This is a genomic window from Pandoraea eparura (assembly GCF_902459725.1).
Classification (GTDB): domain Bacteria; phylum Pseudomonadota; class Gammaproteobacteria; order Burkholderiales; family Burkholderiaceae; genus Pandoraea; species Pandoraea eparura.
This window is the reverse complement of sequence record NZ_CABPSH010000001.1, coordinates 1-57,531: the sequence shown is the minus strand read 5'-3', so window position 1 is coordinate 57,531 and position 57,531 is coordinate 1. Positions and strand designations below refer to the sequence as shown.

At 64.6% G+C, this 57,531-nt stretch carries 51 protein-coding genes and 1 tRNA gene (1 of these 52 only partly in view); 33 read left to right on the top strand and 19 right to left on the bottom strand.

Annotated elements, in window-relative coordinates; all coding sequences use genetic code 11:
- The 6 genes from PEP31012_RS00265 to PEP31012_RS00240 all read left to right on the top strand — a co-directional run.
- On the top strand, positions 1-1,078 hold the 3' portion of the coding sequence (locus PEP31012_RS00265; RefSeq protein WP_150587375.1) for an ABC transporter substrate-binding protein. 197 nt of this gene lie to the left of the window's left edge; only the last 1,078 of its 1,275 coding nucleotides appear in the window; its start codon lies beyond the left edge, outside the window; it ends in the stop codon at positions 1,076-1,078.
- Positions 1,079-1,116: 38 nt separating this feature from the next.
- Positions 1,117-2,064, top strand: a complete 948-nt coding sequence (locus tag PEP31012_RS00260) for a carbohydrate ABC transporter permease (RefSeq protein ID WP_217427095.1) — start codon at positions 1,117-1,119, stop codon at positions 2,062-2,064.
- Positions 2,061-2,900 carry a carbohydrate ABC transporter permease gene (locus PEP31012_RS00255; protein WP_150587374.1) on the top strand — a complete coding sequence of 280 codons (840 nt, stop codon included), beginning with the start codon at positions 2,061-2,063 and terminating at the stop codon, positions 2,898-2,900. The genes PEP31012_RS00260 and PEP31012_RS00255 overlap by 4 nt, the downstream gene beginning before the upstream one ends.
- A 2-nt stretch (positions 2,901-2,902) precedes the next feature.
- Positions 2,903-3,862: an aldose 1-epimerase gene (locus tag PEP31012_RS00250; RefSeq protein WP_150587373.1), complete on the top strand. Its 960-nt coding sequence runs from the start codon at positions 2,903-2,905 to the stop codon at positions 3,860-3,862.
- Positions 3,863-3,900: 38 nt separating this feature from the next.
- Positions 3,901-4,680 (top strand): SDR family NAD(P)-dependent oxidoreductase, encoded by a 780-nt coding sequence (locus PEP31012_RS00245; protein ID WP_150587372.1) that lies wholly within the window; start codon positions 3,901-3,903, stop codon positions 4,678-4,680.
- A 338-nt stretch (positions 4,681-5,018) separates the two neighbouring features.
- Positions 5,019-6,092 carry a porin gene (locus PEP31012_RS00240; RefSeq protein ID WP_150587371.1) on the top strand — a complete coding sequence of 358 codons (1,074 nt, stop codon included), beginning with the start codon at positions 5,019-5,021 and terminating at the stop codon, positions 6,090-6,092.
- Positions 6,093-6,826: 734 nt separating this feature from the next.
- Here the strand turns inward: PEP31012_RS00240 and PEP31012_RS00230 are convergent.
- The 4 genes from PEP31012_RS00230 to PEP31012_RS00215 all read right to left on the bottom strand — a co-directional run bounded on the left by PEP31012_RS00230 (position 6,827) and on the right by PEP31012_RS00215 (position 11,438).
- Positions 6,827-7,636, bottom strand: coding sequence for a sterol desaturase family protein (locus tag PEP31012_RS00230; RefSeq protein WP_150587369.1), 810 nt, complete (start codon positions 7,634-7,636; stop codon positions 6,827-6,829).
- 264 nt (positions 7,637-7,900) lie between these two features.
- Positions 7,901-9,283: an MFS transporter gene (locus tag PEP31012_RS00225; protein WP_150587368.1), complete on the bottom strand. Its 1,383-nt coding sequence runs from the start codon at positions 9,281-9,283 to the stop codon at positions 7,901-7,903.
- 131 nt (positions 9,284-9,414) lie between these two features.
- Positions 9,415-10,680: an iron-containing alcohol dehydrogenase gene (locus PEP31012_RS00220; RefSeq protein WP_150587367.1), complete on the bottom strand. Its 1,266-nt coding sequence runs from the start codon at positions 10,678-10,680 to the stop codon at positions 9,415-9,417.
- Positions 10,677-11,438, bottom strand: a complete 762-nt coding sequence (locus tag PEP31012_RS00215) for an alpha/beta fold hydrolase (RefSeq protein WP_150587366.1) — start codon at positions 11,436-11,438, stop codon at positions 10,677-10,679. Before PEP31012_RS00215 ends, PEP31012_RS00220 begins: the two co-directional genes overlap by 4 nt.
- Before the next feature lie 216 nt (positions 11,439-11,654).
- Between PEP31012_RS00215 and PEP31012_RS00210 the strand changes: the two genes are divergently transcribed.
- Positions 11,655-12,377 carry a GntR family transcriptional regulator gene (locus PEP31012_RS00210; RefSeq protein WP_425494901.1) on the top strand — a complete coding sequence of 241 codons (723 nt, stop codon included), beginning with the start codon at positions 11,655-11,657 and terminating at the stop codon, positions 12,375-12,377.
- A gap of 59 nt (positions 12,378-12,436) precedes the next feature.
- Here the strand turns inward: PEP31012_RS00210 and catC are convergent, their stop codons facing one another.
- From catC to PEP31012_RS00190, 4 genes are all read right to left on the bottom strand, one after another.
- Positions 12,437-12,712, bottom strand: coding sequence for a muconolactone Delta-isomerase (gene catC / locus PEP31012_RS00205; RefSeq protein WP_150587364.1), 276 nt, complete (start codon positions 12,710-12,712; stop codon positions 12,437-12,439).
- 115 nt (positions 12,713-12,827) lie between these two features.
- Positions 12,828-13,664 (bottom strand): 3-oxoadipate enol-lactonase, encoded by an 837-nt coding sequence (pcaD, locus tag PEP31012_RS00200; protein ID WP_150587363.1) that lies wholly within the window; start codon positions 13,662-13,664, stop codon positions 12,828-12,830.
- A 161-nt stretch (positions 13,665-13,825) separates the two neighbouring features.
- On the bottom strand, positions 13,826-14,971 hold the full coding sequence (locus PEP31012_RS00195) for a muconate/chloromuconate family cycloisomerase (RefSeq protein ID WP_150587362.1): 1,146 nt from the start codon (positions 14,969-14,971) through the stop codon (positions 13,826-13,828).
- Between the two features lie 105 nt (positions 14,972-15,076).
- Positions 15,077-16,003 carry a LysR family transcriptional regulator gene (locus PEP31012_RS00190; protein WP_150588006.1) on the bottom strand — a complete coding sequence of 309 codons (927 nt, stop codon included), beginning with the start codon at positions 16,001-16,003 and terminating at the stop codon, positions 15,077-15,079.
- A 182-nt stretch (positions 16,004-16,185) separates the two neighbouring features.
- On the opposite strand from PEP31012_RS00190, the gene catA reads away from it, so the two are divergent.
- From catA to PEP31012_RS00160, 6 genes are all read left to right on the top strand, one after another.
- The gene (gene catA / locus PEP31012_RS00185) at positions 16,186-17,121 is read left to right on the top strand and encodes a catechol 1,2-dioxygenase (RefSeq protein WP_150587361.1); all 936 of its coding nucleotides are present in this window, start codon (positions 16,186-16,188) and stop codon (positions 17,119-17,121) included.
- 107 nt (positions 17,122-17,228) lie between these two features.
- A complete protein-coding gene (locus PEP31012_RS00180; RefSeq protein WP_150587360.1) occupies positions 17,229-18,587 on the top strand; it encodes a Rieske 2Fe-2S domain-containing protein in 1,359 nt (452 codons plus the stop codon).
- Positions 18,584-19,072, top strand: a complete 489-nt coding sequence (gene benB, locus PEP31012_RS00175; protein WP_150587359.1) for a benzoate 1,2-dioxygenase small subunit — start codon at positions 18,584-18,586, stop codon at positions 19,070-19,072. Before PEP31012_RS00180 ends, benB begins: the two co-directional genes overlap by 4 nt.
- A 40-nt stretch (positions 19,073-19,112) precedes the next feature.
- Complete coding sequence (gene benC, locus PEP31012_RS00170) at positions 19,113-20,135, top strand: benzoate 1,2-dioxygenase electron transfer component BenC (protein WP_150587358.1); 1,023 nt, start codon at positions 19,113-19,115, stop codon at positions 20,133-20,135.
- Complete coding sequence (benD, locus tag PEP31012_RS00165; RefSeq protein WP_150587357.1) at positions 20,132-20,905, top strand: benzoate diol dehydrogenase BenD; 774 nt, start codon at positions 20,132-20,134, stop codon at positions 20,903-20,905. The genes benC and benD overlap by 4 nt, the downstream gene beginning before the upstream one ends.
- Before the next feature lie 204 nt (positions 20,906-21,109).
- Positions 21,110-21,568, top strand: coding sequence for a YaiI/YqxD family protein (locus PEP31012_RS00160; RefSeq protein ID WP_150587356.1), 459 nt, complete (start codon positions 21,110-21,112; stop codon positions 21,566-21,568).
- Between the two features lie 125 nt (positions 21,569-21,693).
- On the opposite strand, the gene PEP31012_RS00155 is transcribed toward PEP31012_RS00160, so the two are convergent.
- The gene (locus tag PEP31012_RS00155; protein WP_174978056.1) at positions 21,694-22,566 is read right to left on the bottom strand and encodes a LysR family transcriptional regulator; all 873 of its coding nucleotides are present in this window, start codon (positions 22,564-22,566) and stop codon (positions 21,694-21,696) included.
- Positions 22,567-22,879: 313 nt separating this feature from the next.
- Here PEP31012_RS00155 and PEP31012_RS00150 point away from each other — a divergent pair, with 313 nt between their 5' ends.
- The 6 genes from PEP31012_RS00150 to PEP31012_RS00125 all read left to right on the top strand — a co-directional run bounded on the left by PEP31012_RS00150 (position 22,880) and on the right by PEP31012_RS00125 (position 31,190).
- On the top strand, positions 22,880-24,145 hold the full coding sequence (locus tag PEP31012_RS00150; protein WP_425494913.1) for an efflux RND transporter periplasmic adaptor subunit: 1,266 nt from the start codon (positions 22,880-22,882) through the stop codon (positions 24,143-24,145).
- A gap of 2 nt (positions 24,146-24,147) precedes the next feature.
- Positions 24,148-27,285, top strand: coding sequence for a multidrug efflux RND transporter permease subunit (locus tag PEP31012_RS00145; RefSeq protein ID WP_150587355.1), 3,138 nt, complete (start codon positions 24,148-24,150; stop codon positions 27,283-27,285).
- Positions 27,282-28,742 carry an efflux transporter outer membrane subunit gene (locus PEP31012_RS00140; protein WP_246171075.1) on the top strand — a complete coding sequence of 487 codons (1,461 nt, stop codon included), beginning with the start codon at positions 27,282-27,284 and terminating at the stop codon, positions 28,740-28,742. Before PEP31012_RS00145 ends, PEP31012_RS00140 begins: the two co-directional genes overlap by 4 nt.
- Positions 28,743-28,849: 107 nt before the next feature.
- The gene (locus PEP31012_RS00135; RefSeq protein WP_150587354.1) at positions 28,850-29,743 is read left to right on the top strand and encodes a LysR family transcriptional regulator; all 894 of its coding nucleotides are present in this window, start codon (positions 28,850-28,852) and stop codon (positions 29,741-29,743) included.
- A 147-nt stretch (positions 29,744-29,890) separates the two neighbouring features.
- A complete protein-coding gene (locus PEP31012_RS00130; RefSeq protein WP_150587353.1) occupies positions 29,891-30,658 on the top strand; it encodes a LuxR family transcriptional regulator in 768 nt (255 codons plus the stop codon).
- 271 nt (positions 30,659-30,929) lie between these two features.
- Positions 30,930-31,190: a DUF4148 domain-containing protein gene (locus PEP31012_RS00125; RefSeq protein WP_150587352.1), complete on the top strand. Its 261-nt coding sequence runs from the start codon at positions 30,930-30,932 to the stop codon at positions 31,188-31,190.
- A 212-nt stretch (positions 31,191-31,402) separates the two neighbouring features.
- Here PEP31012_RS00125 and PEP31012_RS00120 read toward each other — a convergent pair whose 3' ends face one another.
- The 6 genes from PEP31012_RS00120 to PEP31012_RS00095 form a co-directional block, all read right to left on the bottom strand.
- Positions 31,403-32,962: an efflux transporter outer membrane subunit gene (locus PEP31012_RS00120; protein WP_246171074.1), complete on the bottom strand. Its 1,560-nt coding sequence runs from the start codon at positions 32,960-32,962 to the stop codon at positions 31,403-31,405.
- Positions 32,959-33,924: an efflux RND transporter periplasmic adaptor subunit gene (locus PEP31012_RS00115; RefSeq protein ID WP_150587351.1), complete on the bottom strand. Its 966-nt coding sequence runs from the start codon at positions 33,922-33,924 to the stop codon at positions 32,959-32,961. The genes PEP31012_RS00120 and PEP31012_RS00115 overlap by 4 nt, the downstream gene beginning before the upstream one ends.
- Positions 33,921-34,130: a DUF1656 domain-containing protein gene (locus tag PEP31012_RS00110; protein ID WP_150587350.1), complete on the bottom strand. Its 210-nt coding sequence runs from the start codon at positions 34,128-34,130 to the stop codon at positions 33,921-33,923. Before PEP31012_RS00110 ends, PEP31012_RS00115 begins: the two co-directional genes overlap by 4 nt.
- Positions 34,127-36,136 (bottom strand): FUSC family protein, encoded by a 2,010-nt coding sequence (locus PEP31012_RS00105; RefSeq protein WP_150587349.1) that lies wholly within the window; start codon positions 36,134-36,136, stop codon positions 34,127-34,129. Before PEP31012_RS00105 ends, PEP31012_RS00110 begins: the two co-directional genes overlap by 4 nt.
- A 3-nt stretch (positions 36,137-36,139) precedes the next feature.
- Positions 36,140-36,613, bottom strand: coding sequence for a MarR family winged helix-turn-helix transcriptional regulator (locus tag PEP31012_RS00100; RefSeq protein ID WP_150587348.1), 474 nt, complete (start codon positions 36,611-36,613; stop codon positions 36,140-36,142).
- 180 nt (positions 36,614-36,793) lie between these two features.
- Positions 36,794-37,369, bottom strand: coding sequence for a MarR family winged helix-turn-helix transcriptional regulator (locus tag PEP31012_RS00095; protein WP_150588001.1), 576 nt, complete (start codon positions 37,367-37,369; stop codon positions 36,794-36,796).
- Between the two features lie 144 nt (positions 37,370-37,513).
- On the opposite strand from PEP31012_RS00095, the gene badH reads away from it, so the two are divergent.
- The 12 genes from badH to PEP31012_RS00035 all read left to right on the top strand — a co-directional run bounded on the left by badH (position 37,514) and on the right by PEP31012_RS00035 (position 52,733).
- On the top strand, positions 37,514-38,281 hold the full coding sequence (gene badH, locus PEP31012_RS00090; RefSeq protein ID WP_150587347.1) for a 2-hydroxycyclohexanecarboxyl-CoA dehydrogenase: 768 nt from the start codon (positions 37,514-37,516) through the stop codon (positions 38,279-38,281).
- A gap of 128 nt (positions 38,282-38,409) precedes the next feature.
- Positions 38,410-39,192, top strand: a complete 783-nt coding sequence (badI, locus tag PEP31012_RS00085; RefSeq protein WP_150587346.1) for a 2-ketocyclohexanecarboxyl-CoA hydrolase — start codon at positions 38,410-38,412, stop codon at positions 39,190-39,192.
- 14 nt (positions 39,193-39,206) lie between these two features.
- Complete coding sequence (gene aliB / locus PEP31012_RS00080) at positions 39,207-40,361, top strand: cyclohexanecarboxyl-CoA dehydrogenase (protein ID WP_150587345.1); 1,155 nt, start codon at positions 39,207-39,209, stop codon at positions 40,359-40,361.
- A gap of 87 nt (positions 40,362-40,448) precedes the next feature.
- A complete protein-coding gene (aliA, locus tag PEP31012_RS00075) occupies positions 40,449-42,092 on the top strand; it encodes a cyclohexanecarboxylate-CoA ligase (RefSeq protein WP_150587344.1) in 1,644 nt (547 codons plus the stop codon).
- Between the two features lie 42 nt (positions 42,093-42,134).
- On the top strand, positions 42,135-43,304 hold the full coding sequence (locus PEP31012_RS00070) for an acyl-CoA dehydrogenase family protein (protein ID WP_150587343.1): 1,170 nt from the start codon (positions 42,135-42,137) through the stop codon (positions 43,302-43,304).
- Between the two features lie 377 nt (positions 43,305-43,681).
- Positions 43,682-46,141, top strand: coding sequence for a nitrite reductase large subunit NirB (gene nirB / locus PEP31012_RS00065; protein ID WP_150587342.1), 2,460 nt, complete (start codon positions 43,682-43,684; stop codon positions 46,139-46,141).
- 10 nt (positions 46,142-46,151) lie between these two features.
- Positions 46,152-46,517, top strand: a complete 366-nt coding sequence (gene nirD / locus PEP31012_RS00060) for a nitrite reductase small subunit NirD (protein ID WP_150587341.1) — start codon at positions 46,152-46,154, stop codon at positions 46,515-46,517.
- 47 nt (positions 46,518-46,564) lie between these two features.
- Positions 46,565-49,282, top strand: coding sequence for a nitrate reductase (locus tag PEP31012_RS00055; RefSeq protein ID WP_150587340.1), 2,718 nt, complete (start codon positions 46,565-46,567; stop codon positions 49,280-49,282).
- 90 nt (positions 49,283-49,372) lie between these two features.
- The gene (gene cobA / locus PEP31012_RS00050; RefSeq protein WP_150587339.1) at positions 49,373-50,176 is read left to right on the top strand and encodes a uroporphyrinogen-III C-methyltransferase; all 804 of its coding nucleotides are present in this window, start codon (positions 49,373-49,375) and stop codon (positions 50,174-50,176) included.
- A 275-nt stretch (positions 50,177-50,451) separates the two neighbouring features.
- Positions 50,452-51,027: an ANTAR domain-containing response regulator gene (locus tag PEP31012_RS00045; protein WP_150588000.1), complete on the top strand. Its 576-nt coding sequence runs from the start codon at positions 50,452-50,454 to the stop codon at positions 51,025-51,027.
- Between the two features lie 9 nt (positions 51,028-51,036).
- Positions 51,037-52,215, top strand: coding sequence for a CmpA/NrtA family ABC transporter substrate-binding protein (locus PEP31012_RS00040; RefSeq protein ID WP_150587338.1), 1,179 nt, complete (start codon positions 51,037-51,039; stop codon positions 52,213-52,215).
- A 98-nt stretch (positions 52,216-52,313) separates the two neighbouring features.
- Positions 52,314-52,733, top strand: coding sequence for an ester cyclase (locus PEP31012_RS00035; protein WP_174978054.1), 420 nt, complete (start codon positions 52,314-52,316; stop codon positions 52,731-52,733).
- Between the two features lie 89 nt (positions 52,734-52,822).
- Here the strand turns inward: PEP31012_RS00035 and PEP31012_RS00030 are convergent, their stop codons facing one another.
- The gene (locus tag PEP31012_RS00030; RefSeq protein ID WP_150587336.1) at positions 52,823-53,164 is read right to left on the bottom strand and encodes a zinc ribbon domain-containing protein YjdM; all 342 of its coding nucleotides are present in this window, start codon (positions 53,162-53,164) and stop codon (positions 52,823-52,825) included.
- A gap of 296 nt (positions 53,165-53,460) precedes the next feature.
- Between PEP31012_RS00030 and PEP31012_RS00025 the strand changes: the two genes are divergently transcribed.
- Together PEP31012_RS00025 and PEP31012_RS00020 are read left to right on the top strand one after the other, a co-directional pair.
- Complete coding sequence (locus PEP31012_RS00025; protein WP_246171073.1) at positions 53,461-53,796, top strand: hypothetical protein; 336 nt, start codon at positions 53,461-53,463, stop codon at positions 53,794-53,796.
- Positions 53,797-53,932: 136 nt separating this feature from the next.
- Positions 53,933-54,913 (top strand): helix-turn-helix domain-containing GNAT family N-acetyltransferase, encoded by a 981-nt coding sequence (locus PEP31012_RS00020; protein WP_150587334.1) that lies wholly within the window; start codon positions 53,933-53,935, stop codon positions 54,911-54,913.
- Between the two features lie 277 nt (positions 54,914-55,190).
- Here the strand turns inward: PEP31012_RS00020 and PEP31012_RS00015 are convergent, their stop codons facing one another.
- The 3 genes from PEP31012_RS00015 to PEP31012_RS00005 form a co-directional block, all read right to left on the bottom strand.
- A complete protein-coding gene (locus PEP31012_RS00015) occupies positions 55,191-56,003 on the bottom strand; it encodes a class I SAM-dependent methyltransferase (RefSeq protein WP_150587333.1) in 813 nt (270 codons plus the stop codon).
- 157 nt (positions 56,004-56,160) lie between these two features.
- Positions 56,161-56,237, bottom strand: a tRNA-Met gene (locus PEP31012_RS00010).
- A gap of 241 nt (positions 56,238-56,478) precedes the next feature.
- A complete protein-coding gene (locus tag PEP31012_RS00005) occupies positions 56,479-57,207 on the bottom strand; it encodes a transporter (RefSeq protein WP_150587332.1) in 729 nt (242 codons plus the stop codon).
- Positions 57,208-57,531 lie beyond the last annotated feature (324 nt).

The window sequence follows — 57,531 nt, the reverse complement described above, 5'->3', positions numbered from 1 at the left end:
CGGTGCCACGTCGGATCAACAACGCCAGTACCTGTCCACGCTGCTCAACGCCAAGGACAGCTCGCTGGACGTGTTCATGATCGACATCGTCAACCCGGCCCAATACCTGACGGCGGGTTGGATCGCGCCGCTGGACGCCTACGTCGGCCCGGCCGCCGAAGCGCTCAAGGGCTATCTGCCGGTCTATGCGCGCGCCGATGTCGTCGACGGCAAGGTCGCCGCGCTACCTGGCTTCGCCGACGGCATGTTCATGTACTACCGCAAGGACCTGCTCGCCAGGTACCACATCGCCGAGCCGAAGACGTGGGACGAGCTGTCCGCCGCCGCGAAGACGATCCAGTCGAAGGAAGGCAATGCCAACCTGCAGGGGCTGTCGATCCAGGGGGCGCCGATCGAAGGTGCCGTCTGCACCTTCCTGCTGCCGTACTGGAGCCAGGGCAAGGAACTGACCGACGCGAGCGGTCGCATGACGCTCGACAAGCATGCTGCGGTGGCCGGCATGAACATGTGGACCGCCATGATGGATCAAGGCGTCATCAAGAAGAACGTTGCTGAAGTGAAGACGGGCGATACCGTCAACGAATTCAAGGCAGGGCAGGCCGTGTTCGCGGTCAACTGGGGCTTTGCGTGGAACCACTTCGAAGCCGACAAGGATTCCGTGGTCAAGGGCAAGGTCGGCGTGATGCCGCTGCCGGCCATGGCGGGCGGCAAGTCCGCCACGTGCGTCGGCGGCTGGCAATGGGCCGTGTCGAACTTCTCGAAGCGCAAGCCCGAAGCGGCCAAGTTGATCCGCTACCTGTCGTCGCCTGAAGTCGCCAAGATGCTTGCCGTGCAGGGCTCGCTGATGCCCGTATTTCCGGTCACGTATCAGGATGCGGACGTGCTGGCGAAGAACCCGTGGTTCCAGTCGGCGGGCCTGATTTTGAATCAGACCGGCCGTGCGCGTCCGGTCACGCCGCGCTACAGCGAAGTGTCCGACGTGATCCGCACCAATACGTCGGCCATCCTCGGCCGTTCGCTTCCCGCGACCGATGGGATTGACCAGATCGAAGCTCGCCTGCGGCGTGTGCTGCGCTGAGCGGCGGGACTTCGCACTGACAAGAGGGTATCGCCATCATGCCAACCTTGACTCCCGACAGCGCGCCCGGCCCGGCGCCGGTGCGCGCGATGCGCCCGACGCGTAGCCTGGCCGACCCAAGCGACGGGCAGCTTGCCGTGCTCCTGTTGCTGCCGGCGGCGCTGCTGCTCGGCCTGATCGTGGTGTATCCGATCGGGCGGCTGCTCTATAACGCATTCTTCGACATCCGGCTCTCGGGCGTTGATGCCGTGCCGGCATTCGTTGGCCTGCGCAACTTCATCGACGTGCTGCACGATCCGGACTTCTGGAACGCCACCCGCAACACGTTGCTGATCGCGGCGATCACGGTGCCGGGCGCGTTTCTGGTCGGCCTGCCGCTGGCGCTGCTGGCCAACATGCCGTTCAAGCTGCGCTGGCCGATCCGGCTGGCGCTCTTGATGCCGTGGGCGCTGCCGCTGGCGTTTTCGGGCCTGATCTTCGCGTGGTTCTTCAACACGGACTACGGCATCGTCAACGACATCCTGCGCCGACTCGGCTTCGCACCGGTATCGTTCCTGCTGATGCCGGGCTGGGCGTTCGCGGCCGTGTGCCTGACCACGATATGGAAGACGTCGTCGTTCGTCGCGCTGATTCTGCTCGCCGGGCTGCAAACCATTCCGCGTTCGCTGTACGAGGCCGCCGAGGTCGACGGCGCGAGCAAGTGGCAGCAGTTCCGCTACATCACGCTGCCGATGCTCGTGCCGTCGATTGTCGTGGCGATGATCTTCCGCACGATCACCGCGCTGCAGACGTTCGACATTCCCTTCACGATGACGCACGGCGGCCCGGGCAACAGCACCATGACATTGGCCATGCTGATCAACACCACCACGATCGACTACCTCGACGTGGGTTATGGGTCCGCCCAGGCGGCCTTCATGTTTCTGATTTCGCTGGCGATCAGCGTGTTCTACCTGCGCTTCGTGCGTGGCGGGGGTGACAAATGAAAGCATTCGAGACCCTTTTCGGCGGCGCACGCCTGCGCTGGATCGCCGGTGCGCTGGTGGTTGTCAACGGCTTTTTTCCGGCGTTGTGGATACTGCTGACGTCGCTCAAGAACGAAGCCGAACTCGTCGCCAAACCGATCACGTATCTGCCGCACGCCCCGACGCTGTCAAACTACGTGCACGCGTTCGGCGATCAACCGCTGCTGCTGTTCCTGATGAACAGTGCGATCGTGGCATTGGCTTCCACGGCACTGGCCGTGGTGGTGGCGGCCGGTGCCGCGTATGCGATTGCGCGGCTCGATCTGCGCTGGCGCGGGCTGATCCTGTCGGCAATCATCGCCTCGTCGATGTTTCCGCTCGTGACGCTGCTCGTTCCGATCTTCCAGATCATGCGCAGTCTGAACCTGCTCAACACCTATGCGGCCCTCGTGCTGCCTTATACGGTGCTGAGCCTGCCGGTGTGCACGCTGGTGCTGGTGAGCTTTTTCCAGGCGATTCCGCGCGATCTGGAGAGTGCCGCCATGCTCGACGGCTGCACTCGACTCGGCGCGCTGGTGCGTATTGTGTTTCCGCTGTCGGCCCCGGGCGTTTTCACGGCGGCTATCCTGGCGTTCGTCAACGCGTGGGACGAATTCCTGTTGGCGCTTTCGCTGAACTCTGCGCCGGCGTATCGTACGCTGCCGGTTGGCATTACCCTGTATCAGGGCGAATATGCCTTCCCGTGGCCGCTGATCGCAGCGGCGCTGGTGGTGGCGATCGTGCCGGTGGCAGCCCTGATGGCGCTGTTCCAGGAGCGCGTCATTGGCGGACTGACCTCGGGTGGACTCAAAGGATAGGCATGACGAAGGGCGAACACGCAGACCTCGAAATCCTGGCGTTGGCGGCCGACGGCTGGCAGGTGGAATTGCTGCCCGCGCTTGGCGGCACCGTGCTCACGGCGCGCTGGCGTGAGCATATCGTAATGCGCGACCGGCGCGGCGAAGCCCTGGGCGACACGCCCGTGCCGGGCACGCCTGCCGCTGTGCCGAACGTGCGTCGTACGGCCAGCTATCCGCTGGTGCCGTATTCGAACCGGGTGCGAGAGGGCGTGTTCACGTGGCAAGGGGCGCGTTACGTACTGCGCCAGAACTTCGCGGGCGAGCCGCATGCGCTGCACGGATTCGCCTGGCAACGCGCCTGGCAGGTGACCGAGCGCGAGGCGAACGCGGTGACGATGCAACTCTCACACGCGGGCGACGCCGACTGGCCGTTCGCCTGCGACGTCACGCAACGTATCTCCATCGACGGCGATACGCTCGAATTCTCGCTGGCCCTGACCAATCGCGATACCCGAGACATGCCGGCGGGGCTCGGTTGGCATCCGTTTTTCCCGCTCACCGACGCCACGCGTCTTACGGTGCCCTGGACGGCCATGCTGGTCAACGGCGCAGATAAGATGCCGACGGCCGTGGTGCCGGTGCCCGAGGCACTCGATTTCCGCCGGGGCCGCGCGTTGCAGGATGTCGTTGTCGACAACTGCTTTACCGGCTGGCACGGCGTAGCGCTTGTCGAAGAGCGCACCTACCAAATGGAAATTCGCGCGCACGGCACACCCGCCGTGGTGTTCTTCCGCCCGCAGGGCCAGGACTTCTTCGCGTTCGAGCCGGTCTCACACACCAATGGCGCGCTCAACGGACTGCCTGGTGGCGATGTTCGGGCCATTGGCATGCAGACACTGGCGCCGGGTCGGACATGCCGGGCAGGCATGACGTTCACGCTGTCGCCACGCACGTCGCCAAACGGTTTTACCGGGGGCTGAGCCCCCACGTCACTTCAGCATTCAGGTCAGGAATCACCATGACACAGGCAGCAACCTACTCCAGTCTCGCCAACCGCGTCGTCTTCGTCTCGGGCGGTGCCTCGGGCATCGGCGCGTCGCTTGTCAACGCCTTCGTTGGACAGGGCGCCCGCGTTGCCTTCTGCGACATCGACGCCGCTGCCGGCGCGGCACTGTGCGAGCAACACGACGCGACCGTGCGCCCGTGGTTCGCGCCGTGCGACGTGCGTGATATCGAGGCGCTGCGCCGCGTGCTCGACGACGCGGCTGCCGCGCTCGGCCCGATCACGGTGCTCGTGAACAACGCCGGGCGCGACGATCGCCACACGCTTGCCGAGCTCACGCCCGAGCGCTGGAACGAATGCCTGTCGGTGAACCTGTCGCACCATGTCTTCGCCATCCAGCGCGTGGCACCTGGCATGGCCGCCGCCGGCGGCGGTTCGATCATCAACCTGGGCTCGATATCGTGGCTGCGCGGTCGCCCGAACCTGGTCGGGTACACCGCATCAAAGGCCGCGATCAGTGGCATTTCGCGCACGCTCGCCCGCGAACTCGGTGGCGAGAACATTCGCGTCAACGCGCTGCTGCCGGGCGCTGTCGTCACCGATCGTCAGGCCGCGCTGTGGCGAGATGATTCGGCCGATCAGCAGTTCATTGATCTGCAATGCCTGAAGTTCCGCGTCGAGCCGAAACACATCGCGGACATGGCGCTGTTCCTCGCCTCGGAGCAATCCGCAGCGGTGACCGGCCAGAGCCTGATCGTCGACGCCGGTCTCGCCCAGGTGTCGGTGGTCGGCTGAGAGCCATTGCCGCGCGTGATCGAATCCGACAGGGCGGGGTACCTGTCGGAGGGCAAGGCATGGGTGGCGCACGCGTCCCGCATGCCCGTGCGCCCACCCCCGCAAAGTGTCGTAAAAGTGCCGCATGGCACGGCGGCAGCGGGTTTTCCCGGCTGTCATATGCCGAATATTGCCTCTACGATACAACTCAAATTGATAGCGCTACCAAAAATTTTGCCTTGAAATGGTAGCGGTATCATTCTGGCGGTTGAAAATTGACCGTCAAAAGCGCAAGCGGGCGTTGTATAAACGAGCCCGCCAACACAACGTGACGCACATAACAACATCAGGAGACTCGCATGGTGCATCGTCAGATCAAGGGTTGGGTGGCCGGACTTGGCTTGTTGGCAGCGGCAGGCGCGGCGCACGCGCAGTCGTCGGTGACGATCTACGGTATCGTCGACGCCGCGCTGCAATACGTAAAGTTCGACAAGGGGGTGCCGGCCACGGCGAGTGCCGCGAGCGGCAACCTGCAGGCGTCCCGCATGGGCTTCCGCGGCTCGGAGGATATGGGCGGAGGCTATCGTGCCAACTTCCAGCTGGAAACGGGCTTCAACACCTACACCGGTGTGGGCGGTGGCACGACCGAGTGGAACCGTGGCGCTGCCGTGGGCTTGTCCGGACCGTTCGGCAGCGTGGACGTCGGCTATCTGTACCTGCCTATCTACTGGGCGTTCCTGGGGTCCGACGTCGCGACCTATGGCCTGGCCAACCCGGCCGCGATCATGAGCCTCGAGCACTCGGTCACGTTGGGAACGTCGGGCACGGGTGGCTTTTACAAGAACGCCGTTCGCTACCGAACACCCGACTATCGCGGCCTGACGGCCGAGCTGGGCTACTCGTTCGGCAGCCAGAACGCCACGGGCCAGACGGCCGACGGCCGCAACATGGGCTTCAACACCCAGTACAAGCACAACAAGCTGTGGGTCGGATACGGCTTCAACCGCTATCAATACTACGGCGATCTGATGACGACGACGCCGTCTTCGCAACTCACGCAGGTTTTGTCGGCGACCTACGACTTTGGTCCGGTCGTGCTCGGCGGCAACTACCTTTACTCCAAGCGCACCGATCCGACCACGAACTGGTTCGCTTCGGCAGAGATGATCAACGCGCGCATTCCGCTGACCTACAGCGACGTGAACATCGGCATTGCGCGTCGGATCGAGGCTAACGGCGCCCGTGCAATGGCGTACAGCCTGGGTTACGTGTACTTCCTGTCCAAGCGCACGCAGTTGTACGCGTATGGCTCGTATATCCAGAACAACGGCAAGTCGACGCAGGGCTTCGCCCTGCTGAACTCGGCCTACGGGACGGTCACGCCGGGCTTCGACCCGTGGGCCTTCACCGCCGGTCTGCGGACGTCGTTCTGACGCCAGCCTGCTGCGGTAAGCAAACGCACCGCAGCGGGCATCCGGTACCGGATGTTGTGATTCAATGCGGCGGCGCGTGCTTATGGCCACGCTTTCGCATTCGGCTGGGACCCAGCGAACGGCGCATGCCGGTGATGTGGGGCCGGAACTGTCGGCCCGGCCCATAGTCACCTGCACGCCGGCGCGATCGGCAAGTCGCTCAATTGCATGCAGGCGTCGAGCAGGGGGGGATTTGTGGACGACGCCAAGCAACTGGCGAGTGGTGGCATCGACGGCGGGCAGGCGCTCGCCCTGGTGCTGCCTGAAGCGGTGAAGCGCCTCGGTCAGCGACATGTCCGTCGTGATGACGTGCAGGAAGTCTTCGCGCAGCACGTCGTGCATGATCGAGCGATTGGGCAACGATCACGTGCTCCACGAGCGTCTTCTCCAGCATGTCGCACAGTGCCGCATCGGGGCGTGCCTGATCGTCTTCGGCGGAGAAGCCCAGCGTCTGCCCCAGCACGTACATCGGAAATGACATCGGGAACGGCGGCCTCAATTGCGCAGGCGTGGCGCCGGCGTCGAGGAGGTCACGCCTCATCGGTTCGAACGATAACAGATTCGGCAGGCGCAGCCGCAACTGCTTGAGCAGTCCGGCCGCTTGTTCGAAGAGCGAGAGCACACATAGGACCGTAATGACAGGCTGCGGCCTCGATCCACTCCCCGGCGTGCGGTCTCCCACACACCTCACGACCTCAGATCGCCGTCATCGCTTCGCGCTCTTCCGCCGTGAGGATAGGGCCATCCAGGGTGACTTGCGAGTGGTCGTCCTTGAACTTCGCGATGATCGGCTTCAGCTCGCTCTTGATGTGCTTTTCGCTGTAGCCGTTGAACAGATGACCGAGCAGACCCCGACGCAAGTCACTGCTTCCCATGTACCAGTCGGCAATCGGGAACGTCAGGTTCATGTTGTACTTCATCATGATGCCCATGTTGTGGTGGGCGGTGTGATGCCGGCGAATCGTATTGATGAACGGCATGTTGCGTACGAACCAATTCTCATGACAGTGGCAGCAGTAATGGAACGTCTCGTAGATCACATACTGGCCGACCATCGTCAGAAAGACCATCCAGCCGGCGTTCGTGCCCAGGATCAGTGAGGTCACATAGCCCAGGGCGCCGCCGCCCACACCCAGCGTCATCAGCACGCGCCACGGAAAGAAGACGATGCGGAATTCGCGCGTCGTGTCGATCGTCGACAACTGGTCGCTGAAGTATTGGTGATGCTGGCGAGTGTGGCGATTGTAGATCTCGCGTAATCCCCAGACGTTCACGCGGCGGTGCATGACAAAGCGATGCATGAACCACTCCACGAAGTTGCCCGCCAGGAAGACAGGAATCATCAACAGCCATTCCCACGTCGGGTGCTGCAATCGACTGACCGCATAGACGACCGCACCGATCGCCACGATATACATCACGACGATATGCAAAAGGCCGTTATACATCGGGCTGATGTCGGACTTGTACTGCTCTCGGAATTTCAGTTGACGTTCGGTAATCATGGTTTGTCTCCTGCGTTTGAATCAATGGGAAATGGCAAATAGACAACTAACATATTAGTTGTTCGAGCGCAAAAGTCAACCGGATTGCGTGCATGGCTCGGGATGGCAATTGAATCGGTGAAAGCACGGCGGGGGACTGCCATGCGCCAGACGATGCGCGGGATGACACGGCGGCCTGCTTCGGCCCGCCGCCGGTCATGCGGCGCTACGGGGGAGATCGGCGGGAACGGTTGCCCGCCGATCGGCGCGCCTTAATGTGAAAAGTCAATGTGAAACGTCTTCGAGCGATCGGCCTTTGGTTTCCACGCCCAGCAGCAACACGGCAAGGGCGGCGATGACGAAGGAGAGCGCGCCCATGGTAAAGACGCCGGCCTGCCCCCATGAAGGAAGCAGTATGCCAATGGCAGACGGGCCGGCCAGAGACCCGATGCGGCCGATGGACGATGCGAAGCCGGAACCCGTCGCACGCGTGCGGGTCGGGTAAAGCTCTGGCGTGTAGGCATACAGTACCGACCACATGCCGAACAGGAAGAACTGCATCATCAGCCCTGCGGCAATCAACTGCTCGACGGGGGCCCTGGCGCCGGCCGCCTGGCCGTAAAGATAAGCGGCCGCGGCACGTCCCAGCAGCATCAGCGCGCATGTTGGCTTGCGGCCCCACTTTTCCAGCAACCATGCCGCGAACATGAACCCGGGAATCCCCGCCAGCGAGATGTAGACCGTATAGAGCACCGATTTGGTCAGTTCATAGCCGGCCTGTTGCAGCAGCGCCCCCAGCCATGTCGTCAGTCCGTAGTAGCCGAGCAAGGCAAAGAACCAGGTGGTCCAGAGCATGGCGGTTCGTTTGGCGTAGATGCCGGTCCAAAGCTCTGCGAAGCGTGCCTTCCTGCCGGATTGGGCGCGAGGCGCGCTCGGTGTCATCGTGGGCGCTGGCAACTGGCGTCCATAGGCTTGTTCCACCTTGGCCTCGATGGTGTTCATCACGTCCGACGCCGCTTTCATGCGCCCGGTGTCTTCGAGCCACCGCGGCGACTCGGGCACCATGCGCCGGATGACGAACACAAACACGGCCGGGACCGACAAGGCGATGAAAATGCCGCGCCAGCCGATGACCGGAAGCATGAAGTACGCGAAGGCGCCAGCCACGATGAACCCGATCGGCCAGAAACCTTCCAGGATCGCAACGTATCTGCCGCGGCTCTTGGCCGGCACGATCTCCGAGACCATCGACAGGCCGATGGGGAACTCCATGCCCATGCCGAAGCCCAGGAGTACGCGGTACACCATCAGCGAATCGACGTTGTGTGCGAAGCCGCACATCAGACTACCGACGCCCCAGAAAATCATGCTGATCTGGAAGATCGGCTTTCTACCGAACTTGTCCGCCAGCAGACCGGCGATGGCGGCGCCGGCGAACATCCCAAGGAAGCTGGCGCTGGCCAGCAGCCCGGCCTGCGCGGCCGACAGGCCGAATTCGGTCTTGATCGACCCCAGGACAAAGGTCATCAGACCCAGGTCCATCGAATCGAAGAACCAGGCGGTGGCAATGATCGAGAACAGGGTTCTCTGGTAGCGGGTCATCGGCAGCCGCTCTAAACGCGCAGCGACCCCAACACCCAGCCGCGACGCGGCGGTGGACATATCCATGCTTGTGTCTCCTCCAATATATGCTACTGATAATCAGCTAACATGTTAGACATCGAGGCGCAAAGAGGCCGGTAGGTCCGGCCAGGTTTCTATGGGTAGCTTTGCGTCGCTTCGGCACCGGGCGGAAACGCTCAGTCGGCAGCGAATCTCTCTGTCGTCTCGTCTTGAAGACGGCCACGCCATGCGTTATGAATGATGCCCGCATAGCTGTCTTCAATATTCCCAACCGGGAACGCTTTCGCCAACCGAGTCACGCCAAGCGAATCGGTGAGCAAATCCTGTAAGGATGTCTGTGAGATCCCGAACGCGTTGAGATCGGTGGGAATCCCGAGCTGGCCGACCAGGTCGCGCAATTTGCGCGGCAACGCGCGCACCGCCTGGCGTTCGTCATTCGTCTGGATACCGAACATTCTGGCAACCTCCAGAAGCTCGGCGTGTCGCGACGCGCTCAGGGCGTCGATGACATAGGGCAACACAACGGCATTCGTCGCGCCGTGGGATTGATGTGTGAGGGCGGCGACGCCATAGGCGATGCCATGCACCGCATTCAGCCCCGCGCTGCCATAGGACATGGCCGCGTAGACGCTGGCGTAGCACATGCCGACGCGCGCCTCGACGTCGTTGCCGTCCCGATAGCAACGCAGCAGATATTGCGCACAGAGCTGGATGGATTCGCGTGCGAACAACATCGTCAAGCTGCTGCGGCCGCTATAGCCCGGGTCGACGCTGCCGCCTCGCTCGAACCGGCTCGAGTCAAGGGTGACGAACGACTCAAGGGCGTGCGTGAGCGCATCGATGCCGGATTCCGCCGTGACCTTGGGCGGGCAGGTGAAGGTGAGTTCGGGGTCGACGGCGGCGATGACCGGGCGAAGCCGGTTGTCCATCACGGCGGTCTTGATGCCGGTTTTCGTGTCGAACAGTATGGTGCCGGGCGTCAGCTCGGAGCCTGTGCCGGCCGTCGTCGGCATCGATATGTGGTCGATGATCGGCGTATCGCTCGTGATGCCGGCGCCGAAGTCGCGAACGGGCCGCCCCGAAGGCAGCGTGACGCACAGCGCCTTGGCAAGATCGATATTGCTGCCGCCGCCCAGGGAAACGATGTGATCGGGCAGACGACCGTCCAGCTTGACGCGCAGGTCCGCCGTTGTTTGGTCGCACAGATCGGTGGTGGGGTCCGGCTGGCCGCCGGCAAAGACATCGACGTGAATGCCGAGGCGCTTGCAGGCCGTCACGTAGTCGGTCACCCAGGACGTTTGCTCGGCGAAGAAGCGATCGGTGACGAGCCATCCGTGCCGATAGCCGATGCTGTGCAAAAGACGGGGAAGCTTTTGACGGTAGCCACGTTCGATGATCAGTCGGGAAGGGGCGCAAAAGTGGATGCAATCGTCAAGCCTCATGAAGTCGTCTCCGGGGTGTTCGGGCATCGGGATGCCGTGCGGTGTTGCGTGAGAAAGTGGCGCATGGCGACGCAGACCTCTTGCGTGTTCTGCGTCAGGATCGAATGGCGCGCGCCCGGAATCTCGTGCAGCGTCGCGTGGCGAATTCCGTCGCGCATGCGGTATGCGTGATCGATGGGACAGTCTTCGTCTTTGCTCCCATGGATGAGCAACGCAGGTACGCCCACGTGCGCCAGATTCGGGAGATGGGATATCCGCTTCATCGCGTTCCATGTCCACGACACCGTGCGCGGATCAGCCGCGTGCCTCAGGCCCAAACGGATCTGTCGTTGCTGGATTTCGTCGAGGAGGGCCGTTGCGTCCGTTGCCTGGAACCAGGCAACCTCATCCAACTGCGCGGTGCCGGACAGCAGCACGATGGCCGCGGGCGCGTGATGACGCGCCGTGCCGTTCGCCATCTGCGCCATCAACTCCAGGATGACCGAGACGCCCATGCTCCAGCCAGCCAGCGCATACGGACGAGCGCCGACATCGTCTTCAATCGACAAGCTGGCAAGTCGCGCGAAATTGTCGAGGCCACAGGCTCTTGGGTCGTCAGGTGGCTCGGCGTCGCCGCGGCCGGGCATGTTGGGCAAGACGAAATGGAATGCGTCTGCCAACGCGGTTGCGACGGGGATCCAGGACTCGCTCGTGCCTTGAATGCCATGCAGAGCGACAACCGGGAAGCCATTGGGCTTTCCTATCCGGCGAACATCCATCGCGTGCCCCTCTTTGAGTAATATATTAGTTGATTAATAATAGCATGTCAGTTTGTGAAAACAAGTCGCCAGCACCGAGGGAAAACTCGGGGGTGGCGCGAGGGAAGAACGATGGGGCGCGGCGCCGTGTACCGCGCACGCCCTGCTCGCGGGGCGCCGTCGAGGGCGTGGGTGCAGGTGATATACAATTAATATTTGCTCTGAAGCATCGACCCAATGGCGACAAAAAAAGCGACGCAACGCGCGGGGAAGCCAGCGACCCACGTACCGGAAGACGCACGGGAACCCATCCCGCGAGGCCGGATGGTCGATATGGCTTACGAGTGGATTGAAGAGGCGATCGTGACGTTGCGGCTCGCGCCGGGGTCGACCTTGTCGGAGCTGCAACTGAGCGAGATGACGGGCTTTGGCCGAACGCCGATCCGGGAAGCCGTCCAGCGACTGGCCCGCGAGCACTTGATCGTGGTGTTGCCACAACGCGGGCTACTCATCCCGCCGATGGATGTGGCCAAGCAACTGCGTTTGCTTGAGACGCGACGTGAGGTGGAGCGCTTGATTGCGCGAAGTGCGGCGAAGAAGGCGACGGCCGAACAGCGCGAGCATTTCACGCGTTTGGCGAGGGCCTTCAAGAGTTCGGCCCGCAGCGGCAAGGATGTGGAGTTCGTCCGGGCGGACCGCGAGTTCAACGAATTGTGTCTGGTGGCTGCGCGCAACGAGTTCGCCGAGGGCGCGATGCGCTTGTTGCACGGACTGGCGCGCCGGTTCTGGTACTACCACTACAAGGAAGCAGCCGATTTGCCCACGATGGCACGGCTGCATGCCGAAGTCGCTGAAGCGATTGCCGCGGGCGAAGTGAAGCGCGCGGGCGAAGCGCTCGACGCGCTGCTGGACAATATCGAGGCATTCACGCGGGCCACGGTGCTGGGGGAGCGAGCGTAGCGCCGGGATTTCCCTCTGGCTTGTCTGACGAAGGCGGCGACAGGCGCGCCGCCCCCAACTCAAATCGCCGACGGATGGCGCGCCAGCGGCGTCACCGAGATGTCCATGTATGGGAACAGGGGCAACTGGCTCAGCAGCGTGTGCAGCTCGTCGTTGCTCTCGACATCGAAGACGCTGTAATTGGCATATTCCCCGACCACGCGCCAGATGCTGGGCCACTTGCCCGAGCGTTGCAGCGATTGCGAATACTCCTTTTCCGCCGCCTTGATACGCGCAGCCTCTTCCGCCGGCACCGTATCGGGAATCCGAACGACCATATGAACCAGGTACAGCATCTCACTCTCCTTGAAACACGGGCCTAGTGCCCTTGACTGTGACACGTGGGGCTGCGCCACGATGACCGTGATATCGATCGCACCGACCCCGGTGTGACCGACGAGGCACCTCGCGTCAGGCCAGTGCCTGTGCGAGGAACTGGCCCAGCGCGGCTTCGAACGGTATCGGCGCCTCGATGTTCGAGAGATGCGAGGCCGGCACCGACACCACCGTCGATCCAGCGATGGCGCGTTGCATCGCCTGCGCATCGGCCACCGTCGTCACCGGGTCGAAATCGCCGGCGATCAGCAGCGTCGGCACCTTGATGGCCGAGATCTCGTCTCTGAGGTCCGACGTCGCTAGGGCGTCGCAGCACGACGCGTAGCCTTCCGGCGCAAGCGTCGCCATCCCGGCCTGTGCAAGCGCCACGCGCTTGGGCTCGCGCGCGATGAAGCCCTCGGTAAACCAGCGCGACGGCGAGGACGCGGCCAACACCGCCATCGCGGCCTTCCCTTCTGTACGGACCTGCGTGGCGCGGGCCGTCCACCCCTCGGTCGTCCCGATCCTGGCGGCGCTGTTGCACACGGCAATCGCGTTCAAGCGGGCCGCTGCGTGCAGACCCAGCCACAGGCCCGTATGCCCGCCCATCGACACCCCGCAGAAGCTCGCGCGCTGCACATCCAGCGCGTCGAGTAGCGCGACGACGTCATCGCCCAACTGGTCGAATGTGTAAGGCCCCTGCGTGACGACGCTGCCGCCATGCCCTCTCGTGTCGTATCGCACGACACGGAAGTCGCGCGACAAACCCGTCACCTGCGCGTCCCACATCTCCAGCGTCGTACCGAGCGAGTTGCTCAGCACCAGCACCGGCGCGGATGCGGGGCCGGAAATCGCGACGCGAAAGCGGCCGTTTCTCGTTTCGATGGACATGTCGCTGGGTGTTTCAATCGCCGTGTCGAGGATGGCGGACATACGGTGTCTCTCTCAGGTCGGCGGGAAAGGCGGCAAGTGCATGCCGCCATTCGATCCGCCATGGATTGGATGGAAGGCGATGGGCGCGCACCCGTGCCGTTCGGGGCACAACACCTGACGGCTCGCGGAGCCCGGCGCGCAGGTCGCTCGCGGAGCCCGGCTTACCGAGCGCCAGTGACAACGCGCTGGGCGTCGCGACGGTAGTGGGCGAGCTTGTCTTCGTCGATCGTGACGCCAAGACCCACGCCGGTGGGCAGATGCAGGGCGAACTCGCGGTAGGTCGGCCGCTCGACGACGATATCGTCCTTGAGCAACAGCGGACCGAACAGTTCGGTGCCCCAGGCGAGCTGACGCAGCGTGCAGAAGCAATGCGCCGCCGCGATCGAGCCGATCGTGCCCTCGAGCATCGTGCCGCCATAGAGCGCGACACCCGCGGCGTCGCCGACGGCGGCGGCGCGCAGCGTGCCGTAAAGGCCGCCGGCCTTGGCGATCTTCAATGCGAACACGTCGGCACAACCGCCTCGCACGAGTTCCACGGCATCCTCGGCGCCGAGGATCGCTTCGTCGGCCATGATCGGCACGACAAAGCGAGCGGCCAGGCGCGCCAGGCCGGTACGTTGGTCGCGCGGAATCGGCTGCTCGATCAGGTCGACGCCGGCGGCTTCGAGCGCGGCGATGCCCGTGGCCGCCTCCGCTTCGTTCCATGCCTGGTTGACGTCCACCGTGACGCGCGCGCGGTCGCCGAGGGCGCGCTTGATCGCAGCCACGTGGGCCACGTCGTCGCTCACGGCGCGCCGTCCGATCTTGAGCTTGAAGGTGTTGTGACGACGCTCGGCCAACAGGCGTTCGGCCTCGTCGATATCACGTGCGGTATCGCCACTGGCCAGCGTCCACAGCGTCGCGAGCGTCTCGCGCACCGCGCCGCCGAGGAGCGTGACGAGCGGCACGCCAAGACGCTTCGCCTGCGCATCGAGCAGAGCCGTCTCCAGCGCGGATTTGGCGAAACGATTGCCGCGCGCGACCTTGTCGAGACGCACCATGGCCGCATGCACGTTGGTGGCGTCCACTTCGCTCAACGCGGGGGCGAGATACGTGTCGATCGCGAGCTTGATGCCCTCCGGGCTTTCCTCGCCGTAGGACAACCCACCGATGGTGGTGGCCTCGCCAATGCCTTCGATGCCGTCGCTGCAGCGCAGCTTGACGATCACCAGCGTTTGCTTCTGCATCGTCGTCATCGCGAGCTGATGCGCGCGAATCGTCGGCAGGTCGACCAGAATGGCCTCGATGGAGCTGACGGTTGGTTTCATACCCGGGAGATACAGTTGGACAGTGATTCGCAGTATGCAAGCCGCGTTATGCCCCTGTCCAAGACCGATGACGTCTCGTTCAATACCTGCCGGGTATGGTGTCGATTATGGTGAGCCGAGGTCCGAAGGCGGAAGATGCTCCATGTTCCCCTCGACGTAAAGGTCGTAGATCAATTCGAGCATGGCGCGAATATCGGGCGACTCGTCGAGCAAGCGCATGCTCAGGATGATCGGCGACACGAGGTTGGGATCGTCGAGTTCCTTGTAGGCAACGTCGTCGCGTTTGAGGCCGTTGACGCTGCGCGGCACGATCGCGATGCCTTCGCCGGCAGCGACCAGTCCGAGGGCAATCTGCAATTCGCGCGTCTCGTACACACGCTCCGGCTTGAGCGCGCGATCGTGGAAGACGGCCAGCACCTGATCGGCGAAGCTGGGACGCGGGGCCTGGGGAAAGATGATCAGCGTCTCGGGCACGAGGTCGTGCAGCGACAGCACGGGTTTGCTATCGATCAGCGGATGGCCGAGCGGCAGGGCGACGATCATGCGCTCCTCGCGCAGCACCACGCGACGAATGCTCGGGTCCTCGTGACGAATGCGTCCGAAGCCGACATCGATGCGGCCTTCCTTGAGGGCCTGGATCTGATCCATCGTCGACATCTCGTGCAGACTCAGCGCAACCGTGCTGTTCTCTTCACGAAAACGCCGGATGATCTTCGGCAGCATGCCGTAGAGCGTCGATCCGACAAACCCGACCGAGAGGCTGCGATCGATCTTGCCCACCCGCCGCGTCATCGATTCGAGTTCGGAGGTTTGCGCGAGCAACTGCACCGCGTGCGAATAGAAGAAGCGCCCAGTGTCGGTCAGCTTGAGCGGACGCGAATCGCGCTCGAACAGTTGCACGCCAAGCAACGCTTCGAGTTGCTGGATCTGGCGACTGAGCGGCGGCTGCGCGATATGCAGCCGTGCGGCGGCGCGCGTGAAGTTGCGTTCTTCCGCAACCGCCACGAAGTAGCGCATATGACGCAACTCAATATTCATTTCATACCTTTCGGATATCGCGCCGATACTAAATCGGTGTTGGACGGTGCTATACCCCGTCATTATCCTGACTTCATGCTCTGCATCAGTGCTCGATTATACCTATCGCGTATGGACGAAGACGGCTTGGTGCGAGGGTTAACCCCAGCGAAATTCGCATAGAGGTAGGAGAAGACATGAGCGTGAAAGTATTCGACACGAGCGAAGTGCAAGCGCTGTTGAGCGCCGCTGCCAATCTCGGAAATCAGGCCGGCGATGCACGCACCAAGCAGATCGTCCATCGCTTGCTGAGCGACCTTTTCAAGGCGATCGACGACCTCGACATCACGCCGGATGAGATCTGGGCCGGCGTCAACTATTTCAACAAACTGGGCCAGGACGGCGAGGCGGCGCTTCTGGCCGCCGGCCTCGGTCTGGAGAAGTATCTCGACGTGCGCATGGACGCCGAGGACCGGGCCGCCGAGATTGACGGCGGCACGCCTCGCACCATCGAAGGCCCGCTCTATGTCGCCGGCGCGCCGCTGCGCGACGCGGTGTCGAAGATCGACCTCGATGCGGATGCCGACGCAGGCCCGCTGGTGATTCGCGGCAAGGTGACCGGCCCTGACGGACAACCGGTGGCGAGCGCTGTCGTCGAGTGCTGGCACGCCAACTCGAACGGCTTCTATTCGCACTTCGATCCGACCGGCGCGCAATCGCCGTTCAATCTGCGCGGTGCCGTGCGCACCGATGCGCAAGGCACGTACGAATTCCGCACGCTGATGCCGGTGGGCTACGGTTGCCCGCCACAGGGCGCCACGCAGCAACTGCTCGACGCGCTGGCCCGTCACGGCAACCGTCCGGCGCACGTGCACTTTTTCGTGACCAGCGAGCAGCACCGCAAGCTCACGACGCAAATCAACATCGAGGGCGATCCGCTGATCTGGGACGACTTCGCCTACGCCACGCGCGAGGACCTGATTCCGCACGTGGTCGAGAAGACTGGCGGCGCTGCGCTCGGCCTGAAGGCGGACACCTACAAGGAAATCGAATTCGATATCCAGTTGAGCCCGCTCATGCACGGCAAGGACAACCAGATCGTCCAGCGCCTGCGTGCCTCGGCGTCGGCATAACCGCGCGCCCCGGCGGCGGCGCCCGTTCGCAGCCGCCCATCTCATCGTTCCACCTTTGATACCGACGCGATGGCTCCCTGGCGGGAGCGCGCGCGGGGAGAGCCCCCATGTCCTCCATCACCCAAAACCGCTCGCCGCTGGACGCGCTGCTCGATACGGCCGTCCAGGACGACAAGCAGGCCGGCGTCTTCCGCTGCCGTCGCGACATCTTTACCAACGCCGAGTTGTTCGAACTCGAGATGAAGCACATCTTCGAGAGCAACTGGGTCTATCTGGCCCATGAAAGCCAGATCCCGAACAACAACGACTACTACACGACGTGGATCGGACGCCAGCCCGTGGTCGTCACGCGCGACAAGAACGGTGAGCTGCACGCGGTCATCAATGCCTGCGCGCACAAGGGGGCCATGCTGTGCCGTCGAAAGCACGGTAACAAGGGGAGCTTCACATGCCCGTTCCACGGATGGACGTTCTCCAACACCGGCAAGCTGCTCAAGGTGAAGGAAGAGAAGACCACGCAGTACCCAGTGCAATTCAATACGCACGGCTCGCATGATCTGCGCAAGGTCGCGCGCTTCGAGACCTACCGCGGCTTCCTGTTCGGCAGCCTCAATCCCGATTCGATGTCGCTCGCGGACTACCTCGGCGAGACCCGCGTGATCATCGACCAGATCGTCGACCAGGCGCCGCAAGGGCTGGAAGTCGTGCGCGGCAATTCCTCGTACGTCTATGACGGCAACTGGAAGATGCAGATGGAAAACGGCTGCGACGGGTATCACGTCAGCACCGTTCACTGGAACTACGCGGCCACGATGGGCCGACGCAAGGACGAGGGCACGAAGGCCGTCGACGCCAACAGCTGGAGCAAGTCGGTGGCGGGCGTCTATGGCTTTGATCATGGCCACATCCTGTTGTGGACCAACACGATGAATCCGGAAGTTCGCCCCGTGTACGCGCATCGTGACGAGATCAGGGCCCGCGTCGGCGACGTCAAGGCCGATTTCATCGTCAACCAGACGCGCAACCTCTGCCTTTACCCGAACGTGTTCCTGATGGACCAGTTCAGCACGCAGATTCGCGTGGTGCGCCCGCTCAGCGTCGACCAGACGGAAGTCTCGATCTTCTGCTTCGCCCCGAAGGGCGAGAGTGCCGAAGTGCGCGCCCACCGCATCCGCCAGTACGAGGATTTCTTCAACGTTACGGGCATGGGCACGGCGGACGATCTCGAAGAATTCCGTGCCTGCCAGGCGGGGTATGCCGGCACCACGGCGCTGTGGAACGACCTGTCGCGCGGCGCGCCGCTGTGGATTGACGGACCGGACGACAACGCCCGCAAGATGGGCCTGACACCGCGCCTGTCCGGCGAGCGCAGCGAAGACGAAGGGTTGTTCGTCTGCCAGCACGAATATTGGGTCGACGTGATGCGCGACGCCCTCAAAAAAGAACAGGCGGAGGCCACGGCATGAGCTTCGATTACGCAACGATTTGCGCCACGCTGTATCGCGAAGCTCGTCTGCTCGACGACCGTCAGTGGGATGAGTGGCTGGCCTGCTATGCCACGGACGTCAAGTACTGGATGCCGGCGTGGGACGACGACGATCGACTGACCGATGACCCGCAGAGCCAGATATCGCTGATGTACTACCCGGACCGTGGCGGGTTGGAGGATCGCGTGTTCCGCATCAAGACCGAGCGCAGCAGTGCGTCGATGCCGGAGCCCCGCACCGCGCATACCGTCGCGAATGTGGAGGTGCTGGCCCAGCGCGACGACGAAGTCGACGTGCGCTACAACTTCAGCACGCTCAGCCATCGCTACAAGGTGACCGATCAATTCTTCGGCACGATGTTCGTCACGTTGCGCCAGGCTGGCGATGCGCTGTTGATCGCCAACAAGAAGATCGTTTTGAAGAACGACTATATCCGTCAGGTACTCGACGTTTATCACGTTTGACGTTGTGTATCGCATCAGGACTGGGAGTCGAGGAGGCTATATGTCCAGCTATAACGTAGCGCTCAATTTCGAAGACGGGGTGACCCGCTTCGTCGAATGCAAGGCCGGCGAAAAGGTGCTCGACGCCGCCTTCCGTGCCAAGATCAATCTGCCGATGGATTGCTCCGACGGTGTCTGCGGTACGTGCAAGTGCCGTGCCGAGAGCGGCAGTTACGACATGGGCGACGACTACATCGAAGACGCCCTGAGCGCGGACGAGAAGGACAGCGGCCTCGTCCTCACTTGCCAGATGGTGCCGCAGAGCGATTGCGTGATTGCGGTGCCGGCGTCGTCCACGGCGTGCAAGACCGAGCAGAGCCGATTTGCCGCGACCGTCACCAAGGTCGAGACGCACAACGACGCGGCGGTCGTGCTCGAACTCGATGTGGGCGCCGCCGCGCCCGTGTTCCTGCCCGGCCAGTACGTCAACATCGATGTGCCCGGTAGCGGTGTGCGTCGCTCGTATTCGTTCTCGTCCGCGCCGGGCGAGTCGCGTATCGGCTTTCTCATCAAGAAGATTGCGGGCGGGGCCATGAGTTCGTGGCTCGATCATGCGCAACCCGGTAATGCGGTCGAGATGACCGGCCCGCTCGGCAGCTTCTATCTGCGCGCCGTCGAGCGCCCGTTGCTGTTCCTCGCGGGCGGCACGGGGCTGGCGCCGTTCCTGTCGATGCTCGAAGTCCTTGCGCGCACGTCGTCGCAACAGCGCGTGCATCTGATCTACGGCGTGACGCGCGATCTCGATCTGGTCCAGGTCGAGGCGATCGAGGCTTACACGGCCAAGCTGCCGAACTTCAGCTATGCGACGGTGGTGGCGGACGCCGAATCGAAGCATCCGCGCACGGGCTGGGCGACGCAACATATCCCGGCGGACGCGCTCAACGACGGCAACGTCGACGTCTATTTGTGCGGACCGCCGCCGATGGTCGACGCCGTGCGCAAATACTTCGATGACAACGGCGTGAAGCCCAACAGCTTTCATTACGAGAAATTCACACCCAACGCTGCCACGGTGAACGCATGACGACGCCAAGATTTGCCGGCAAGGTCATGGTCGTGACCGGCGCGGCCCAAGGCATCGGTCGCGGGGTTGCGCTGCGCGCGGCGGCCGAAGGGGCGCGTGTGGTCTTTGTGGATCGTGCGGAATTCGTTGCCGAAGTGGCGGCCGAAGCGGCCGGCGAGTCGGCAGGATTCGTCGCCGATCTCGAGACCTATGAAGGCGCTGCCGCGGCCATGGCGTTCGCCAACGAACGCTTCGGGGGCATCGACATTCTGATCAACGGCGTGGGCGGGGCGATTCGCATGCGTCCGTTCGCCGAGTTCGAGCCGGCGCAGATCGACGCGGAGATTCGCCGCTCGCTGATGCCAACGCTCTACACCTGCCACGCGGTGCTGCCTTACCTGCTCAAGCGCGGCGGCGGCACGATCGTCAACGTCTCGTCGAATGCGACGCGGGGCATTCGACGCGTGCCGTATTCCGCGGCGAAGGGCGGGGTGAACGCCATCACGCAATCGCTGGCGATGGAATACGCCGAACACAATATCCGCGTCGCGGCGACCGCGCCGGGGGGCACCACGGCGCCGCCCCGCCGCATCCCGCGTAATGCCGCTGGCGATAGCGATCAAGAGATCGCGTGGATGAACGAGGCGGTCGCACAGGTAACCGAATCGACGTTCGTCAAGCGCTACGGCACCCTCGACGAGCAAGTCGCCCCCATTCTTTTCCTGGCCTCCGATGACGCCGGATACATCACCGGCACCGTGTTGCCTGTCGCCGGCGGCGATACGGGCTGAGGCCGGACGGGGCGAGATAGGTCGTGACGCGTGCGATGCGAGCGAGATCCACCTTGCCGAGGTGCGCATGAGCGTCGTGCGTCGTGCATCGTGCGACTTGCGACGAGGTCGTGTCCGTGGGGCGGCCATCACGCCGCTGCGCATGGGGAAGCCGACGATTGGCATATGATGGAAGGTCTTTGACTCCCCCGGAATGCCCCTCCCATGCAAGTTTTCGTCGACGCTGACGCCTGTCCCTTCGCCGTCAAGGAGATATTGTTCCGGGCCGCGCGACGCGAGGAAGTTCTGGTGACGCTGGTCGCGAACCAATTCCTGCGCACGCCGCCGTCGCCGTTCATCAAAGCAATTCAGGTGCCGGCGGGCTTCGATGTGGCCGATACCCGCATCGTCGAGCTTGTCGTCCTGGGCGATTTGGTGATTACCGCAGACATCCCGCTTGCCGCCTCGGTGCTCAACAAGGGGGGGCTGGCGCTCGATCCGCGCGGGAATTGGTTCACGCGAGAAAACATCGAGGAACGCCTGAGCGTTCGCGACATGATGGACCAACTGCGAAACGCGGGCATCGAGACCGGGGGTCCCGCCCCCTTCAGCCCGCGCGACAGCAAATCGTTCGCCGCACAACTCGATCGTTTCCTCGCCCGTCATCGCGCGTCGCCCCGGTAGGCGGTTCGCGACGAAAAGTCGCGACACGCCAGCCTTGGGAACGACCGGCCATCGCCATTTCACGGGAATCGAGTACCCATCCGCCGCGCCGTCAGCGTGACGCCGGAATTCACACGAATGCGCGTTTAATCGACTTCGGAACTCGCCCGCAACAGTTCTGCAAACCGGGCGTTGCACCATTGCATCACGTCGTTGGGCTCTCGCCCAAAACGCCAAAGCATGCGCACGGGCAATGGCGGCAGGCCGAGATCGTCGCAGCGCAGTTCGTGAAGATCCTCGTACTGCGCAATATCGAGGGGCAGCACGGCCCATCCGAGCTTGTCGACCACCATGCTGGCGATCACGTACGAACTGTCCGCCCGCCAGATCGACGGACTTAGTTGCCAAGGGGTGAAATCGTCCATCTGCAGCAGAATCTGCCGGTACTTGGCCAGGTCGCCGCGCGTGACCTGATCGCGGTAGGCGAGGGGATGGTCGCCCGCGACGAAGACTCCCTGCACGGCCGAGCCCACGTACTTGTGCCCGAGCGCCGGCGAGATCGCGCCGCGATCCACGTGAAAGCCGATGTCCGCGCGCTGCGTCTCCACATACTCGGCCACTTCCGTCGACGTGCCGTTAAGCAACGTCAGTTCCAGATAAGCGAATTGGTACGCCAGATCGCGCACCAGCTCACTCACGGCCTGATACGGCAACGCTTCGTCGATCGCCAGCGACAACTGTGGCTGCTCGCCGAACGCCAGCGCATTCGCGCGATGATTCAAGCCCTCGGTCTGGCGCAACAACTCTTTGGCCTCGAGCAGCATCACCTCCCCCTGCGCGGTGAGTCTCGCGTTACGACGGCTCCGATCGAATAGTTCAAATCCCAAATCCGCTTCGAGCAGCGATATCGCCGTACTCAACGCCGACTGGGCTTTGCCGAGTCTTCGGGCGGCAGCGGATATCGATCCTTCGTCTGCCGCGGCCACAAAGTAGCGCAATTGCTCTATTGTCCAGTTCATTCATCCATTTTATCGATAGGTTCCAACTTTTTCTAACGGAAATTCCACGGCAGAATCGCCCTTCTCCAAGGTAGGACGCCAGAGGGAATCGCCAACATAGGCGACGCGGTAGACGACCGGATGTCCCGGTCCGGTGGTTTCGGGCACCGACCCCTTTGCGCAACGCGCACATGCCGCCTACGGCGTCCCCGAAGAGATGCGGGCCCCCGGTTGCCCATTCCTGGCCCAGCCACGGGCCGACGCCGCACAACCAACGCGGTCTCGGCACCCCGACCGGATGTCGTCAATCCAACGTGCTTACATGTCATCGAAAATCAATTGCCAAACTCGCTTCGGACGGCTAACCGGCGTGTCCGCCAGCCTGATTGCCAGTGTTCTCGTCCTCGCCGCCTGCGCCGACCGAGATCCGAAGGACGACGCCGAGGCGACGTCGGAAGCGGTCGTGCGCACCGTTGAGCGTCGTGCGCAGACCCTTACGATCGAGCAGCCGGGCCGCCTGGCCGCCTACCGCAGCGCCGACGTGCGCGCGCGGGCGGGGGGCGTCGTCATCGAGCGTCGCTATCAGGAAGGGCAGACCGTCGCCAAGGGCGACGTGCTGTTCCGTATCGACCCGCAACCGTTGTCGGCCGCGCTGGATGCCGCGCGCGGTGCACTCGCCAAGGCCCAGGCCGAGCACGACTCGGCCCGCGACAAGGTCGAGCGATATCGCGGCCTGCTCGACGCGCGTGCCATCAGCGCACGGGAAGATGCCGAGTCGCGCTCGGACGAAGCGCGTGCGCGTGCCGAGGTGCTGGCGGCCCGTGCAGACGTGCGCAAGGCGGAACTCAATCTCGGTTATACGAGCGTCGTCTCGCCCATCGCCGGGCGTGTGCGTCGTGCGGAAGTCACCGAAGGGGCGCTGGTCGGTCTCGATGCCGCCACGCTGCTCACGCGCGTGGAGCAGATCGATCCGATCTACGTGAACTTCTCCCAACCGGCCGCCGAGGTGTATGCCATGACCCGCGATCTGCGTGCGGGCAAGTTGCAGCACGGCGACGTATCGGCCGCGCCGCAGGTGCATGTGACGTTGCCCGACGGCCGGGAATACACGCTGCCCGGCAAGTTGCTCTTTACCGATCTGGCGGTCGACCCGGGCACGGACACCATCGCCATGCGCGCCGTGCTGCCAAACCCCGACGGCGTGTTGCTGCCCGGCGCGTTCGTGCAGGTGCGCGTGCAGGGGGCCGTGAATCCGAACATCGTGCGCGTGCCCCGCGAGGCGCTCACGCGCACGGCCAACGGCGCCGTCGTGCGTGTGGTCGACGCACAGGGCACGGTGCGCGACACGAAAGTGCATGCCGATACGATCGACGGGCGCGATTGGCTCGTCACGGAGGGCCTGGCGGGCGGCGAGAGGGTCATCGTGCAGAACGTCGCGCAGTTCTCCGATGGCATGCACGTCAAGGTCAAGGCCGAGGCCTCGGACAGCGCTGACACGACGGCGATGCGCGCAACGTCCCGAGATGCGAAGCCCCAGGACAACGGCGGTCCGGTCGAGCCTGCGCGCGCCGGACCGGCCTCCCACGCGGAGACGCAATAACCATGGCTCGTTTCTTTATCGATCGCCCGGTCTTTGCCTGGGTGATCGCCCTGTTGATTACGCTCGTCGGCGTGCTCGCGATCCGGGCGCTGCCCGTGGCGCAGTATCCCGACATCGCCCCGCCGACGGTCAGCGTCTGGAGCAGCTATCCGGGCGCGTCGGCCAAGGTGGTCGAAGATTCCGTGACGGCGATCATCGAACGCCAGATGAACGGCGCGCCGGGGCTGATGTACACATCGGCGTCCAGCGGCAACGGCCGCTCGTCGGTCAATCTCACGTTCCGGCAGGGCACCAGCCTCGACCTGGCCGCCGTCGAGGTGCAAAACCGCTTGAAGACGGTCGAATCGCGCTTGCCCGAAGTCGTGCGCCGCGATGGCGTCGTCGTCGAGCGCGCCGCCGACAATATTCATATGGTGGTCACGCTGGCCTCGGCCAACCCCGCGATTGGCGAGGCCGATCTCGGCGAGATCGCCGCGGCGCAGGTCATCAACCAGCTCAAGCGTGTGCCGGGCGTCGGACAGGTGCAGTTCTGGGGCACCGAGAAGGCGATTCGCATCTGGCCCGACACGGCGAAGCTCGCCGCACTCGACCTGAGTGCGGCGGACATTGTCTCGAAGATCCGGGCGTACAACGCGCGCGTGACTATCGGCGACATCGGCGCAGGCTCGACGCCTGCATCGGCCCCGATCAACGCCAACGTTGTGTCGGACGGCTCGCTCGCCTCACCCGAAGCCTTTGCCAGGATTGCGCTGCGCGTGCGTGCCGACGGTTCGGCCATCCGGCTTGGCGATGTCGCCCGCGTGGAATTGGGCGCGGCTGATTACGCGTATTCGTCACGCGTGGACGGCATGCCGGCAACGGCGATGGGCATCAAGCTGGCGGCCGGCTCGAACGCCGTCGCGGTGATGAAGGCGGTGCGCCAGGTGATGGACGCCCAGGCGGCGCTGTTTCCGGCCGGTGTCTCGTACCAGATTCCCTACGAGACCGCATCGTTCGTCAAGGTGTCGATCCAGAAGGTGGTGAAGACGCTGCTCGAAGCCGTGGTGCTCGTGTTCCTGGTGATGTACCTGTTCATGCAGAACCTGCGCGCCACGCTTATCCCCACGCTGGTGGTGCCGGTCGCGTTGCTCGGCACCTTCGGGGTGTTGCTGGGACTCGGCTATTCGATCAACACGCTCACGATGTTCGGCATGGTGCTCGCCATCGGCATTCTCGTCGATGACGCGATCGTCGTCGTCGAGAACACCGAGCGAATCATGGTGGAAGAGGGCCTCTCGCCCTACGCCGCGACAGTCAAGGCGATGAAGCAGATCAGCGGAGCCATCGTGGGGATCACGGTGGTGCTGGTGGCGGTGTTCGTGCCGATGGCGTTCTTCCCCGGCGCCGTGGGCAACATCTACCGTCAGTTTGCGATCACGCTCGCGGTGTCGATTGCCTTCTCGGCGTTCCTTGCCCTCTCGCTCACACCCGCGCTGTGCGCCACGCTGCTGCGGCCGGTCGCAGCCGATCATCACGACAAGCGAGGTTTCTTCGGCTGGTTCAATCGCACCTTCGCACTGGGGACCGAGCGCTACACACGGACCGTGAGCAAGACGCTGCGTCGTCCGTGGCGCGCAATGCTGGTGTACGGCGCGGTGTTGATTGCCGTGCCGCTCGCGTTCATGCGTCTGCCGTCGTCGTTCATTCCCGACGAGGACACCGGCAGCTTCATGGTGATGGCGTCCGAGCCGCAGGGCGCCACGCTGCCCGAGGCGATGACGGCGCTCGAACGCATCGAGACCTACCTGATGCTGCACGAGCCGGTCAAACACGTCTTTGCGTTGGGCGGATGGAACGAGTTCGGTTCCGGTCCGGGCGGCGGCATGCTGTTCGTCACGCTCAAGGACTGGCAAGCGCGTACGTCCGCGCGCGACGAGGTCAACGCCATCGTCGAGCGCGTCAACGACAAGTTTGGCGGTCAGCCCGACCGCATGGTGATGGCGATGAACAGTCCGGCGCTGCCCGAACTGGGCTCGTCGAACGGCTTCAATCTGCGGTTGCAGGACCGGGCCGGTGTGGGCAAGGACGCGCTCACCGCCGCACGTGACGCGCTGCTCCAGAAGGCCGCGAAAGATCCGGTGCTCAGGAATGTGATCTTTGCCGGACAAGGCGATGTGCCACAAATTGACGTCGCCATCGACCGTCACAAGATGGAAGCGCTCGGCGTCAACATGGACGACGTCAACGCGACACTCGCGACGATGTTCGGCTCCGACTACGTCGGTGATTTCATGCTGGGCGCGGAGAATCGCCGTGTGATCGTGCAGGCGGACGGACGTCAGCGCGTGTCTCCGGAGGATATCGGCCATCTGCGCGTGCGCAACGCGAACGGCGAGATGGTGCCGCTGTCGGCATTCGTCTCGCTCAAGTGGAAGCTCGGCTCGCCGCAGCTCCGGCGCTTCAACGGCTACCCGTCGTTCACGATCCAGGGTGAGGCGGCACCGGGCAAGAGCAGCGGCGAGGCGATGGCGCGCATGGAGCGACTGATGGCCGATCTGCCTCAGGGCATCGGCTATGAGTGGAGCGGCCAGTCGCTTGAAGAGCGTATTTCGGGCGCACAGGCGCCGATGCTGTTCGCGTTGTCGGTGCTGGTCGTGTTCCTCGCGCTCGCGGCCTTGTACGAGAGCTGGGCGATTCCGGCAGCCGTGATCATGGTGGTGCCGCTCGGCGTGATTGGCGCGCTCGGCGCAGTGAGCCTGCTGGGCATGCCCAACGACATCTACTTCAAGGTAGGACTGATCGCGACCATCGGCTTGTCGGCGAAGAACGCCATCCTGATCGTGGAGGTGGCCAACGATATGACGAAGCAGGGCATGGCCTGGGGCGAGGCCGCGGTCGAAGCCGCGCGTCTGCGTCTGCGCCCGATCGTGATGACGTCGCTGGCGTTCGGCTTCGGCGTCGTGCCGCTGGCCATCGCCTCGGGTCCGGCGTCGGGGGCGCAGCGCGCTATCGGGGTGGCGGTGCTCGGCGGGATCGTGACGGCCACGGTGCTGGCAATCTTTCTGGTGCCGTTGTTTTTCCTGTGGGTCGGTCGCTTCGTGCGCCGACCAGAGACGAATGCGTCGGGCGATGCCGCACCGGCCATCGAGGGGAAGGTATGACGATGTTTCGACCCCGCATGCGCGGGATAGCGGTGCCCGGCGTGTGCCTGCTGGCGTTGCTCGGCGGATGCACGTTCGCGCCGACCTTTGAACGCCCCGCAGCGCCGGTGCCGACGACGTATGAGGCGGCCCCTTCGGGCACCGGTGCGCGTCTGGCGCTCGCCGAGCCGCTTGCGGCCGACGCGGATTGGGCCGACGTGTTCACCGATCCGGACTTGCAGACGCTGATCCGCCGCTCGCTCGCGCAGAATCGCGACTTGCGTCTGGCGTCGCTGCGTGTACAGGAAGCGCGCGCCCTGTACGGCATCGAAGCGGCCAGCCTGCTGCCGAGCGTGCAGGCGGGCGGCGCGTTCTCCCGCCAGCGGTACTCGGGGGCGGCCGGCCTGCCCGACGGTGGCAGCACCCCAGACGGTTACGTTGCCAACGACTGGCGGGCGACGCTCGGCGTGAGCGCTTTCGAACTCGATTTCTTCGGACGCGTGCGCAGCCTGCGCGATGCGGCCCTGCAAGCGTATCTGGCCAGCGAGGAAGCGCAACGGGCGGCGCAAGTGAGTCTCGTGGCGGAAGTAGCCACGTCCTACATCGGGCTGGTGGCCATCAACGAACAGATCGCCTATGCGCGCGAGGTGCTGGCGGCGCGCGAGGCGAGCATTCGCGTGGTTCGCCTGCGCGCCGAGCGGGGGTTGATCGACGACCTTGACCTGAATGCCGAGACCACGCAGGTCGAAGTCGCGCGGGCATCGCTCGCCGAGCGCGAGCGGCAACGCAGCGAGATCGTGCATGCGTTGCAGGTGCTGACCGGCGATGTGAGTGCGAAGCCGGTTGCGGCGGCATCGCTTGACGACGCATTCGTCGTGCCCGTGGCGGCAGGATTGCCGTCGTCGTTGTTGATGCGTCGTCCGGATATTCGACAGGCGGAAGCGCAACTACGTGCGGCCAACGCGGATATCGGCGCGGCGCGCGCGGCGTTTTTTCCCTCGATCAAGTTGACGACGGACATCGGTACCGCCAGTGCGAGCTTTGCGGATCTGTTCGGCGCCGGCACCGGCGTGTGGTCGTTCCTGCCGCAGATTACCGTGCCGATCTTCGAAGGCGGCCGTCTCCGCCAGGGGCTGACGTTGGCGAACGTGCGCAAGGAGATGGCCGTCGTGTCGTACGAGCGTGCGATTCAGACGGCGTTTGCCGAAGTGGACGACGCCTTGGCCGCGCAGGGGCTGTTATCGCGCCAGTTCCAGGCGCAAAAGCGTGTGTCGGACGGCGAGCGCGACAGGCTTCGTCTGGCCAATCATCGTTACACCAACGGCGTAGCGAGCTACCTCGAACTGCTCGACGCGCAGCGCAGTGCGTTCGAGGCCGCGCAGCAGTTGATCGAGGTGAAGCAGCGGGTGCTCGTCAATCATGTGGCGCTATACCGAGCGTTGGGTGGGGGATGGCGGCCGGAGGGCGACGCGTCGTGAGACGGCGGGCAGGCGCCGGATGACGAACTGAGCACCGGCATGGCGCATCGATGGTTTCTCTTGGTAAAGTCTTGGCATGCTCATCGGCTCATAAGGAAAACTTTGAGATGCGCCGCCTGAATCTGGACCAGCTTCACACGTTTTCCGAAGTCGTCGACGCCGGCAGTTTCTCCGCCGCCGCCGCTCGGCTCGATCTGTCGCAGCCCGCCGTGAGCTTGCAGGTTCGTCAACTGGAACAGCGATTGAGCGTCAGGCTGATCGAGCGCGTCGGCAAGCGGCTCAAACCGACGTCCGCCGGGCTGACGTTGCTCGATCATGCCCGCCGCATCGATGCCGTCGTCGAAGACGCCATGCATGCGCTGTCGAGCCATGCGAGCGGCGACGTCGGCGAAGTGGCGATCGGCACCGGGGCGACGGCCTGCATTCATTTGCTGCCGCCGATCCTGCGTGCCATGCGCAAGCGCCACCCGATGCTCGACATTCGGGTGAGCACCGGGAACACCGACGACGTGGTTGCCGCCGTCAGCGAGAACCGGCTCGATATCGGTCTTGTCACGTTGCCGACCGCCGGGCGCAGCCTGCATGTCACGCCAGTGTTGTGCGACGCGTTCGTCGCCATCGCGCCGGCGCGCGATGCGCAGTGGGTGCAAGAGATCACGCCGCACTGGCTCGCCGCGGCACCGATGGTGGCGTTCGAGCCGGGAAGCAGCACTCGGTTGTTGATCGACGAGTGGTTCCTGCAAGCGGGGTTGCGTGTGCGTCCGGTCATGGCCCTGGGCAGCATCGAAGCCATCAAGGAGATGGTGGCGGCCGGATTGGGCTACAGCATCGTGCCGCGGCTGTCCGTCAATGCGGCGCATCATCGGCGGGGATTGCGTGTCTGCGCGCTCACGCCGGCATTGACGAGAACGCTGGCGATCGTCGTGCGCCAGGACAAACCGCTGACCCCGGGATTGCGCAAGGTCATGTCGGCACTGGAGGCATTGGGGGACGCCGCCTGACGCCGATGCGGGAATGATCGGTCATCCGGGGTGAATCGGTTTGACGGTTTGTGACGTAGAATTGCCGGCTGTAACGCGTAAAGATAGGACTACCACGCGAGAATACCGGCAATTCGCCGGCAACCCTCAAGAAGCGCGCAACTCGTAATGCATCATCATCCTTATCGATATGAAGGGCTGCTCGGTGCCCGTTCGGTCGAGGCGCTCGACGCCGAGTTTCAGCAGCTCACGCAATCCCTGGGTTACGAAGCGTTGTTCTATGCGCCGTTGTCGCCACGTCGCGAACGCGCAGCGGCCGCATTTCAGTTGGACGACCAGCGCATTACCGCGCAGGGCATGCCGAGCCGTCACATCTTCACGACCTTTCCCGCTGCGTGGATCGAGCGCTATCAAAGCGTGGGGTATGCAGAGGTCGATCCGGTACTGATTGCCGCCAATCTGTCGCCGCTGCCAATTCTTTGGCGAACCTTCCTCGCGCAGGCGTCGCCGCACCCCATCTTCGCGGACGCTCGCGCACACGGTCTCGCTTCCGGCCTGTCGATCCCCATCTATGGCGCCACCGGCGAGCGAGCCATTTTCAGCGCCGCGACGGCCGCGTCGCCGGAAGCGTCGGCCGAGCACGAGGCGCGCATGGTCGGCGAGGTCTATCTGACGGCGATTTACTTTCACCAGGCGATCCAGCAGCTCGACATGCAGTGGGTGGCGAGCCGCAGTGCCGGCAAGCTCAGCCCACGTGAGATCGAAAGTCTGCTGTGGGCAGCGCGGGGCAAAACGGCGTGGGAGATCGGCTTGATCCTGAGTATCTCCGAGCACACGGTGACGTTTCACCTCAATAACGCCAAGCGCAAGCTCGGTGCGGTCAATCGACATCAGGCCATTGCCGCCGCGATCAGCAGTGGGGCGATATCGCCCTGAGGTGCCGTCGATACCTGCATCTTCCGTGAGCGTCCTCGGCTTGACGCTCGCGCGGCCGCTTCGCCTGTCATCCTCGCCCCGATGTCGTTTCGCTTTTTGCCTGATTCCGTCATCGCATTGCACGGATTTCAGCGCGTTTATGAAACAGTGTGTTGTCGCTTTAGGGCTGGTTCATTAATGAGGGAAAACTATAATTTACTCATGGCGAAAACTGATCAAGTAGCGGTTTTCGTGTCCATGCGTAACCAATGAACGATAAAAGGAGTTTTCCATGAAAAAGAACCTGTTGAGCGCTGTCGCCCTGGCTGGCTTGACGATGGCTGCCGGCTCGGTATTTGCCGAAGGTCAGGCCCAAACGAGCGGTGTCACCCGCGCCCACGTGCGCGCCGAACTTCAGGCGGCCCGTGAACTGGGTCTCTCGCCCGTGACGGAATTCAACTTCCCGTACACCTATGAGCAGTCGGTTCAGTTGCAGAACCTGACGGCCAAGATCGAAGCGCGCAATCAGACGGCCGCACCGGTCGCCAACTGAAGTTGATGCGATAACCGTCAACAGGTTATCGATGGCAGTTCCCGGATTCGCCGACGGCCCGCCTGACTCGTTACCGAGTCCCGCCTGCGCCGTGCGAATCACCCCACCGACGCCGTAGCGCGTCATGCCACAGCCCCGCCCGAGGAATCGTTCCCGACGGGGCTTGTGTGTTTCTGGAGGCGCGGCGTCACGAAGACGCCACCCGCCTCATCTCAATGTAGGGATGCGGAAGATGCCGTGGAGGTTGCCGGCGTGTCGTCGCTTGCGGCCGTCTTGTGGGATGCCGCCGGCGACGCCTTCTCGAGAGTCGCGTTCGCGGTGCTCGCAGCGTTAGCTGCGCTAACGGCGCTCGATTGCCAGCCACCGCCCAACGCCAGGAACAGGTTGACCTGGTCAAGCGCGACTTGCGTCTCGGAGGCGGCCAGCGCGGCCTCGGCACTGGCGTGCGTGCGCTCGGCGTCAAGACTTGTCAGATACGGCGCGCGGCCGGCCTGGTAAAGCTTGTGGTTCTGCTCGGCGGCGGCGCGCGACTTGTCCCGGGCATCGCGCAGGGCGTCATCGCGCTGCAACTCATGCGTGTATGCCGACAGCGACGTCTGCGTTTCTTGCAGGGCTTTGAGCACAACACCGTCGAAATGCGCGAGCGCGGCATCCGCCCCGGCTTCCATGCCCTTGATGTGCGACCGCACGCCGTTGGTCGGTAGCGACCACGTGATCATCGGTCCCACGCTCCACTGCTCGGTGCGGCCTTGTCCGAAGTGTTCCAGGACACCGCTCGCCCCGATCGACGCACCGATGCGGATCGAGGGGTAGAGGTCCGCCGTGGCGACACCGATCTTTGCTGTGGCGGAGGCGAGTTCGCGCTCGGCCTGACGCACGTCCGGGCGGCGCTTGAGCAGCGCGGTACCGTCGCCGACCGGCAGCGGTTGCGCGAGTTGCGGAATGCGACGGCATTGCGCGGCGCTTGGGTCGAGCGTGCCCGGCACCTTGCCGAGCATGACGGCCAGCCGGTAGGTCGCTGCGTCGTGCTGTGCCTGGAAATGCGGCAGGGCGGCACGCAAGGTGTCGGCCTGCGCTTGCGCGCGCAGCAGATCGGTTGGCTGATCGCGCCCGGCGTCGACGAGCTTGCGTGTAATGGCGACGCTCTTTTCCTGCAACGTCAGTTGCTCGTTGGCGATGTCGAACTCGTGGTTGGCGGCGCAGCCTTGCACATAGGCACGCACCGTTTCGGCGGCCACGCTAACGCGCACGACGTCGAGGGCTGCCTGACTGGCTTCGGCGGCGGCCAGCGCAGCCTCGTCGGCGCGCGCCAGTTTCCCGAAGAAGTCGATCTGATACGAGATGGACAGGGCGGCGGCGGCCAGATTGACCACCGGCAATTTTTCTTCCTTCAGGAAACTCTCGCCGGAGATCTGGGCGCGTGCGGCTTCGGCTTGCACGCCGCCTTGCGGCAGATTCTCCGATTCGACTTCGTGGTACATCGCGAGGGCGCGCTGCACGTTGGCGGCGGCCACGCGAACGTTCGTGTTGGCAGCCAGCGCGGCTTTCACGAGTGCGTCGAGCTTGGGGTCGTCGTAGAGTTGCCACCAGTCGTCGGGCACGGCGCCGATCGAGACACCGTGTTGCGCCGCGGTCGTGATGGGGCCATTGGCTTCGGGCGAGCGCATGACGGCGTGGTCCGGCAGGTGATAGTCAGGCCCAACGGTCGTGCATCCGGCTACGAGCGCAGCGGCTGCTGCCACGGCGCTCAACAGGCATAAGCGTGCTTTCACCGCTGGACTCCCGGTTGAGCGGCCTCGGCCGAGGTGGCCGAGGTGGCCGACGAAGGCGAAGGGGTCGACGGTTGCGATTGACCGGCGGTGTCCTGCTGACCTTGCATGACCGTCACGGTCGCGGTGCGTCCGGCGACCAGACGCATGTCCTTGGGCACCTCGTCGAGCGCAATGCGCACCGGAATGCGCTGGGCGAGACGCACCCAGTTGAAGGTCGGGTTGATGTTGGGCAGCATCGACGCACCGCTCGTGCGGTCGCGATCCTCGATGCCGGCGACGATGCTCTGGACATGACCGTGCAGTACCTGGCGCTCGCCCATCAGGCGCACGTCGACCTTGTCGCCGATGTGGATGCCACGCATCTTCGTCTCTTCGAAATAGCCTTCCACGTGCAGCGAGTTGGCATCGACCATCGAGAGCACTGGGCGGCCGGTGCTCACGTAGTCACCGACGCGTGGCAGGCGATCGTTCAGGTAGCCGTCGGCGGGCGCGAGCACCCGGGTGCGCGCGAGGTTGAGTTTCGCCAGTCGCACGGCGGTCTCGGCTTGCGCTACCGCCGCCTCGCCCGATTCGACCTTGGTCTGGCCGGCTTCGATCACTTCCTTGGCGACCACTTCCGTCAATTGATGGTTGCGCGCATTTTCACGGCGCGCCTGTGCGAGCGTGGCGCGCAGCGCCGCGACGTTGGCCTCGGCCTGCTGCACCGCCAGCGTGTAGCGGTCGCGGTCGATCACGAACAGCAGATCGCCGCGGTGCACCGGCTGATTGTCTTTGACCTCGACATCGGTAATGAGGCCGGACACGTCGGGGGCGACCTGCACGATGTCGGCGCGAATGCGGCCGTCGCGCGTCCAGGGGGCGACGGTGTAGTAGTCCCACAGATGCAGCAAGACGAACACCGCGACGCAGGATACCGCGAGCGTCAGCGCGACGGGGCCGAGGGAGCGAAGTTTCAGTTTCATGGTTGACAGGCGTGCGCGACGGCGACAATGCCGCCCAGCGCGATGATGTACACAGCAAGATTGAACAGGGAACGGTGCCAGACGAGCTTGTAAAAGCCCAGGCGCGCGAGCACGAAGCGCAGCACGCCGGTCAGCACGAAGGCCACGACCATCAGCACCAGTAGCGTCGGCACGAACACGCCGTAGATATCGATTTCTCCGCTCATTGGGCACTCCCGGGGCGTGTGGTGGGGAACAGAGCGACATGGATGTCCATGAGCGATGCGCGCGCGCTGCGCGACGCCTGATCGGTATGGGCCACCAACGAGCGCACGGCGCCCAGCAGTTTGTCGTGCAGCGTGGCGTCGGGGGTGCTCGCCGAGGCGTCGAGTCGCGCCTGATAAAAGCGCGCCACGTCGGTGAGCACGGCCTCGACGGCGCTGCGCTGCGGTGCATTCAGATGCGGCAGCTCACGCTGCAACGCGAGCGCTGAGAGTTCAACGCGCACTTCGGTAAAGCCGTCGCTCGACGTTTCGCTCTCGCTCGCGGCCAGGCGCGGCACGAGCTGACCCAGTCGGTCGAGCAGACGCGTGCGCAGCCGGTTATGTTCTGCAACGGAGCGCCCGAGCGCGTTGCGCGCGATATCGCGCCAGCTCGAATGAATCAGTCGGCGCATGGCCACGCGCGTGCCGAACGGGCGCGTCTGCAACGTCCAGAGCAAGGCGAACAGCACGCCGGCGAGTCCGGCGAGATTCCCGTTGAAGAACGCCTGGAAGTCGGCGCTGTATCCGCCCTGAATGCCCACGAAGCTCGCCGTATTCACCGCGACGAGCATGGCCACCATCGTAAAGCGCGGTTGCGGAATCAACGTGCCCAGCAGCAGATACGGGACGGCGAAGAGCGCAACGAGCAGGCCGAAGTCGTGCGCATTCGTCAGGATGAAGAACACGTACACGGCCGCGAACACCACGCAGACGGCCGTCGCCCAGAAGAACGAGCGGATGAACGGTGCGGGCTCGTCCATCGCCGCGAAGAAGCAGCAGGCCACCGCACCGAGCGCGACGCCGGCGGCGCCATCGTTCCAGCCGGTGTAAATCCACGCCATGCCCATGAGGAACGTGCACAGCGCGGCCGAAACCGTCGAAAACAGCAGCAGGCCGTGGTCGTAATGGCGCGCGCCGCCAAGTTCCCAGTACTGGAAAGCGGGCGTCCATTCGCGCTCGCCCGCGTGATCCTCGCGCTGGCCGAAGCGGCGTTGCAGCGACGCGCAATCCTGCCAGAGCTGCACGAGCGAGCGCAGACGGTCTTCCGTGGCCGCGACCAGCGCGCCATACCAGTCCGAGGCTTCGCCGGCCGATGGCGCCGGACTCAGCAAATGCGCCGGGGCGGGCATCGGCGCACCGCGCCGCAGCCAGGCAACCACGTCCGCCATCTTCGCTTCGAGCGCGTCGGGCGCACCGTTTGGGTGCTCGCGCAACGCGTGCACGAGCGACGCCACCGTCGCGAGCACAGGCATCATCATCGTCATGCGCCCGCGCAATTCCTGCGCGTCGCGCACGCGCTCCGACGTGTCGGCGTCATACGAGAGCTGGCTGATCAACTGGTCGAGCGCCAGAATGTCCGCCGCCATGCGGTGACGGCTCATGTGGCGCGTTGCCTTGCCGTCGGGGTCTGCCGAGAGCATGTCGGTCGTCCAGCGCGCGGCGTCGGTCAACCAGCGCGCCGATCGGTCGTGCAGAACCTTGGCCACGCTCGTGGGCAGGATCACGGCACCGATCACGCTCGCGCAGACGATGCCGAGGATGATCTCTTCGGAGCGTGCCACGGCGATATCGAAGATGACGCCGGGCGTACTGACGGCCGGCAGGGCGATCAGCGGCAGCGTGTACGAGGCAAGCAGGAACACATAGCTGCGCGGCGAGCGATGCAGCAGCGAGATATAGAGCAGCGTGCCCGTCCACAACCCGACGGCCGCCATCAGCAGCTCGGGCGTGTCGACGAGGGCCGGCACGAAGACGATGGACGCCGTGGCGCCGAGCAGCGTGCCAAGCACGCGATACAGTGCCTTGGAGCGCGTGGCGCCGGTGAGCGGGTGCGACACGATGTAGACGGTGGCCATCGCCCAGTAGGGGCGCGGCAAGCCAAGTGCGAGCGCGATATAAAGCGCCAGCATCGAGGCGAGGAACGCCTTGATCGAGAAAATCCAGTCGCGGTAGGAAGGCCAGGTGAGCACGGTTTACTTCTTGGGAGGAGCGAGCGCGAGGATGGACCCATCGGGGCCCGCCGCGCGAGAAAGTACTTCGAACACGCGCAACACCGCTTCGAAATCCTCGCGCGGAATGTCGGCGAAAACCTTTGCACGCAGCTCGCTGAGTTCGATTTCAAGCTTTTCGGCGAGCGCTTCGCCAGCCGCTGTCAGACGCAGCGCGTTGGCGCGGCGGTCGCTCGCGTCGACTTCGCGCAGCACCAGACCGGCCCCGCACAACTGATCGAGCAGTCGTACGAGCGACGCGCCTTCGAGCCCGACGTATTCGGCAAGCTCGACCTGCCGCACCCCCTGGCCGAGCCGGCGGATGAACAGCAGGGGACCGGCGCTCGCCGCCGAAATACCGTATTCGACGATCGCGCCCTGCGATAACTGGCGCCACTGTTTGCCGGCCAGCAGCAAATGGCTGGTGAAGACAAATCGGAGCGATTCTAGGGAAGTCATGGGATAGATTATATGTTAACTAATAATTAGGATGCTAGTTAATGCCGTATTGCGTCAGACGGTGTGATCGCCGAAAATCCTTGCCAGTATTGGGTTTTCTGAGAATCGTTGTATTGCTTGGCGACGCGTTGGCGTGTGATTTCGGCGTCGTTCGCCGGTTTTATTTTTGATTCGAGGGCGTCAGGGGCTCCGGCGACCGCCGCCTTCGCGCGCGTTTTCTCTCGCGCTTCTCTCATCGCTTTCCCCCTCGTGCCCCCCCTCGGAAGGGCCACCCGCCGCGTCGTCGATTCGCTTCATGTTATCGAGCAGTTTGAGTAGATAGTGCAGCGTGTGGGTCATGTCGCGGGTCGAGAAGTCGTCGAGCGCCTGCGCGTAATACCCGTGGATGCGCGGCACCGCCTCACGGTGCCAGACCGCGTGCCCGTGCTCGGTCATGGTGATGCGGCGCGATCGCCGGTCGCGGCCGTCCGGTGCGCTGGTGATATGGCCGTCGCGCTCCATGCGGCCGATCAAGCCCGACAGATTCTGGCGACTCACCATCAGATAACGCGCCAGATCGCCCACGCTCATGCCGTCGGGCACCTCCGGGCGCGAAAGGGCGCCGAGGACGGCCCATTGCTGCGTCGTCAGGCCAAGGCTTTCCACCGCTCGCGTACCGGTTTTGTGCAACATATTGGCGCATTGATAGAGCCGGAAGAACAGCCGATTCGCCAGTTCCATGCGCGTGATTTCCGCATTATTACTAGGGTTTTCCATATCAATATCTCCACTTTCGCCCGCTTGCGCATCGCGAATCTCGCGTCTAGTATACGTCAATATATTGACGCAATTTAATGGGTGGGCCGGGATCTCCGAGGTCAGCAAGGATACCGCGCCCGCCGGTGACTCTGGAGGCGAGACATGCAGCGATTCGAGGGCAAGACCGTCATCGTGACGGGCGGCGGAGGCGGGATCGGCGGCGCGACGTGTCGCCGTCTGGCCAGGGAGGGGGCGGCGGTGGCGGTGTTCGACCGCGACCTGGCGGCGGCCGAGCGCTGCGCGGGCGAGATCGTGGCGTCGGGCGCGCGCGCGCTGGCGTTCGCATGCGACATCACCGTGCGTGAGCAGGTAGACGCTGCCGTTGCTGCGGTATCGACCGCGTTGGGGCCCGTGGACGTCCTGGTCAACAACGCCGGGTGGGACATCTTCAAACCCTTCACCAAGACGACCCCGGCGCAATGGGAGTCGCTCATCGCCATCAACCTCGTGGGGACGCTGCATATGCATCACGCGGTGTTGCCCGAGATGGTGGCACGGCGCAGCGGACGCATCGTGAATATCGCGTCGGACGCGGCGCGTGTCGGGTCGTCGGGCGAAGCGGTGTACGCCGCCTGCAAAGGCGGGCTCGTCGCATTCTCGAAGACGCTTGCCCGCGAGCACGCGCGCCACGGTATCACCGTCAATGTGGTGTGCCCGGGGCCGACCGACACCGCGCTCTTTGCCGATTACAAGGAGGGCGCGGGCAATCCGGAAAAGCTGGTGGAAGCGTTCACCAAGTCCATTCCGCTTGGCCGCATCGGTCAGCCGGACGACTTGCCGGGGGCCATTGCCTTCTTCGCGAGCGACGACGCCGCGTTCGTCACCGGTCAGGTGTTGAGCGTCTCGGGCGGCCTCACGATGTGCGGCTGACCCGGGCCATTCCGGGCCATTTCAGGGCATTCCCCGACCTCGTTTATCGATATCACCGCTGGCGCGCGTCAGGGCTGCCAACGACAACCCACAACAGCCAGCGACGCGCAGCGGCAAGGAGCGAAACCATGCAATACGAAGACATCCTGTATGAAGTGCGCAACGGCGCGGCGTGGATCACGATCAACCGTCCGGACAAGATGAACGCCTTTCGTGGGCGCACCTGCGACGAGCTGATCCATGCCATCAACAAGGCCGGCTACGACCGTGAGATTGCCAGCATCGTGCTTGCCGGCGCTGGCGAGAAGGCGTTCTGCACCGGGGGCGATCAGTCGGCGCACGAAGGGCAGTACGACGGCCGCGGCACCATCGGGCTGCCGATGGAGGAGCTGCACAACGCCATCCGCGACGTGCCCAAGCCCGTCATTGCCCGCGTGCAAGGCTATGCCATCGGCGGCGGCAACGTGATCTGCACCTTGTGCGACTTCACGATTGCGTCCGAGAACGCCGTGTTCGGGCAGGTCGGCCCGAAGGTCGGCTCGGTCGATCCGGGCTTCGGCACCGCGTTTCTCGCGCGTGTCGTCGGCGAGAAGAAGGCGCGCGAGATCTGGTATCTGTGCCGTCGCTATCCGGCGGCACAAGCGCTGGCGATGGGACTCGTGAACACCGTTGTGCCGCACGATCAACTCGATGCGGAAGTCCAGAAATGGTGCGACGAGATTCTCGAGCGCAGCCCGACGGCGATTGCCATTGCGAAGCGCTCGTTCAACATGGACACGGCGCAGCAGGCGGGCATCGCGGGCATGGGCATGTACGCGCTCAAACTCTATTACGAGACGGAAGAGTCGCGCGAAGGCGTGCGGGCGTTCCAGGAGAAGCGCAAGCCCGAGTTCCGCAAATACGCCAAATAAGCGAGGCATACGCGATGCAAACTCCGTATCTCGACGACGATCTCGTCGCGCTGGCCGAGCACACGCGGCGTTTCGCCCAGGCGCGTGTCGCTCCCGGTTTTCTCGAGCGAGACAAGACCCGCGTGCTCGATCGTACGCTCATGCGCGAGATGGGCGAGCTTGGCCTGATCGCGCCGGAGCTGCCGGAAGCGTTCGGTGGGCAGGGCATGGGGCGTCTCGCGGCGGGCGTGATCCACGAAGCGATTGCGCGCGCGGACCTGAGCCTGTCCTACGTCAACCTGCTGGCCTCGCTCAATGGCCAGATTCTCGCGGCCCATGGACAGCCTGAGGTCGTCCTGCCCTGGCTGCGCAAGCTCACGCGCGGCGAAACGCTGCTCGCCATCGCGCTGACCGAACCGCGCGGCGGATCGGACGCTGCCAACCTGCGCATGCGGGCCGAGTTCGACGGGACGCATTACGTGCTCAATGGGGAGAAGACATCCATCTCTGCCGCCGATCAGGCCGACGCCGCCGTCGTGTTCGCGCGTACGGGCGACGTGGCGTCGGGCGCACGCGGCATCTCGGCGTTCCTCGTGCCGCTCGACCTGCCGGGCATCACTCGACAACGCTTTGATTGCCATGGGCAGCGCGCCATCGGCCGCGGCTCGCTGTTCTTCGAGAACGTGAAGATCCCGGCCGACCACGTACTGGGCGCGCCGGGCGAGGGCTTCGTGCAAGTGATGCAGGGCTTCGACTTCTCTCGCGCGCTCATCGGCTTGCAGGTGCTGGCCGTCGCCCGCGCCTCGCTCGACGAGACATGGGAATACGTGGCCCAGCGCGAGGCGTTTGGCAAACCGCTGTCGGCGTTTCAGGGCGTCTCGCACCCGCTGGCGGATTTCGACACGCAGGTCGAGGCGGGGCGGCTGCTCTGTCTTCAAACGCTGTGGCTCAAGGATCGCGGCCTGCCGCACAGCGCCGAGGCGGCCATGTGCAAGTGGTGGGGGCCGAAGCTCGCTTACGACGTCATCCATCAATGTCTGCTGATGTTCGGCCACGGCGGCTACGACCGGGGCGTGATGGAGCAGCGTTTGCGCGACGTACTCGGTTTCCAGATCGGTGACGGCACCGCGCAGATCATGAAGACGATCATCGCGCGCGCCCGCGCCGGCCGTCAGGCGGTGCCGGTTTGACCGGACGGCGGCGCTCATTGGTGTCAGGGCAAGGCAAGGGCAAGACCCTAACGGCGTGAAATCCGCGACAGTCAAGGAGACGATGTGATGGAGTTCGATGCGGTATTGCTTCCCCCTCGGCGCGAGCACAGCGTGGCGCGTGGCTGGTGGCCCGAACGCACGATCAACGATGCGCTCGACGCGGCGCTTGCGGCGTGGCCAGACAAGGTCGCACTCACGGCGGTCTCGACGGCCACCGGCCAGACCACATCGCTGACCTACGCCGCACTCGCCGATGCCGCAGAGCGACTTGCGCTGGGCCTGTTGCGGCGTGGCGTCGGGCGCGGCGACGTGGTCGCGTGCCAACTACCCAACGGCTGGCCGTTCGCGGTGACCTACCTGGCTTGCGCCCGTATCGGCGCGGTGCTCAATCCGCTCATGCACATCTTCCGCGAGCGCGAACTATCGTTCATGCTGCGCCATGGCGAGGCGAAGGTGTTCCTCGTGCCCAAGCAGTTTCGCGGCTTCGATCACGCGGCGATGGCGCGCGCGTTGCAGCGCGAGCTTGCCGCGCTCCGGCACGTGATCGTCGTCGGGGAGGCTGCCACGCAGGAGAGTTTCGATGCCGTGCTCATGGCTGGCGAACCGGCGGCGACCGACGCGGAGCGCGCGCAGATGCAAGCATCGCGCGCACGTCCGGACGACGTGATGCAATTGATGTACACCTCCGGCACCACGGGCGAGCCGAAGGGCGTGATGCACAGTGCGAACACCACGTTCTCGAACATCGAGGCCTACGCGCAGCGCATGCGTCTCGGTCGCGACGACGTGATTTTGATGGGCTCGCCGCTCGCGCACCAGACCGGCTTCATGTACGGACTGATGATGCCGATCGTGCTCGGCGCGAGCGCAGTCATGCTCGACGTGTGGGATCCGGCGACTGCCGTGGGCCTGATTCAGGCGCACGGGGTGACCTTCACGATGGCGTCCACCCCCTTTCTCGCCGATCTGACCAAGGCGGTGGCGGCCAGCGGCGAGACCGTGCCGAGCTTGCGTGCCTTCCTGTGCGCGGGGGCGCCGATTCCGGGGCCGGTGGTGGAGAAGGCGCGCAAGGTGCTCGGCGCGAAAATTGTGTCGGCGTGGGGCATGACCGAGAACGGCGCCGTGACGCTCACGCGTCTGGACGACGACGATGCGCGGGCGTCGACGACGGACGGCTGCCCATTGCCGGGCGTCGAGCTGCGCGTCGTCGATGCGCAGGATCGCGATCTGCCGACGGGCGAGACCGGCCGCTTGCTCGTGCGCTCGTGCTCGAATTTCGGCGGCTATCTCAAGCGGGCGCAGTGGAACGGCACCGACGAGGCGGGATGGTTCGACACCGGCGACATGGCCTGGCTCGATGCCACCGGCTACGTGCGCATCGCCGGGCGCAGCAAGGACGTGATCATTCGGGGCGGCGAGAACATTCCCGTCGTCGAGATCGAGGCGCTGCTGTACCGGCATCCGGCGATCGAGACGGTGGCCATCGTCGCGTATCCGGACGAGCGCCTCGGCGAGCGCGCGTGTGCGGTCGTGGTGCCGCGCCCGGGGCAGTCGGTCGATCTGCCGGCGCTCACTGGCTTCCTGGCCTCGCACAAGGTCGCCCGGCAGTATTGGCCGGAACGCCTCGAAGTGCGCGAGGCGCTGCCGACGACCCCCACGGGTAAGATACAGAAGTTCAAATTACGCGAGATGCTGCAAACGGGCGAGTGAACGCCCTGGCGCGGCGCGCCATTCTTCAAGGACGAAAGGTCGATGACATCGAAGGGACTGGATAGCGAATCGTTCGAGCTGTTGCTCGCGGCGGTGCAACGTTTCATTCGCGAGCGGCTGGTGCCTGCCGAGAACGACGTGGAGGCGCACGACGACGTGCCGGCCACGCTCGTCGATGAGATGAAGGAGATGGGCCTGTTCGGCCTGTCGATCCCCGAGGCGTTCGGCGGCATCGGGCTGTCGATGTCGCAGGAAGTGCGAGTGGCCTACGAGTTCGGGCAGACGTCGCTGGCCTTCCGCTCCGTATTCGGCACCAACGTGGGCATCGGCTCGCAGGGCATCCTGATGGATGGCACCGAGGCGCAGAAGCGCGAGCTGCTGCCGCGCGTAGCGAGCGGGGACTTGATCATGTCGTTCGCGCTCACCGAGCCGGACGCGGGGTCCGACCCGGCCGCCCTCAAGACGCGCGCCGTGCTCGACGGCGACACCTATGTGCTCGACGGCGTGAAGCGCTTCATCACCAACGCGCCGCGGGCCGGGGCATTCACGCTGATGGCGCGCACGGGCGGCGAGGGCGCGGGCGGCATCTCGGCCTTCATCGTACCGGCCGACACGCCGGGCCTGTCGCTTGGCAAGCCCGACAAGAAGATGGGGCAGCGCGGAACGAAGACCTGCGACGTCGTGCTGCAAGGCGCGCGCGTGCCGGCGCAGAACATCATCGGCGGCGAGGCGGGCAAGGGCTTCAAGACGGCCATGAAGGTCCTCGACCGTGGGCGCTTGCATGTGGCGGCGCTCGCGTGCGGCATGGCGCAGCGAATTCTCGACGAGTCCGTCGCGTATGCGCGCGAGCGCAAGCAATTCGGGCAGCGCATTGGCGACTTCCAGCTCGTGCAGGCGATGCTCGCGGACAGTCGGGCCGAACTGTACGCCGGATGGTCGATGGTGCAGGACTGCGCCCAGCGTTACGACACGAAGCCCCAAGGCAAGCGCGATGCCGATGTCAGCATGCGGGCCTCGTGCGCCAAGCTGTTTTGCACCGAGATGGTCGGGCGCGTGGCCGATCGTGGCGTGCAGGTGCACGGCGGTGCAGGTTACATCAACGAATACAAGGTCGAGCGCTTCTATCGCGACGTGCGCCTGTTGCGACTTTATGAAGGCACCACGCAAATTCAGCAATTGATTATCGGGCGTGCCCTGATGCAGGACGATTGAGGCGGCGCGACCTTCGGCGATGCGCGGCGGCGCTCACGCGGCGCATCATGCTGGTGCGCGTGAGGCCGATGCCGGACCGCCTTGCACTGCTGCGGTGCAGCAGATTTAACCTGACTTTCGGGCATTTCCCATAGACAAATCTCCCGTTCTGCGTTGCCTGGCAACGCTTTGCCGATCGTCTTGTGCTACCTGGCACGCTTGTTGCGTAACTGTGTGAGCCAGCGGCAAAGACGTCGCCGGCCATGAATTCCGGTACGGCGTCAGGCGAGAGCGCCTGCGACGTACCTACAGGACAACGGCGTCCCTCCATGCTTCGGCATGGTCGGACGCCGTTTTGTTTTTCGGGCGCTGCAAGCGCTGCAACAGGAGAAGACAGCATGCGCAAACCTCGTCTGGTCGTCATCGGCAACGGCATGGCCGGCATCCGCACGCTCGAAGAGCTGCTGGAAATCGCACCGAATCAGTACGACATCACCGTATTCGGTGCCGAGCCGCATCCGAACTACAACCGGATCCTGCTCTCGCCGGTGCTTGCCGGTGAGCAGTCGTTCGCCGACATCGTGCTCAATCCGCTGGATTGGTATGCCCAGAAGGGCATCACGTTGCATCTGGGCAAGGAAGTCACCCAGATCGATCGACCGCGCCGCGTCGTGCGTTGCGCCGACGGCACCGAGGCGCCGTACGACCGTCTGCTGATTGCCACCGGCTCCAGCCCGTTCATCCTGCCGGTGCCCGGCAAGGATCTCGACGGCGTGATCAGCTACCGCGACATTCGCGACACCGAGATCATGATCGAGACGGCGAGCATGAAGCGTCATGCGGTCGTGATCGGCGGCGGCCTGCTCGGCCTCGAGGCGGCCAACGGTCTCAAGCTGCGTGGCATGGACGTCACCGTGGTGCACCTGGCCGACACGCTGCTCGAACGCCAGCTCGACAGCACGGCGGGCAAGCTGCTGCAACAGTCGCTCGAAGCGCGCGGTCTCGCGTTCCGCCTGTCGCATCAAACGGCGGCGATTCTCGACGACGGCAACGGCAGCGTGCGGGCCGTGAGGTTCAGCAACGGCGAAGAAATCGCGGCCGACCTCGTCGTGATGGCCGCCGGGATCCGCCCGAACACCACGCTGGCCGAAGCGGCCGGCCTGCATTGCGCCCGCGGCATTGTCGTGTCCGACACGCTGCAAACCTACGATCCGCGCATTTACGCCGTCGGCGAATGCGTGAGCCATCGCGGCGTGGCCTATGGTCTTGTGGCCCCGCTGTTCGAGCAGGCCAAGGTCTGTGCCAACCACCTCGCGCTCATGGGCATCGGCAGCTATCGCGGCTCGGTGCTGTCGACGAAGCTCAAGGTCACAGGCATCGACCTGTTCTCGGCGGGCGACTTTCTCGGCGGCGAAGGCACCGAGGAGATCGTGTTGTCCGATCCCGCGAGCGGCGTCTACAAGAAGCTGGTGATTCGCGACGACAAACTCGTCGGCGCTTGCCTGTATGGCGATACGGCCGACGGCGCATGGTACTTCAAGCTGCTGCGCGAAGGGCGCGCGCTGGGTGAACTGCGCGAGCGCATCATGTTCGGCGAGTCGAGCGTGGGTGACGTGGGCACGCAAGGCCAGAACCGCGCGTCGGCCATGTCCGATACCGATGAAGTGTGCGGCTGCAACGGCGTGTGCAAGGGCACCATCGTCAAGGCGATCACCGAGAAGGGCCTGTTCACGCTCGATGAAGTCAAGAAGCATACGAAGGCCGCCAGCTCGTGCGGGTCGTGCGCCGGGCTGTGCGAACAGATTCTGATGAGCACGCTGGGCTCGACCTACGACGCAGCGCCGAAGGAAAAGGCCGTGTGCGGTTGCACGGATCTGTCGCATGCCGACGTGCGTCGCGCGGTGCGCGAGCATCACCTCACGACCCATCGTGCCGCCTTCGACTTCCTCGAATGGCGCACGCCCAACGGGTGCGCCACGTGTCGTCCCGCGCTGAACTACTACATGCTCAGCACGTGGCCGAAGGAAGCCGTCGACGATCCGCAAAGCCGTTTCGTCAACGAGCGTGTGCACGCCAACATCCAGAAGGACAACACGTTCTCCGTCATCCCGCAGATGAAGGGCGGCGTGACGAACCCGAGCGAGCTGCGTCGCATCGCCGACGTGGCGGACAAGTACCAGATTCCGATGGTCAAGGTCACGGGCGGTCAGCGTATCGATTTGCTCGGTGTGAAGAAGGAAGACCTCGTGAGCGTCTGGCGCGACCTCGGCATGCCGTCGGGACACGCCTATGGCAAGTCGATCCGCACCGTGAAGACGTGCGTGGGCAGCGAGTTCTGCCGCTTCGGCACACAGAACAGCACGCAGATGGGCATCGATCTCGAGACCATGCTCGCGAACATGTGGTCGCCCCACAAGGTCAAGCTCGCCGTGTCCGGCTGCCCGCGCAATTGCGCCGAGGCCGGGATCAAGGACGTGGGCGTGATCGCCGTCGATTCGGGCTGGGAGCTGTATGTGGGCGGTAACGGCGGCATCAAGACCGAAGTCGCGCAATTCCTCGTGAAGGTGAAAACGGCTGACGAGGTCAAGGAGTACACGGGCGCGTTCCTGCAGCTCTATCGCGAGGAAGCCTATTACCTCGATCGCACGGTGCATTACCTCGACCGGGTGGGGCTCGACTACGTGAAACAACGCGTGGTGAACGATGCCGCCAATCGTCGGGCGCTGTACGAGCGGCTGCTCTTCTCGCTCGATGGCCTGCCCGATCCGTGGCAAGCGCGCATCAACGGGGCGCAAGCCAATGAATATCGTCCGCTGACCTCGATCGTGCCGGTGGGCGTCGAGCCCGAGACTGCCTGAGGAGAACACCATGACGCAATCCAAACCGATCTGGCTGCATGTTTGCGACGTGGGCGCGATCCCGCGCCTGGGCACGCGCGTGCTGACCCATCCGAGCGGCGACATCGCGCTCTTTCGCTCCGAAAGCGACAAGGTCTTCGCGCTGCGCGACAAGTGCCCGCACAAGGGCGGTGCGCTCTCGCAGGGCATCGTGCATGGTGAGAAGGTCACCTGCCCGCTGCACGCCTGGAACATCGACCTGACGACCGGCGAAGCCTGCGCCCCGGATGTGGGCTGCGCAGAGCGCTTTGCCGTGCGGATCGACGCGGGCGAGGTGTATGTATCGCTCGACGAGGCGATCGGTACCGAGGCGAGTGCAGCGACGGCTGCCGCTTGACCCGCACCCCTCGACCCCCTGACCCCTCGCTATTGCCGGAGCCCCCCATGACAACCCTCACGCAAACCACCTGTTGCTACTGCGGCGTCGGTTGCGGCATGCTCGTCGAGAGCGACGGCGAGCGCATCGTCGGTGTGCAGGGCGACCCGGCGCACCCGGCAAACTTCGGGCGGCTGTGCAGCAAGGGTATGACATTGCCGCTTACTGCACAGTCGCTTGCCGGACGCGTGCTGGCGCCCGAGCTGCGCACCACGCGCGACGCCGAGCGCGCGCCCGCCAGTTGGGACGACGCGCTCGAGACGGTGGCGTCGCGCTTTGCCGACGTCATCCGCCGGCATGGCCCGGACGCCGTCGCGTTCTACGTGTCGGGACAGTTGTTGACCGAGGACTACTACGTCTTCAACAAGCTCGCCAAGGGGCTGGTGCGCACCAACAACATCGACACGAACTCGCGACTGTGCATGTCGAGCGCCGTGAGTGCCTACAAGATGGCGCTCGGCGCGGACGGTCCGCCCACCTGCTACGACGATCTCGAAGCGGCCAGCACCGTACTGTTCGCGGGCAGCAACATGGCCTACGCGCACCCGGTGCTGTTCCGTCGACTCGAAGCGGCCAAGGCGGCCGATCCGTCGATTCGCTGGATCGTCGTCGATCCGCGCCGCACCGACACGGCGGCGATGGCCGATCTGCATCTGGCCATCGTGCCGGGCACCGACGTTGCGCTGTTTCACGGCATGCTGCATCACCTGATCTGGGAAGGACGCATCGACCGGCGCTATATCGACGTTCATACCGAAGGCTTCGATGCCCTTAAGCAGATGCTGCGCGGCTATACGCCGCAACTCGCAGCCGATATCTGCGGCATCGAGGAGTCGGCCTTGCGTCAGGCGGCCGACTGGTTTGGCGAAAGCCCGGCGGCGCTGTCCCTGTATTGCATGGGCTTGAATCAGTCGAGCCACGGCACTGAGAAGAATCTCGCGCTCATCCATCTGCATCTGGCCACCGCGCAGATCGGACGCCCGGGCGCCGGGCCGTTCTCGCTCACCGGTCAGCCCAATGCGATGGGCGGACGTGAAGTGGGCGGGCTGTCCACCATGCTTGCGGCGCATCGCGAGATCGGCAACGCAGCCCATCGCGCCGAGGTCGAGCAGCTTTGGGGCGTGCGGGGACTATCCGACAAGCCGGGTCTGCCCGCCGTGGAGATGTTCGACGCCGTGCGCGACGGCCGTATCAAGGCGATCTGGATCGCGTGCACGAACCCAGTGCATTCGATGCCGGACAGCGAGCGCGTGCGTGAAGCGCTCGCCGCCGCGGAATTCGTGGTGGTGCAGGAGGTGTTTCACCAGACCGATACCGTTCCGTACGCCGACGTGCTGCTTCCCGCGACGAGTTGGGGCGAGAAGGCGGGCACGGTCACGAATTCGGAGCGGCGCATCTCGCGCGTGCGCGCGGCCGTCGCCGCGCCGGGGCAGACCCGGGCCGACTGGTGGATTGCCGGCGAGGTCGCCCGACGTCTTGCGCCAAAGCTCGATGCATCGCCCGAGCCGTTCGCGTTCTCGTCGATCGAGACGATTTTCGACGAGCATCGCGCCCTGACGGTGGGACGCGACCTCGATATCGGCGGTATCGATTATGCGTTGCTCGAGCAGCGCGGGCCGCAACAATGGCCGTTCCCGGCAGGAGCGGCGAATGGGGCCGCACGGCGCTACGAGGATGGCGTGTTCGCCACGGGCGACGGCCGCGCACGGTTTCACGCCTTTGAATACCGGCCGGTGGCCGAGCCGATCAACGCCCGCCATCCGTTGCGCCTGATTACCGGCCGCCTGCGCGATCAGTGGCACGGCATGAGCCGCACGGGGCGTGTGGGACAGTTGTTCGAGCACGCGCCGGAACCGGCACTCACCATGCATCCGGCCGACGCGGCGCGCCGTGGCCTGCGCGCGGGCGAATTCGTGCAGCTGTCGAGCCGTCGCGGCGAGCGGGTGTTGACGCTGGCCGTGAGCGACGATGTCGCCTCGGGCACGGTGTTCGTGCCGATGCACTGGAGCGGACAATTTCTCGGTGGCGGGGGCGTGAACGACACCACCCTCGGCGCCGTCGACAAGTATTCGAAGCAACCGGAACTGAAGCATGCCGCTGTGCGCGTCGACCCGCTCACGCTGGCGTGGCGCGTGGCGGCAGTGCGACGTGGCGACGCGCTGCAATTGCACGCGTCGGTGCAGCCGCTGCTGGCCGAGCGGCGCTTCGCGACCGTGCGTCTGGAGGGCGACGACCGGATCGTGGTGATGGCCGCCGATAACGAGCCCGACGCCGACTGGCTGGAGCGCCTGCACACGGCGCTGGCCCTGCCGCGCGACGAGTCGCTGCTGGAGTATCGCGATGCGCGCCGGTCGATGACCAAGCGCGTGGCATGGCGCGACACGCTGATCGACGGCGTACTGGTGGCGGGCAGCGAAGCCGATGTCGCTGCGTCGACGTCGCTGCTCGCGCGCGTTCGCGAAACGGCGCCGTGGACGCGCGCGCGCCATGCGGTCTTCGTGGCCGACAGCGGGCCGGCCGCGCCGCGCGATCGCACGGTGTGTCAGTGCAAATCGGTCACGGCGTCGAGCATCAACGCAGCCATCGGCGCGGGGGCGGACGTGTCGCAGCTCAAGGCGAGGCTCGGCTGTGGAACAGTCTGCGGCTCGTGCGTGCCGGAGTTGCAGCGCATGTGCGCTGCGCCGGGCAAGGCAATGACGCCGCCGTTCGCGACGAACGCGGCCTGAGCCCAGGGCACGGGCATTGCATCGCGAACCTTCCGACAGGATATGAATTGGGCGACAGGCAGAACATCGAGGAATTGAGGGAGAACGATCATGAAGAACGGCAAAGTCACCCTGCTGAGCGCGGGTCCCGGCGCGCTCGATCTGCTGACGTTGCGCGCGGCGCGCGTGCTCGGCGAGGCCGATGTGCTGCTCGTCGACGATCTGGCCAACCCAGAAATCGCCACGCTCGCGCCGCAGGCCCGCGTGATTGCCGTGGGCAAGCGCGGCGGCTGTCGCTCGACGCCGCAGGCTTTCATCGAGCGGCTGATGTGTCGCTTTGCGCGTCGCGGCGTGCATGTGGTGCGGGTGAAGGGCGGCGACGCGCTGATGTTCGGGCGTGCGGGCGAGGAGATCTCGGCGCTGCGTCGCGCGGGGGTGCCGGTGGAGATCGTCAACGGGGTGTCGTCGGCGTTCGCGGCGGCCGCCGGCCTGGGCATGTCGCTCACGCATCGCGAGCACTGTGCGGGCGTGACGTTCGTCACCGCGCACCGGCAGGACGGCAGTGCGCCCAACTGGGCGGCGCTCGCGGCGACCGGCACCACGCTGGCGATCTACATGGGCTTGCATCGGGTCGAGGAACTGAGCGAGACACTGCTGACGCATCTCGATGCGGCCACGCCGGCGGGGGCGGTCCAGTGGGCGGGCTCGCCGCAAGAGCGGCGAATGGTCACGTCGCTGGGCCGGCTGGCGGCGGACGTGCGCGCCGCGGGGTTTGCCAGTCCGACCGTCCTGCTCGTGGGCGGCGCGGTCGGTGAAGCGGCGCTCGCGGCAGTCGCGCCGAGCGTGGCGACGGGCGCCGATCACGGCGATGTCGCCGCGCACGCTGTGCACGACGTCATCGCCAGAGCGGCCTGATGCGTTGTATCGTCACTACCTATACTGAACAGCGCGTGTTCGAATAGCGCACGAGACGTTGCCGACGGGGCGTAGCCGATGCCGCCCCGCGACGGCGTCGTGGATGGATTTTCACTGACAGGCCAACCGCGTTGGCCCCCACGAACTTGCCGAAAACACCGGATGCCGGGGACGTCGATCCTCAGGCCGATACGTCCCGCAAACCCGCCGTTCCTGGTGCCGCCGCCACCGCTGTTGCCCCTGTCGCCCCCGTTGCGGTGCCGGGGGCGCACGGCATGCTGCGCGTGCTGCTCGTCACGGATACGGACAAGCCGATTGGCGAGCTGCGCGCAGCGCTCGCGCGTCTGGGGTGCGAAATGCTGGTGGAAGTGGCCAAGCCGCAGGCGTTGCCACGCGTGGTGGAGAGCGAGCGCCCGGACGTCGTCATCATCGACACCGAATCGCCCTCGCGCGACACGCTTGAACAGCTCGCCGTGATGAACGCGGCGGCACCGCGCCCGGTATTGATGTTCTCGGCCGACGGCAATCAAGCGCTGATTCGCGCGGCCGTCGATGCGGGCGTGACAGCCTACTCCGTCGAGGGACTGGCGGCCGACCGGCTCGCGCCGATTCTCGAAGTCGCGCTCGCGCGCTTCGCCCATGAGGAAAAGCTGCGCGCGCGTCTGGCCAAGGCCGAGACCGAGCTGGCCGACCGCAAGCTGATCGACCGTGCCAAGCGGCTGCTCATGGACCGACGCAAGATTTCCGAGCAGGAGGCTTATGCCATCCTGCGCAAACGGGCGATGGATCAAGGCGAGAAGCTCGTCGAAGTGGCGCGCCAACTCGTCTCGATCGCCGAATTATTGGGATAGACACAGCTCATGTCGACGTCATCATGGTTGGCTTCTGATGCGCAATCGCCGAACGGTGCGCCAGAAAAACGTCATCTGCGCGTGGGGTTCATCGCGCTGTCCGATGCGGCGCCGCTGGTCGTGGCGAAGCGCCTGGAGCTGGGGCACGAGCATGGGCTGACCCTCGAACTGAGCCGCGAATCGTCGTGGGCGGCCGTGCGCGACAAGCTGCTCACGGGCGAGCTGGATGCCGCGCACTCGCTGTATGGTCTCGTGTATGGCGTGCAGTTGGGCATTGGTGGGCCGCGTGAAGACATGGCCGTGCTCATGGTGCTCAATCGCAACGGACAGGCGGTTACGGTCACGCCGTCGCTGGCCGAGGCAATGGTGCACACGGGCGACTTGCGCGAAGCGCTGGCGTCGCTCGGGCGCAAGCCGGTCTTCGCACAGACGTTTCCGACAGGCACGCACGCGATGTTCCTCAATTACTGGCTTGCCGCGCAGGGCATCGATCCGCTCACCGAGGTTACCAGTATCGTGATTCCTCCGGCGCATATGGTTGCCGCGATGGAAGAGGGCGGACTCGACGGCTTTTGCTGTGGCGAGCCCTGGCATGCGGTGGCGCAGGCGCGCGGGCTGGGGCGCACAGTCACGGTATCGAGCGACATCTGGCCGAATCATCCTGAGAAGGTGCTGGCTTGCCGTCGGGATTTCGTGACGCGTTATCCGAGAACGGCACAGGCGCTGGTGCGCACGCTGCTCAGCGCGTGCCGCTGGCTGGATATGCCTGGACACCGTGCGGAAGCGGCAGGATGGCTGGCAGAGCCGGCGTGGGTCGGGGCGCCACGCGATCTGATCGCGGCGCGTCTGTTGGGCGACTTCGGCCGTCTGCAGGGACGGCATGCCTTGCTGCCCGTGAGCTTCTTCGACGAAGGCGTGGTGAACTACCCGCATCCTTCGGATGGCATGTGGTTCATCGCGCAATATCGTCGCTGGGGGATGGTGGGCGACGCGGCGGTGGCTGCCGCCGCGCAGACGGCGGCAGCGGTGAGCCAGACGGCGTTGTACCAGGCAGCGGCACGTGCCGAGGCCGTGCCGGTGGTCGCATCGCCTGCGCACGAGGTGCTTTGCGACGGCAAGGTCTGGGATGCGGCCAGTGCTGGCGATTTGCGCGCTTACGTCGACGGATTCGACATTCGGGCACGGTGATTTCGGTGCGCCGCGACTAGAATGAAGGGCGGCGTCCGAAGGGTTGCGGGCGCGCTGATTGCGCCCAATCTCCCGACTGGCCGGAGGCCATCATGCCCATGAGCGATATTCGTGACGTCGTTCTCGCGTTCGTCGATGACGTGCTGAACCAGGGCCACATCGACGCCACCGATCGTTACTTCTGGGACGACGTGGTGGAGCAAGTCCCCTTCCCCGGTCAGGGGGCTGGGATTGACGGTCTCAAAGCTGTTCTGCGTGGCATGCGTGCTGCGTTTCCCGACATGCACTGGCGCATTGACGAGCAACTTGTCGAGGGCGATCGCGTGCTGACCCGATTCGAGTGGACGGGGACGCACCGGGGCGATTTTCTCGGGGTGCCGGCCACCGGCCGGCCGGTACGTGTCTGGGGAATGGTGATCGATCGGGTGGATCGGGGCCGCATCCGGCAGACGCGCCTCCTGATGGACACGCTCGGGATGATGGTGCAGCTCGGGGTGGTGCCGCCGCCCGGGCAATGAACGTCAGGTCCGCCGCTCGGCGGCGTGTGCGGGCGTCGTCCGTCGTCTGTTGCCCGTCGAGCGCGATGTCGACGGGCGCTGGAACCGGGTCAGACCTTTTTGACGAATTCGGATTTCAGGCTCATCGCGCCAAAGCCGTCGATCTTGCAGTCGATATCGTGGTCGCTGTCCACCAGCCGAATGTTCTTCACCTTGGTGCCCATCTTGATCACGCCGCCCGACCCCTTTGGCTTCAAGTCCTTGATGACGGTGACCGTGTCGCCGTTTTGCAAGCGCGTTCCGGTGGCGTCGCGATAGACGCGTTCCGTGGGTTCCGTTGATGCGGCGGCCTGTGCCGACCATTCATGCGCACACTCGGGGCAAATGTAGACACCCCCATCTTCGTAGGTGAATTCGGAGTTGCATTTCGGGCAAGCGGGCAAAGTGCTCATGTCGATGGGTCCTGAAAGGCCGACGAAGGGGATAAAAGCGCGAAATTATATCGCTGCCGAAGGATTTTTCCGGGCAGCGGAGCGCCCATGACAGGGCGCGGCGATCACGGTCCGGCTTCGATGACATCCCTAATTGATTCAAGCGATCGGATTACGGACACTTGAACGATCGATAATGCAATGTCGATGTCAGTCCCGCCAACGCCCCCTGTTCGTATTCTATGGTCGACGAGACCCGCTTCCCAATCCGCAAGGAGTGCCCCCCGGGGGCTTGCACGTGTGACCGGGAAAGCCTCATGCAAGACCCTCACGGTGATCGCCGCATCCTGCGCTTGACGCAGGCGGAGGAGAAGCGGCTGATTGCGCGCATCGAAGCCGTGACCAGTTACGCCGATTTGCAGCGCGTCGCCGATCTGATGCAGGCGCAACTCGGCATTTCGCTGGAGATCGCCCCGAGCGCGAACGAAGTCCGGACGGTCCGAGGCATCAGTATTCGGTTGGTGGCAAAGCCCGGGCTTTGCCGGAAGATCCAGGCGTCGATCCCGGCCGCGGTTCGCCGATGTCTCGATAGTCGTCCGGGTATCGCTTACGCCATCCTGGATGCCCACGATTTGCTGGGCGGCGGTCAATGACGCCATGACGGCGGGGTTCCGTGACACTGGGTGGTCTGACTCCCTTTCAGAGCACCGTCAGGCGCAATAAGTGACTTGCGTAAGTTGCGCGTCGCAACTATATTGGTTGCGATGCGCAACTGATAGGGGGTGAGATATGGATATCGTCGATCTACCTGGCAAGCCTCGCGAAGCGGAGATTCTGGAACTCCGCGACTTCTCCCGCCGGCTGGTTCGCGAACTGGGCTTCATGCGAACGACGTTGGCCGACAGTGATCTCGCGCCGTCCGCGGTTCACGCCATTATCGAAATTGGGGCGACGCCGGGGATCAGTGCCAAGGATCTCGGCAATCTCCTGCGTCTGGACAAATCGAACACGAGCCGGCAAGTGGCGAAGCTCGAGGCCAGTGGACTCGTGAGGCGCACGACGGCGAGCAACGACGCGCGCGCCTCCGAACTCTTCCTGACCGAAGCGGGGCAACGGCTTCGCAGCAAGATCGACCGCTTTGCGACCGATCAGGTGTCCAGTGCGCTACGGCGCATCGTGCCTGCGGATCAGGCGGCCCTGGTTCGGGCGCTTGCCCTGTACGCGGACGCGCTTGCGCACGACAACTCGGCCAAAGGCGCCGTCGAGGGGGAAGTCTGCGCGCAGGTGCTCGAAGGCTATCAGCCGGGATGTATCGGCGACATTGCCAGCCTGCACGCGCGCTTTTACGGGCAGCACTGGGGGTTTGGGGCGTTTTTCGAGACGAAGGTGGCGACGGAACTGGCGACGTTCGCCAGCGCGTTACCCGCTGATGGCAAAGCGCTGTGGCGCCATGTCGAGAATGCGCGCACGCTCGCCTCGCTCGCGATCGACGGTGACCTTGAGGCGGGTGTCGCGCATTTGCGCTGGTTCATCGTTGACGATTCGCTGCGTGGGGCCGGGGTCGGGCGGCGTCTGATGGCGCAGGCCATGGCGTTCGTCGATGCGCGCTATCGCGAGACGTACCTATGGACGTTCAAGGGACTTGATGCCGCGCGGCATCTGTACGAGTCGTTCGGCTTTGCGTTGACCGACGAGTTCGAGGGTGAGCAATGGGGGAGCCGGGTTGTCGAGCAACGGTTCTGCCGTCGCGCGGGCGGCGCGTCGTCATAGCGCTCGCTTCCTGAGGCCGCCGCGGGCAGTCGAATGCCCGCGTGAGCTATCGCGATGCATCGGCGGCGCAGAAGCCGCCGTTATTCTGCTAACGTGCCGCCGCCATCGCACCACTGCCACCGCACCACTGCCACCGCACTGCCGCCACCGCACCGCAGCACCGCCATAGCACCGTCGCCACCGCGCCACCGCGCCGCCGCGCCGCCGCAACCGCACTGCCGCCATCGCACTGCCGCCATCACGCCACCGCCACCGCGTCACCGTCACCGCACCGCCGCTATCTCGCGGCTACGATCACGTGTGCCTGAATTTTTCCGGCCACCGGACCGTGACCGTGACGTCGGGCTATGGCCGTCGTCGCCCGGTCGGTGGCGAGTTGTAGCAAGCTGGCATCGCGCGCTTCGATTTCGTTGCGCAGCGGGGTTCCGAAGCAATAGGCCGTGGCGGCGTCGCGGGCCGACGCCGCATAGCTCATCTTTTCGCGGGTCTCGATCTCGATATGGATAAACCCGGCGTGGCTCAGATCTTCCCGGATCCGAGCGAGGTCGTAATAGCCATGCGGCGTGCGGGCGAGGAATCTTGGCGGGTCATGCGCAAACAATGCCCCGACGGCCTCGGTGACCTCGTCGGCGAAGGCGTTCTCTTCGATTCGATCCCAGACGCTGAAGACGAAGCGCCCACCCGCTCTCAGCATGCGACGCGCCTCGGCATAGCCAGCCGCCTTGTCGGGGAAAAACATCGCGCCGAACTGGCAGACGACGACATCGAACGACGCGTCGTCGAACGGCAGGGCGAGTGCGTCGGCCTGTTGCCATTTGATCCGGGCGTCGGCCGGTTGCCGGCTGGCGGCATAGTCGAGCATCGGCTGATTGAGATCGGTCACCACGTAGCGTGCGTCGGGGCCGAGTTTCGGGGCAAGTGCTCGCGTGACCGCACCGCTGCCGGCTGCGGTCTCCAGGACCGACTTGGGCGAAGTTGCTGCCACAAGCGTTGCCGTATCGATGGCGTAGGTCTCGAAGATCAATGGCACCATCAGCGTGTCGTAGCACTTCGGAATCGACCCTGCAAAGACCTTGTCGGGCTCGGCCATGATGCCCCCTGGAATGCGTTGACGCGGGCCCCGGTTTACCCCGCCGGCTTTTCATTCTAGGCGGGCCAAGGGTAGGCCGTATCGGCATTTATCGACGAGGAGGCGCGTCTGAAATGACAAAAGCCCGTCGACCTTGCGGCCAACGGGCTTTCGAATTTGGTTGCGGGGACAGGATTTGAACCTGTGACCTTCGGGTTATGAGCCCGACGAGCTGCCAGACTGCTCCACCCCGCGTCTGAGAAATGAATAGTACGATAATTCCGCGCATCGTGTCAAGCATTTATGACATTAAGTTTGTAGGTCCTCGAAAAATATGCGCGACGTGTGCATTTTCGCGGCCTGCTGCGCGCATGCCTCGTCATTCAGGAATCAACGTCGCGCCGAGGCGGCGCGCGGTGCTCACCAGCGGATCGTGGCGCCCGTCGGTACCGAGTGGGAGAGCGACGTCGGGTACAGGCCGGCCTTGTCACCGAGGTCACCAGCGGATCGTGGTACCCGCCTGTAGCGAGTGGGAAAGCGACGCGGGGTTCAGGCCGCGTTTGTAACCGACATCGAGATCGAGGTCCTTCGTCGGGCTATAGATCGCGCCCACCAGCGCGTAAGCGGGCTTCGTCTGGGTCGTGGCGTCTGGATTGGTCGCAAGACCGATGTCGGCGACCAGGCGCAGCTTTTCCGTCGCGCAGAAGAGCACGGCCGTGGACGCGCTCCACAGGCTCTGTCGGTTGCCGATGCCGTTGTTGTTCCAGGTGTAGCCCGCATTCGCGAGGAGTGTCCAGCGATCGAGGTTGTATTGCATCAACAGGTTGGCACCGGAGGTGGCACGACCGTTGCCGAGACCGCGATCCTGACTGGCCGTCGGCAGCGAGATGAACGGTTTCAGGCCGAGGCTCCATTGCTCGGTTTCGAGAAAGCGCCATTTGGCTTGCAACTGAAGGTCGGTGACGCCGCTGGTCCAGCCATCGCCATCCGGTCGCGTGCGTTGGTAGGGCGCTTGGATGGCGACGTCGAGGTTGGGCATCACGCCGTACGTCAGCGTGTTGTTCCATTGCTGCTGCCGCGCGCTCGGCAGCGTCATCCACTCGCTGTTCAGCTCGAGTTGCCAGTTACCGGTGTCTTGTGTGCCGGTGTCGTCCGTCACAAGCGGGTTGGCGGCGTGGGCGGCAAGCGGCGCGAGTGCTGCCGCAAGCATTAGAAACTGCTTCATCGAAAACTCCTGCGGGCGAGTCGTGCGCCCCGGTGCGAAGGGTAGGAAATCCGTCGCGCGGATCGTACGAGGGACGGATGACACGGTCAACCGAAACCTGCCGAATGTGACGTATTCGAGGTTCGTATCCCGGGAGCATCGCTCGTCGGGGGCTCCGCGGTTAGGGGGAGCGATTGGGGGATGGAGAGATGGTCAGATGGGGAGATCGGGAGATGGGGAGATGGGGAGATGGGGAGATGGGGAGATAGGGAGATAGGGAGATAGGGAGATAGGGAGATAGGGAGATAGGGAGATAGGGAGATAGGGAGATAGGGAGATAGGGAG

Coding starts and splice junctions, on each gene's coding strand:
- PEP31012_RS00260 (WP_217427095.1), top strand. CDS start 1,117: ATGCCAACCTTGACTCCCGACAGCGCGCCCGGCCCGGCGCCGGTGCGC.
- PEP31012_RS00255 (WP_150587374.1), top strand. CDS start 2,061: ATGAAAGCATTCGAGACCCTTTTCGGCGGCGCACGCCTGCGCTGGATC.
- PEP31012_RS00250 (WP_150587373.1), top strand. CDS start 2,903: ATGACGAAGGGCGAACACGCAGACCTCGAAATCCTGGCGTTGGCGGCC.
- PEP31012_RS00245 (WP_150587372.1), top strand. CDS start 3,901: ATGACACAGGCAGCAACCTACTCCAGTCTCGCCAACCGCGTCGTCTTC.
- PEP31012_RS00240 (WP_150587371.1), top strand. CDS start 5,019: ATGGTGCATCGTCAGATCAAGGGTTGGGTGGCCGGACTTGGCTTGTTG.
- PEP31012_RS00230 (WP_150587369.1), bottom strand. CDS start 7,636: ATGATTACCGAACGTCAACTGAAATTCCGAGAGCAGTACAAGTCCGAC.
- PEP31012_RS00225 (WP_150587368.1), bottom strand. CDS start 9,283: ATGGATATGTCCACCGCCGCGTCGCGGCTGGGTGTTGGGGTCGCTGCG.
- PEP31012_RS00220 (WP_150587367.1), bottom strand. CDS start 10,680: ATGAGGCTTGACGATTGCATCCACTTTTGCGCCCCTTCCCGACTGATC.
- PEP31012_RS00215 (WP_150587366.1), bottom strand. CDS start 11,438: ATGGATGTTCGCCGGATAGGAAAGCCCAATGGCTTCCCGGTTGTCGCT.
- PEP31012_RS00210 (WP_425494901.1), top strand. CDS start 11,655: ATGGCGACAAAAAAAGCGACGCAACGCGCGGGGAAGCCAGCGACCCAC.
- catC (WP_150587364.1), bottom strand. CDS start 12,712: ATGCTGTACCTGGTTCATATGGTCGTTCGGATTCCCGATACGGTGCCG.
- pcaD (WP_150587363.1), bottom strand. CDS start 13,664: ATGTCCGCCATCCTCGACACGGCGATTGAAACACCCAGCGACATGTCC.
- PEP31012_RS00195 (WP_150587362.1), bottom strand. CDS start 14,971: ATGAAACCAACCGTCAGCTCCATCGAGGCCATTCTGGTCGACCTGCCG.
- catA (WP_150587361.1), top strand. CDS start 16,186: ATGAGCGTGAAAGTATTCGACACGAGCGAAGTGCAAGCGCTGTTGAGC.
- PEP31012_RS00180 (WP_150587360.1), top strand. CDS start 17,229: ATGTCCTCCATCACCCAAAACCGCTCGCCGCTGGACGCGCTGCTCGAT.
- benB (WP_150587359.1), top strand. CDS start 18,584: ATGAGCTTCGATTACGCAACGATTTGCGCCACGCTGTATCGCGAAGCT.
- benC (WP_150587358.1), top strand. CDS start 19,113: ATGTCCAGCTATAACGTAGCGCTCAATTTCGAAGACGGGGTGACCCGC.
- benD (WP_150587357.1), top strand. CDS start 20,132: ATGACGACGCCAAGATTTGCCGGCAAGGTCATGGTCGTGACCGGCGCG.
- PEP31012_RS00160 (WP_150587356.1), top strand. CDS start 21,110: ATGCAAGTTTTCGTCGACGCTGACGCCTGTCCCTTCGCCGTCAAGGAG.
- PEP31012_RS00155 (WP_174978056.1), bottom strand. CDS start 22,566: ATGAACTGGACAATAGAGCAATTGCGCTACTTTGTGGCCGCGGCAGAC.
- PEP31012_RS00145 (WP_150587355.1), top strand. CDS start 24,148: ATGGCTCGTTTCTTTATCGATCGCCCGGTCTTTGCCTGGGTGATCGCC.
- PEP31012_RS00140 (WP_246171075.1), top strand. CDS start 27,282: ATGACGATGTTTCGACCCCGCATGCGCGGGATAGCGGTGCCCGGCGTG.
- PEP31012_RS00135 (WP_150587354.1), top strand. CDS start 28,850: ATGCGCCGCCTGAATCTGGACCAGCTTCACACGTTTTCCGAAGTCGTC.
- PEP31012_RS00130 (WP_150587353.1), top strand. CDS start 29,891: ATGCATCATCATCCTTATCGATATGAAGGGCTGCTCGGTGCCCGTTCG.
- PEP31012_RS00125 (WP_150587352.1), top strand. CDS start 30,930: ATGAAAAAGAACCTGTTGAGCGCTGTCGCCCTGGCTGGCTTGACGATG.
- PEP31012_RS00115 (WP_150587351.1), bottom strand. CDS start 33,924: ATGAAACTGAAACTTCGCTCCCTCGGCCCCGTCGCGCTGACGCTCGCG.
- PEP31012_RS00110 (WP_150587350.1), bottom strand. CDS start 34,130: ATGAGCGGAGAAATCGATATCTACGGCGTGTTCGTGCCGACGCTACTG.
- PEP31012_RS00100 (WP_150587348.1), bottom strand. CDS start 36,613: ATGACTTCCCTAGAATCGCTCCGATTTGTCTTCACCAGCCATTTGCTG.
- PEP31012_RS00095 (WP_150588001.1), bottom strand. CDS start 37,369: ATGGAAAACCCTAGTAATAATGCGGAAATCACGCGCATGGAACTGGCG.
- badH (WP_150587347.1), top strand. CDS start 37,514: ATGCAGCGATTCGAGGGCAAGACCGTCATCGTGACGGGCGGCGGAGGC.
- badI (WP_150587346.1), top strand. CDS start 38,410: ATGCAATACGAAGACATCCTGTATGAAGTGCGCAACGGCGCGGCGTGG.
- aliB (WP_150587345.1), top strand. CDS start 39,207: ATGCAAACTCCGTATCTCGACGACGATCTCGTCGCGCTGGCCGAGCAC.
- aliA (WP_150587344.1), top strand. CDS start 40,449: ATGGAGTTCGATGCGGTATTGCTTCCCCCTCGGCGCGAGCACAGCGTG.
- PEP31012_RS00070 (WP_150587343.1), top strand. CDS start 42,135: ATGACATCGAAGGGACTGGATAGCGAATCGTTCGAGCTGTTGCTCGCG.
- nirB (WP_150587342.1), top strand. CDS start 43,682: ATGCGCAAACCTCGTCTGGTCGTCATCGGCAACGGCATGGCCGGCATC.
- nirD (WP_150587341.1), top strand. CDS start 46,152: ATGACGCAATCCAAACCGATCTGGCTGCATGTTTGCGACGTGGGCGCG.
- PEP31012_RS00055 (WP_150587340.1), top strand. CDS start 46,565: ATGACAACCCTCACGCAAACCACCTGTTGCTACTGCGGCGTCGGTTGC.
- cobA (WP_150587339.1), top strand. CDS start 49,373: ATGAAGAACGGCAAAGTCACCCTGCTGAGCGCGGGTCCCGGCGCGCTC.
- PEP31012_RS00045 (WP_150588000.1), top strand. CDS start 50,452: ATGCTGCGCGTGCTGCTCGTCACGGATACGGACAAGCCGATTGGCGAG.
- PEP31012_RS00040 (WP_150587338.1), top strand. CDS start 51,037: ATGTCGACGTCATCATGGTTGGCTTCTGATGCGCAATCGCCGAACGGT.
- PEP31012_RS00035 (WP_174978054.1), top strand. CDS start 52,314: ATGAGCGATATTCGTGACGTCGTTCTCGCGTTCGTCGATGACGTGCTG.
- PEP31012_RS00030 (WP_150587336.1), bottom strand. CDS start 53,164: ATGAGCACTTTGCCCGCTTGCCCGAAATGCAACTCCGAATTCACCTAC.
- PEP31012_RS00025 (WP_246171073.1), top strand. CDS start 53,461: ATGCAAGACCCTCACGGTGATCGCCGCATCCTGCGCTTGACGCAGGCG.
- PEP31012_RS00020 (WP_150587334.1), top strand. CDS start 53,933: ATGGATATCGTCGATCTACCTGGCAAGCCTCGCGAAGCGGAGATTCTG.
- PEP31012_RS00015 (WP_150587333.1), bottom strand. CDS start 56,003: ATGGCCGAGCCCGACAAGGTCTTTGCAGGGTCGATTCCGAAGTGCTAC.
- PEP31012_RS00005 (WP_150587332.1), bottom strand. CDS start 57,207: ATGAAGCAGTTTCTAATGCTTGCGGCAGCACTCGCGCCGCTTGCCGCC.